40 protein-coding genes and 1 rRNA gene (1 of these 41 running past the window's edge) are annotated in these 57671 nt (G+C 40.9%); 17 read left to right on the forward strand and 24 right to left on the reverse strand.

Translation table 11 applies throughout. The features are described from left to right. Positions 1–210: ribosomal RNA gene (locus HMPREF9449_RS14245) — 16S ribosomal RNA — on the reverse strand; the annotation flags it as partial. A 569-nt stretch (positions 211–779) separates the two neighbouring features. Here HMPREF9449_RS14245 and hisS point away from each other — a divergent pair. The 3 genes from hisS to HMPREF9449_RS14260 all read left to right on the forward strand — a co-directional run bounded on the left by hisS (position 780) and on the right by HMPREF9449_RS14260 (position 9859). Beyond that, positions 780–2153: a histidine--tRNA ligase gene (hisS, locus tag HMPREF9449_RS14250; protein WP_009137972.1), complete on the forward strand. Its 1374-nt coding sequence runs from the start codon at positions 780–782 to the stop codon at positions 2151–2153. A 168-nt stretch (positions 2154–2321) separates the two neighbouring features. Beyond that, the gene (gene hutH / locus HMPREF9449_RS14255; RefSeq protein WP_009137973.1) at positions 2322–3818 is read left to right on the forward strand and encodes a histidine ammonia-lyase; all 1497 of its coding nucleotides are present in this window, start codon (positions 2322–2324) and stop codon (positions 3816–3818) included. Between the two features lie 347 nt (positions 3819–4165). Then, entirely contained in the window at positions 4166–9859 is a 5694-nt protein-coding gene (locus HMPREF9449_RS14260; RefSeq protein WP_009137974.1) for an alpha-2-macroglobulin family protein, read from the forward strand. 51 nt (positions 9860–9910) lie between these two features. Here HMPREF9449_RS14260 and HMPREF9449_RS14265 read toward each other — a convergent pair whose 3' ends face one another. From HMPREF9449_RS14265 to alaS, 6 genes are all read right to left on the reverse strand, one after another. Beyond that, positions 9911–10600: a response regulator transcription factor gene (locus tag HMPREF9449_RS14265; protein ID WP_009137975.1), complete on the reverse strand. Its 690-nt coding sequence runs from the start codon at positions 10598–10600 to the stop codon at positions 9911–9913. A 59-nt stretch (positions 10601–10659) separates the two neighbouring features. Next, positions 10660–12219: a sensor histidine kinase gene (locus HMPREF9449_RS14270; protein WP_009137976.1), complete on the reverse strand. Its 1560-nt coding sequence runs from the start codon at positions 12217–12219 to the stop codon at positions 10660–10662. Positions 12220–12397: 178 nt separating this feature from the next. Then, on the reverse strand, positions 12398–13081 hold the full coding sequence (locus HMPREF9449_RS14275) for a hypothetical protein (protein WP_009137977.1): 684 nt from the start codon (positions 13079–13081) through the stop codon (positions 12398–12400). Between the two features lie 98 nt (positions 13082–13179). Continuing rightward, positions 13180–14505 (reverse strand): TlpA family protein disulfide reductase, encoded by a 1326-nt coding sequence (locus tag HMPREF9449_RS14280; RefSeq protein ID WP_009137978.1) that lies wholly within the window; start codon positions 14503–14505, stop codon positions 13180–13182. A 119-nt stretch (positions 14506–14624) separates the two neighbouring features. Continuing rightward, complete coding sequence (locus HMPREF9449_RS14285; protein WP_009137979.1) at positions 14625–16346, reverse strand: tetratricopeptide repeat protein; 1722 nt, start codon at positions 16344–16346, stop codon at positions 14625–14627. A 153-nt stretch (positions 16347–16499) separates the two neighbouring features. After that, positions 16500–19133 (reverse strand): alanine--tRNA ligase, encoded by a 2634-nt coding sequence (gene alaS / locus HMPREF9449_RS14290; RefSeq protein ID WP_009137980.1) that lies wholly within the window; start codon positions 19131–19133, stop codon positions 16500–16502. A 130-nt stretch (positions 19134–19263) separates the two neighbouring features. Here alaS and HMPREF9449_RS14295 point away from each other — a divergent pair, with 130 nt between their 5' ends. From HMPREF9449_RS14295 to HMPREF9449_RS14315, 5 genes are all read left to right on the forward strand, one after another. Beyond that, positions 19264–20235 (forward strand): M23 family metallopeptidase, encoded by a 972-nt coding sequence (locus tag HMPREF9449_RS14295; RefSeq protein WP_009137981.1) that lies wholly within the window; start codon positions 19264–19266, stop codon positions 20233–20235. Between the two features lie 41 nt (positions 20236–20276). Further along, positions 20277–20621, forward strand: coding sequence for a MerR family transcriptional regulator (locus HMPREF9449_RS14300; protein ID WP_009137982.1), 345 nt, complete (start codon positions 20277–20279; stop codon positions 20619–20621). Between the two features lie 50 nt (positions 20622–20671). Then, positions 20672–21763 (forward strand): Nif3-like dinuclear metal center hexameric protein, encoded by a 1092-nt coding sequence (locus tag HMPREF9449_RS14305; protein WP_009137983.1) that lies wholly within the window; start codon positions 20672–20674, stop codon positions 21761–21763. Between the two features lie 3 nt (positions 21764–21766). Further along, positions 21767–22606: a zinc ribbon domain-containing protein gene (locus tag HMPREF9449_RS14310; RefSeq protein ID WP_009137984.1), complete on the forward strand. Its 840-nt coding sequence runs from the start codon at positions 21767–21769 to the stop codon at positions 22604–22606. Between the two features lie 114 nt (positions 22607–22720). After that, a complete protein-coding gene (locus tag HMPREF9449_RS14315) occupies positions 22721–25342 on the forward strand; it encodes a valine--tRNA ligase (RefSeq protein ID WP_009137985.1) in 2622 nt (873 codons plus the stop codon). 261 nt (positions 25343–25603) lie between these two features. On the opposite strand, the gene HMPREF9449_RS14320 is transcribed toward HMPREF9449_RS14315, so the two are convergent. Further along, on the reverse strand, positions 25604–26131 hold the full coding sequence (locus HMPREF9449_RS14320) for a peroxiredoxin family protein (protein WP_009137986.1): 528 nt from the start codon (positions 26129–26131) through the stop codon (positions 25604–25606). Positions 26132–26316: 185 nt separating this feature from the next. Here HMPREF9449_RS14320 and HMPREF9449_RS14325 point away from each other — a divergent pair, with 185 nt between their 5' ends. After that, positions 26317–27594 (forward strand): uracil-xanthine permease family protein, encoded by a 1278-nt coding sequence (locus HMPREF9449_RS14325; RefSeq protein WP_009137987.1) that lies wholly within the window; start codon positions 26317–26319, stop codon positions 27592–27594. Positions 27595–27687: 93 nt separating this feature from the next. On the opposite strand, the gene HMPREF9449_RS14330 is transcribed toward HMPREF9449_RS14325, so the two are convergent. Next, positions 27688–27996, reverse strand: coding sequence for an MGMT family protein (locus tag HMPREF9449_RS14330; RefSeq protein WP_040612113.1), 309 nt, complete (start codon positions 27994–27996; stop codon positions 27688–27690). Between the two features lie 248 nt (positions 27997–28244). On the opposite strand from HMPREF9449_RS14330, the gene HMPREF9449_RS14335 reads away from it, so the two are divergent. After that, a complete protein-coding gene (locus HMPREF9449_RS14335; protein ID WP_009137989.1) occupies positions 28245–28715 on the forward strand; it encodes a methylated-DNA--[protein]-cysteine S-methyltransferase in 471 nt (156 codons plus the stop codon). Between the two features lie 40 nt (positions 28716–28755). Here HMPREF9449_RS14335 and HMPREF9449_RS14340 read toward each other — a convergent pair whose 3' ends face one another. Further along, complete coding sequence (locus tag HMPREF9449_RS14340) at positions 28756–30321, reverse strand: glycerol-3-phosphate dehydrogenase/oxidase (protein WP_009137990.1); 1566 nt, start codon at positions 30319–30321, stop codon at positions 28756–28758. A gap of 204 nt (positions 30322–30525) precedes the next feature. Here HMPREF9449_RS14340 and HMPREF9449_RS14345 point away from each other — a divergent pair, with 204 nt between their 5' ends. After that, positions 30526–31317 (forward strand): DeoR/GlpR family DNA-binding transcription regulator, encoded by a 792-nt coding sequence (locus tag HMPREF9449_RS14345; RefSeq protein ID WP_009137991.1) that lies wholly within the window; start codon positions 30526–30528, stop codon positions 31315–31317. A gap of 221 nt (positions 31318–31538) precedes the next feature. On the opposite strand, the gene HMPREF9449_RS14350 is transcribed toward HMPREF9449_RS14345, so the two are convergent. From HMPREF9449_RS14350 to HMPREF9449_RS14385, 8 genes are all read right to left on the reverse strand, one after another. After that, the gene (locus HMPREF9449_RS14350) at positions 31539–32678 is read right to left on the reverse strand and encodes an OprO/OprP family phosphate-selective porin (RefSeq protein WP_009137992.1); all 1140 of its coding nucleotides are present in this window, start codon (positions 32676–32678) and stop codon (positions 31539–31541) included. Between the two features lie 19 nt (positions 32679–32697). Then, a complete protein-coding gene (locus tag HMPREF9449_RS14355; RefSeq protein ID WP_009137993.1) occupies positions 32698–33666 on the reverse strand; it encodes an HAD family hydrolase in 969 nt (322 codons plus the stop codon). Between the two features lie 86 nt (positions 33667–33752). Next, positions 33753–34487, reverse strand: coding sequence for an MIP/aquaporin family protein (locus HMPREF9449_RS14360; RefSeq protein ID WP_009137994.1), 735 nt, complete (start codon positions 34485–34487; stop codon positions 33753–33755). Positions 34488–34502: 15 nt separating this feature from the next. Further along, positions 34503–35990 (reverse strand): glycerol kinase GlpK, encoded by a 1488-nt coding sequence (glpK, locus tag HMPREF9449_RS14365; RefSeq protein WP_009137995.1) that lies wholly within the window; start codon positions 35988–35990, stop codon positions 34503–34505. A 205-nt stretch (positions 35991–36195) separates the two neighbouring features. Beyond that, positions 36196–37422 carry an anaerobic glycerol-3-phosphate dehydrogenase subunit GlpC gene (glpC, locus tag HMPREF9449_RS14370; protein WP_009137996.1) on the reverse strand — a complete coding sequence of 409 codons (1227 nt, stop codon included), beginning with the start codon at positions 37420–37422 and terminating at the stop codon, positions 36196–36198. A 7-nt stretch (positions 37423–37429) separates the two neighbouring features. Continuing rightward, complete coding sequence (glpB, locus tag HMPREF9449_RS14375) at positions 37430–38686, reverse strand: glycerol-3-phosphate dehydrogenase subunit GlpB (RefSeq protein ID WP_009137997.1); 1257 nt, start codon at positions 38684–38686, stop codon at positions 37430–37432. A gap of 1 nt (position 38687) precedes the next feature. Then, positions 38688–40319 carry an anaerobic glycerol-3-phosphate dehydrogenase subunit A gene (gene glpA, locus HMPREF9449_RS14380; RefSeq protein WP_009137998.1) on the reverse strand — a complete coding sequence of 544 codons (1632 nt, stop codon included), beginning with the start codon at positions 40317–40319 and terminating at the stop codon, positions 38688–38690. A gap of 314 nt (positions 40320–40633) precedes the next feature. Beyond that, entirely contained in the window at positions 40634–42037 is a 1404-nt protein-coding gene (locus HMPREF9449_RS14385) for an MFS transporter (protein WP_009137999.1), read from the reverse strand. 276 nt (positions 42038–42313) lie between these two features. Here HMPREF9449_RS14385 and HMPREF9449_RS14390 point away from each other — a divergent pair, with 276 nt between their 5' ends. Together HMPREF9449_RS14390 and HMPREF9449_RS14395 are read left to right on the forward strand one after the other, a co-directional pair. Next, positions 42314–43150, forward strand: a complete 837-nt coding sequence (locus tag HMPREF9449_RS14390) for an aldo/keto reductase (protein ID WP_009138000.1) — start codon at positions 42314–42316, stop codon at positions 43148–43150. Between the two features lie 261 nt (positions 43151–43411). Next, positions 43412–43690, forward strand: coding sequence for a zinc ribbon domain-containing protein (locus tag HMPREF9449_RS14395; RefSeq protein WP_009138001.1), 279 nt, complete (start codon positions 43412–43414; stop codon positions 43688–43690). Between the two features lie 93 nt (positions 43691–43783). On the opposite strand, the gene HMPREF9449_RS14400 is transcribed toward HMPREF9449_RS14395, so the two are convergent. After that, a complete protein-coding gene (locus tag HMPREF9449_RS14400) occupies positions 43784–46261 on the reverse strand; it encodes an outer membrane beta-barrel family protein (protein WP_229031487.1) in 2478 nt (825 codons plus the stop codon). A gap of 412 nt (positions 46262–46673) precedes the next feature. Between HMPREF9449_RS14400 and HMPREF9449_RS14405 the strand changes: the two genes are divergently transcribed. Together HMPREF9449_RS14405 and rlmD are read left to right on the forward strand one after the other, a co-directional pair. Then, a complete protein-coding gene (locus HMPREF9449_RS14405; RefSeq protein WP_009138003.1) occupies positions 46674–47363 on the forward strand; it encodes an SIR2 family NAD-dependent protein deacylase in 690 nt (229 codons plus the stop codon). Positions 47364–47395: 32 nt separating this feature from the next. Next, positions 47396–48808, forward strand: coding sequence for a 23S rRNA (uracil(1939)-C(5))-methyltransferase RlmD (gene rlmD, locus HMPREF9449_RS14410; protein ID WP_009138004.1), 1413 nt, complete (start codon positions 47396–47398; stop codon positions 48806–48808). Between the two features lie 80 nt (positions 48809–48888). On the opposite strand, the gene HMPREF9449_RS14415 is transcribed toward rlmD, so the two are convergent. Both HMPREF9449_RS14415 and HMPREF9449_RS14420 read right to left on the reverse strand, forming a co-directional pair. Continuing rightward, the gene (locus HMPREF9449_RS14415) at positions 48889–49377 is read right to left on the reverse strand and encodes a Dps family protein (protein WP_009138005.1); all 489 of its coding nucleotides are present in this window, start codon (positions 49375–49377) and stop codon (positions 48889–48891) included. A 290-nt stretch (positions 49378–49667) separates the two neighbouring features. Next, entirely contained in the window at positions 49668–51974 is a 2307-nt protein-coding gene (locus HMPREF9449_RS14420; protein ID WP_009138006.1) for a S9 family peptidase, read from the reverse strand. 353 nt (positions 51975–52327) lie between these two features. On the opposite strand from HMPREF9449_RS14420, the gene HMPREF9449_RS14425 reads away from it, so the two are divergent. Further along, a complete protein-coding gene (locus HMPREF9449_RS14425; protein WP_009138007.1) occupies positions 52328–52876 on the forward strand; it encodes a DNA alkylation repair protein in 549 nt (182 codons plus the stop codon). Between the two features lie 152 nt (positions 52877–53028). Next, complete coding sequence (gene pckA / locus HMPREF9449_RS14430; RefSeq protein WP_009138008.1) at positions 53029–54636, forward strand: phosphoenolpyruvate carboxykinase (ATP); 1608 nt, start codon at positions 53029–53031, stop codon at positions 54634–54636. Positions 54637–54887: 251 nt separating this feature from the next. On the opposite strand, the gene lpxA is transcribed toward pckA, so the two are convergent. From lpxA to lpxD, 3 genes are all read right to left on the reverse strand, one after another. Continuing rightward, entirely contained in the window at positions 54888–55667 is a 780-nt protein-coding gene (gene lpxA / locus HMPREF9449_RS14435) for an acyl-ACP--UDP-N-acetylglucosamine O-acyltransferase (protein ID WP_009138009.1), read from the reverse strand. A 64-nt stretch (positions 55668–55731) separates the two neighbouring features. Then, positions 55732–57129, reverse strand: a complete 1398-nt coding sequence (locus HMPREF9449_RS14440) for a bifunctional UDP-3-O-[3-hydroxymyristoyl] N-acetylglucosamine deacetylase/3-hydroxyacyl-ACP dehydratase (RefSeq protein WP_009138010.1) — start codon at positions 57127–57129, stop codon at positions 55732–55734. Further along, positions 57129–57671, reverse strand: partial view of a UDP-3-O-(3-hydroxymyristoyl)glucosamine N-acyltransferase gene (lpxD, locus tag HMPREF9449_RS14445; RefSeq protein WP_009138011.1) — the 3' portion only. It continues 492 nt past the right edge of the window; only the last 543 of its 1035 coding nucleotides appear in the window; its start codon lies beyond the right edge, outside the window; the stop codon is at positions 57129–57131. Before lpxD ends, HMPREF9449_RS14440 begins: the two co-directional genes overlap by 1 nt.

Here is a 57671-nt window from a genome sequence, read left to right on the forward strand (position 1 = left end):
TACTCTATTCCCCAGGAAGGAAAAAGAGACTATGAGGTATTAATCCACGTTTCCATGGGCTATCCCTCTGTCAAAGGCAGGTTGCATACGCGTTACTCACCCGTGCGCCGGTCGTCAGCGGTGTATTGCTACACCCTGTTACCCCTCGACTTGCATGTGTTAAGCCTGTCGCTAGCGTTCATCCTGAGCCAGGATCAAACTCTTCATAGTTAAAGTTTTTTTTGTGTTTCCTGTGTCAGGTTATAATTCCTTATCATTCATTGTTAAGGACTCGCACTTGCTTGTTTGTCACTTCAATATTTTAAAGAACTTTCTTAGCTTCTAAAAATCCCCAAAATTTCGGGGGAAAGCGTCGGCAAAGATAATACCACTTTTTTGTTCTGCAAAATCTTTCCGAAACTTTTTTGAAACTTTTTTTAAGAACTCGCGTTTCGGTTTGTTTACCCCTTTCCCTTCCTGCAACTCTTCCCGAAAGCGGGTGCAAAGATAAAACAATTATTACCCCTTTTCCAAATTTTTATACCCTTTTTTTTTGAAAAAATTTCACAATACGACATAAAATACTATATAACAGAAAAATAAACGACAGTCGTACAGAATCAAAACTTTCTTTTCTCTACCTTTTATCCGATTTATAAAGAAAATCTTCTTTTCTGTTTCTTTCTACAGGTTCTGGTATTTTATCTCTACTTTTGTTATATTTGTCCGCTTAGTTTTGCGGATTCAGGGTTCTCCCGGACAGCAATTCACACAAACCGACAATTAAAATCTAGAAATAAATGGCACAACTACCTTCGATACCCAAAGGGACAAGAGATTATTCACCAGAAATCATGGTGAAAAGAAATTATATTTTCGATACAATCAAAAGTGTTTTCCGGTTATATGGTTATATGCCTTTAGAAACTCCGGCCATGGAAAACCTCTCGACTCTTATGGGGAAATATGGAGACGAGGGGGATAAATTACTCTTTAAGATTCTCAATTCCGGAAATTTTCTTTCGGACGTTTCCGATTCGGAATTACAAGAACGGAACATTCCCAAACTAACCAACAAAATTTCAGAAAAGGGACTTCGTTACGATTTGACTGTTCCTTTTGCCCGTTTTGTAGTTCAGCACCAATCTGAAATCAGTTTTCCATTTAAGCGATATCAAATACAGCCTGTTTGGAGAGCCGATCGGCCTCAAAAAGGGCGTTACCGTGAATTTTACCAATGTGATGTCGATGTGGTGGGAAGCGATTCTCTTCTCAATGAAGTAGAACTTATTCAAATCGTAAACGAAGTCTATCAAAGATTGAAAATCAATGTCCGTCTGCTCATCAACAATCGGAAAGTATTAGCAGGAATAGCAGAGATCATTGGGTATCCGGAAAAGTTAACCGATATTACAGTGGCCATTGACAAAATGGATAAAATCGGTCGGGAGGCTGTTCAGCAAGAATTACGGGAAAGGGGAATTTCCGAGGAAGGAATTTTAAAATTACAACCGATTTTAGATTTAAAAGGGGGCAATGAAGAAAAATTAGTACAATTACGCCAAGTGCTTTCTGAAAGTGAAACGGGTTTAAAAGGGATAGAAGAACTAAACCAGGTATTCAATTATCTGAAAACGTTGAAAATCTCTATCGATATTCAGCTGGATCTCACTCTGGCCAGAGGATTAAGTTATTACACGGGAGCTATTTTCGAAGTAAAAGCTCTGGATGCAGAAATCGGCAGTATTACAGGGGGGGGACGTTATGACGATCTGACAGGTATTTTTGGTTTAAAAAATGTATCCGGAGTCGGCATTTCCTTCGGAGCGGACCGTATTTTTGATGTCATGAATCAATTGAACTTATTTCCATCAGATTCCAACACGACCACTCAAATATTATTTGTAAATTTCGGTTTCCGGGAAGAGCAGTTTTGTTTGTCCTATCTTCAGGAACTGCGCAATCAGGGGATCAACGCCGAATTATATCCCGACACAGCCAAAATGAAAAAACAAATGGCTTATGCCGATAAAAAAGGCATTCCTTTTGTAGCCCTTATTGGAGAAAACGAGATAAACTCAGGAATTGTTTCCTTAAAAAATATGCTTACAGGAGAACAGAAAAATATCAAACTGAATGAATTAGCAGAGGAACTGAAAAAAGAAACAATCTAAAATCTCACTGAAACATTTTATGCTATTATATAAAAAAGAACACAGGCCTTTAAAGAGCCATGGTTTTGATACCCGATGTCCTTAATTGCTGTTTTTCATTACAGCAAACCCAACCGGAATTTTTCCGGCTTCCTTTTTTATAGTAAATATCATTCTAAATCTTTTGTTATGAAACATTTTATTTCTCCAGCTCCGCTAACGTTTGAGATCATTGATACTATTCTACATAAAGGTTATAAATTAGCTCTTTCAGAAGAGAGTAAAAAATTAATTTGTGACTGTAAAGCTTATTTGGACCACAAAATTGCCACTTCGGAGAAACCGCTTTACGGTATCACAACAGGTTTTGGTTCTCTTTGTAAAATCAGTATTTCCACAGCCGATTTAAGTCAGTTACAAGCCAATCTGGTGATGTCGCACGCTTGTAGTATCGGAGAGCCGATATCGAAAGACCTCATCCGTCTGATGCTCCTCCTGAAAGCACACGCTCTGTCTTTAGGGAAATCCGGAGTACAGCTGGCAACAGTAGAAAGGATTATCGATATGTATAACCACGACGTACTTCCTGTCGTACGGGAATTGGGTTCTTTAGGGGCTTCTGGCGACCTGGCACCTTTAGCCAACCTTTTCCTTCCCTTGATTAACGAAGGATGTGTATATTATAAAAACAAAATCCGGGAAGCCAAAGAGGTGAATGCAGAACTGGGTTGGGAACCTATCGCCCTAGGGGCCAAAGAGGGCTTAGCACTCTTAAACGGTACTCAGTTCATGAGCGCTCATGCTGTTTACGCCCTATTAAAAGCTTTCAAAATTATAAAATATGCCGATATTATCGGAGCTCTTTCCCTGGATGCCTACGACGGACGTATTGATCCGTTTTTACCCCAGATACAGGCTGCCCGTCCCCATCCGGGACAGATAGAGACAGCCCGCAATGTACGGACCCTGCTAGAGGGATCTGAATTCCAGAAAAAAGAAAAAGTCCGGGTACAAGATCCTTATTCTTTCCGTTGTATGCCCCAGGTACACGGCGCCTGTAAAGATACGGTCCTGTATGTCGCTTCGGTAGTCGAAAGGGAAATCAATTCCGTCACCGACAATCCGACAATTTTCACAGAAGATGACTTAATCATCTCAGGAGGCAACTTCCACGGGGAACCTTTGGCCCTGGTGCTCGACTTTTTGAGTATCGCATTGGCAGAGTTAGGGAGCATTTCCGAAAGACGTACTTATCGTTTGATTTCCGGAGACCGGGGTAATTTACCCGAATTTCTTGTCGCAAACCCCGGCTTGAACTCCGGTTTTATGATCCCTCAATATGCCGCCGCCGCTATCGTCAGCAAAAACAAACAACTGTGCACGCCTTGTAGCGTCGATTCCATCCCTTCTTCCAACGAGCAGGAAGATCACGTCAGTATGGGAGGGAATGCCGCGACCAAAACAATAAAGGTTTGCGAAAATGTAGAACGGATACTGGCCATAGAACTTCTAAATGCAGCACAGGCTATTGATTTACAACGCCCGACCAAAACGTCGCCTTATTTGGAAGATTTTCTCCAAGAATTCCGTAGCATCGTTCCTTTTAACAGCGAAGACCGCGTCATGTATAAAGATATCGACGCTGCAACCGAATTCCTGAAGGCTGGTGATTTTCACGCCAATTGAAATGCGAAAATAATTTTTTTGTCAGAGAGGCCTCTCTGACAATTCGTTGATTAACGGACTTTCAGTTCTGACTAAAAATGGATTCCGAACAGGTAGACCGTTAATCAACGAAAATTCATTCCCCCTATGTTGGATACTCGGACTTCCAAAAGTTTTTACATTCAGACAAATTCCTCCTTCCCCTTTCTTTCTAAAATCTCTTTATCATTTTAAATCCGGAAAAAGATATTCCCAAAATAATTCTTTAACTTTATGGAATTATTGTGTTTGCAACATCTTTAAAGAACAATGTCCGTAAAGACAATTCAGAGGCAGATGCAAAACATAAACAATAAAGAATAAACATCATGAAAACAGTACTTTGTTTTATTTTATTATGCATTTCGTATTCAGGTTTTTCTCAAACTGACTGGAAAAAATTATGCGATGAGAAACCGAAAACAGCTTTAGCTAAAGCCGAAAAAATGTATGATCAAGCTTTACTCGAAAAAAACGGTCCGAAATTAATACAAGCCCTTACCATCAGAATTTACTGTCAATCGTTAATCGATTCGGAATCCATTCTCCCTCTTTTCCAGGAAATAGAAAAGCTGATTACGAATTTAAAAAATCCGGTAGAGAAAAGTATTTTACATAGCATCCTGGCAGAATATTATCAAGACTATTACAATCAGCATGCTTATCAGATCAATCAACGTACCCCCCTAGCGAATTTCGTGCCCGAAGATATAAAAGAATGGAGCGGAAATCTTTTTATAGAAAAGATATTCTATCATGCTTTAGCCGCCTTGGAAGCCCAAACTGATCTTGAAAAAACACCGGCCAGTACCTATAATTTAATCCTGAAAACCGGTTCGGATTCGAAACAATTACGCCCGACCCTCTATGATTTTTTAGCTTATCGCAGTATAGAACAACTCCGAAATTGTAATTCCGAAAATATAGCTCGTTTTTTCCCGCAATCTACACCCTCCCACCCTGATTTTCTATCGGTTATCTCTCACTTTATTTCCATACCACTGGAAACAAAACCTTACGATGTGGTTTCAAATGTCTTTAAAATTTACCAAAACCTATTGAAATTCAGGGTATCTGCTGCTAACCGTCCCGCTCTTTTATTAGCAGACCTGGACCGGTTAACCTACGGACAGGAAATTTTACAAAATGATTCCCTTTATCTCCGCCGCCTGCAAGAATTAGAAAGGGACTTTTCTGACATCCCTTATGTAGTAGAAATTCTTTACGAAGAAGCGCGATTATACTGGTCAAATTCTTCCCGTTCGGATTCTGCACTCAGCGAGATAAAAAAAGCCTTATATTATTGTGAGTTGGGCCTAAAAAAATATCCCGACTATGAAAGAATAGGATTATTGAAAGACCTGAAAAATGAAATTGAAAACCCAGAACTCCATGTAAGTCTTTCCGAAATCATTTATCCGAATACCTCCTTTTCCCTGAAAGCTAATTATAAAAATATCACGCAAATAAAACTCAGTATTTCCCGGCTCCAAGAGACAACCCGATCCTATGAACAGAAAAAAAACAATAAAACTCCCCTCCAAACAACATCTCTCTATACAAAGTCCTATACCTTACCTTCCGAACCTCTTCAACAAGACACCTCTTTTTCTTTACCAGCTCTCAAAAGCGGTATGTACGAACTCTTGATAGAGGCAAACGGCAAGAAAACAGATAATATGATGTTTATTGTCAACGATCTTTTTACCGCTATTCAAATCGAAAAAAATAACCGGGTTCATTTTATGGTCAGGAATAAACAAAGCGGTAAACCGATCCCTAATGCGACAATTAATGTTTATGAGGCTTTGGAAAAGCAATATCCACCTTTGGCCCATCTCCTCCCTCTTACTCAGGTAAAAACGGATAAAAATGGAAGGGCCACATTAAAACTGACAAGCGGGAATAAAAAATACAAACAATTTTATTACGAAGTAACGGATATCCAAAATCCGAACAATTACATTTATTCCTATTATTACGATGCTTCTTTCTTTGAAAGGAGCAACGCCCAAATTCAAAATGTAAATTTTTTTACAGACCGTAAAATCTATCGTCCTGGACAAACGGTATTGTTCAGCGGTATCGCCTGGGCTTCCTCTCCGGATAGCTCCATTTTAAACACCGAAAAAACGTATACTATTCAATTCTATCACTTTACCAACAGCCAAAACCGGAAAGAACTAACGGTAAAAACCAATGAATGGGGTTCTTTCAGTGGTAGTTTTGTGATTCCGAAAGAAGGCCTCAATGGCACCTATATCCTTTCCACGACAAATGGTCAAACCCAGATAGAAGTCGCCGAATACAAACGGCCAGAGATAGAAATTCAAATAGATCCTTTAAAAAAACCTTATGCTTTCGGAGACACCCTTCAAATCGACGGACGCCTAAAAACATATTCAGGCGTACCCCTAGATCATTCAAAGATCAACTATCAAATCTATCTAAAGCAAACTTATCGGTGGCAAACACCGGAGCCCTCCTCTATAAAAGGACAGTTGAGCACGGACATTGACGGAAACTTCCAACTAAAATTTCCGACAAAAGTCCCTGCGACCCATAACCCTGTCCTTCTGCAAGGTTATTATTATGAAATTATCCTTTCCGCTACAGATTCCAAAGGCGAAACTCAGGAGACAGCCGTTCAGCTTCCTATGAATGTCTCTCCCTTTTCCCTCGAAATCCGTTTTCCTGAATACGTCAACAAAGAAATGCCCATCGCCTTCTCTGTCTTAGCTCGTAATTCTTCAGATTACAAAGTTTCAGAAAATATAAGTTATACCTTTTACAAACTTGCGCCTTTAAACTCTTTGGAGCAGACTTACCATCCTGACAGTATAAAAACAGAGAAAAAGATGGCGGAAGGGGTTCTACTGACGAATACGGATTCGTCCCTGAATTTAAAAACCTGGGACTCCGGAGCTTATGTCATTCTTGTAAGGGGAGGGAATATAGAACATAAAAAAATATTTTATCTCTATTCTCCACAGGACAAACGGCCTCCAATACAAACTTACAATTGGCTGGTCCAAGAGAAAACTTCTTGTAAACCAGGAGAAAATGCAGAAATTTTATTCGGCAGTTCTGCAAAAAATGTATACGTACTCTATGAACTGTATGATGGTTATCAATTGCTAAAACGGGAATTTCTCCAGCTTTCCGACCAAGTTAAACACTTCAGTATTCCTTACTCCGAACAATATGGTAACACTCTTTGCCTTATGCTTTCTTTTGTAAAAGAGGGAAAATTTTTCAACAACCAGATTGAAATCCATAAAATACAGGCAAACAAAGACCTGACCATACAAACCAAAGTGTTCCGGGATCAATTACAGCCCGGACAAAAAGAAAACTGGGAATTTATCATCCGGGATCATCAAGGCTTACCGGTTACGGCTGAAATTTTAGCAGTCCTGTACGACCAATCGTTGGATCAATTTCTAAAAAACAACTGGTATTTTAATCCTTTCCCCGGCTGGAATAGCAATTATCCCCTTTGGAGAACACCGATGTATCCCCCCACCCCAAGCATTTATATGTCTTTTCCCATACCTTACAAGGCTGTTCCTCCTTTCCAGTTTGACGAATTAAAACTCTATAAACAACCATACGCTTATTATGAGGCTAGGAGTCTCCATTCCCTGGAAGACAGGAATGCCGGTATGCCAATAGCCAATCATAAAGCCGCACTACCGGTATATGCTCAAGATACTGAGCGTTCCGAAACGACAAATTCAGCTCCGGAAAAAAAGCTGACACTTCGGGAAAATTTTCAGGAAACTGTTTTCTTTTACCCTCAACTTGTCAGCAATGACAGCGGTATTGTCCGGATACATTTTACAATGCCGGATGCCACTACCCGTTGGAAATTTATGGCTTTAGCCCATACCCGGTCCTTAAGTCACGGTTTAATAGAAAAAGAAATCACTACTTCCAAACAACTGATGGTGATGCCAAACCTTCCCCGGTATTTCCGAAACGGAGATAGCACAATACTGAAAACCACAGTTAGTAACAGAAGCGGAAATTTACAAACCGGGCAAGTCACTTTAGAACTTTTCGATCCCTTGACCAACCGGGTACAGTTAAGACGGGTGACGGACTTCACTGCAAATCCCCAACAAAATACGACAGTATCCCAAGGCTTTACAGTCCCCCAGAACATATCTGTCATCGGCTGCCGGATTATCGCCTCCACTTCGGATTTCAGCGATGGAGAACAACACTTGATTGCCGTCGTTCCGGACAAAGTTATGCTCACAGAAGCTCTTCCTTTTTTTATCAATCAGAAAGGGACTCAGACTTTCCACCTGGACGCCGTCTCTCCTACGAAAGAAGATTACAGGCTTACACTGGAAGTCACTACCAATCCCCTTTGGTACGCCGTGCTGGCTCTCCCCAGCCTGCAACAACCCCAAACGGAGAACATTTCCTCTATCGCGGCAGCCTTCTACGTAAACACAATAGGAAACTATATCGCAACAGCCAATCCCCGCATTGTAGCTGCAATCCAGACACTACAGGCTGAACAGGGGAATGCAACAGACTATATTTCGCAACTAGAGAAAAACCCGGAACTCAAATCTATTCTCCTGGAAAATTCTCCCTGGGTATTAGACGCACAAAATGAAACGGAACGTATACAGTCCCTGGCCCAACTTTTCGATCAGAACCGGCTGCAGCAACTCCAACAGACGGCTTTTCAAAAAATACAAGCCTTGCAAGAAGCAGACGGAGGATGGAGCTGGTTTAAAGGCATGCCCTCCGACCGTTTTATGACCTGCAATGTCTTGAATATATTCTCCATGGCCACATTAACCGGAAAAACCGAAGGAGGAGAAAAAGAAAAAATGATGCAAATCAAGGCCTTACGCTACTTGGATAACGAAATCCTCAAAGATTATGAAAAGAAAAACAAAAAACTGACATACAGTCAAATTCTTTATCTATATGTCCGCAGTTTTTACCGCGACATTCCACTGGGAGAAGCCCTGCAAGCTCATAAATATTATATCGGTTTGGCCGAAAAAGAGTGGAACCGGTTTTCTCTTTACGAAAAAGCCTTGACGGCAACGACCTTGTTCCGATACGGAAAACCAGAGACAGCCCGAAAAATTTTGAATTCCTTACAGGAATATGCCACAGTAAATGCGGAACTCGGTATGTTTTGGGCGAACAATAACTCCTCAGGTTATTCCTTGAATTCTGCCATACAGGTCCATACGGCGATTATGGAAGCTTTTCATGAAATAGAAGGAAATACCGCCCATACAGATTTAATGAAACAATGGTTATTGCGTCAGAAACAAACGCAAAATTGGGGCAATACCCCGAGTACAGTCGACGCCATCTATGCCTTACTCCTAACCGGCAATACTCAATTGGACAGTCAAGAGCAATTGACGGTTGCATTGGGAAATCAAAAAATAGATATGAACAAAGCCGATCAAATGCTGGGCTATATCAAAACGGTCTATCCAGCTACCGCCATTTCCCCCGATTTATCCCAACTTACCATTACAAAAGAACAAAATACCCCCAGTTGGGGAGCCCTCTATTTACAATATTTCGATCAGCTGAAACAAGTTCAGAAAAAGAAAAAGGACATTCTGAATATCGAGAAAAAACTTTTTATCGAAAAAAATAGCGAATCCGGGCCCCAACTCATTCCTCTCAACACTTCCTTGCAAATCGGAGACAAGGTTGTCGTACGCTTAACCGTTAGCCTGGACCGGGATATGGAATACATCCATTTAAAAGATTCACGCGCTGCCTGCTTTGAACCGGTACAGCAAATCTCCGGCAATCAATGGAAATACGGAACGTTTTACTATGAAGAAATAAAAGACGGCGTAAGTAATTTCTTTATCCGGCATTTACCTAAGGGAACCTATGTATTTGAATATCCGGTATGGGTTAATCAGGAAGGAATTTATCAGGATGGTCTGGCAACCATTCAATCGATGTATGCCCCTGAATTCGTATCCCACAGCCGTAGTCAGGAAATTGAAGTCAGATAAAATTTTAAGAAGTAAAAGGGTCCGAACAGCCATTTGTTCGGACCTTCCTTATTAAGATTTTATCACGAGGCGAAAGCCCGAACCATGGATATTTTCGATCCGGATATGGGCATCATCTTTAAAATATTTTCTTAATTTCGTTATATATACGTCCATACTACGGGCCGTAAAATAATCATTAGCTCCCCATATTTCATTCAAAGCTTTATCCCGCATTAACAAGCTATCCTGGTGTTCATACAACAAGGTTAGCAGATGTGCTTCCTTAGGTGTCAATTTCAAGATATCTTCCCCTTTCGAAATAGTACGCAGCTCTGTATTAAATTCGTATTCTCCGATACGGATTAATTTCAATTTCCCTTCATTTCCTTCGTGCTCGCAACGACTCAATATAGCCTTTATCTTTAAAATCAATAATTCGGAATCAAAAGGCTTTACAATATAATCATCCGCTCCGATCTCATAGCCTAACTTCATATCCTCTTTTAAACTTTTAGCTGTTATATAGACAAAAGGAACAGAAGGGTCTATTTCCCGAATTTTCTTTCCCAGCGTAAAACCGTCCATTTCAGGCATCATAACGTCCAGGAGGCATATATCGAATTTTTCTTTCCGAAAAGCATTTAATCCTTCATTTCCATTTACACGCAAGGTAACTTCATAATCGGACAATTGAAGGTAAGACTGTAAGACAGAACCAAAACAAGGATCATCTTCTACTAATAATATTTTCTGTGTCATACTGATTATATTAGAATTTTTTAATACATACTCTGTTTAAAAGCGAACAATACAGCTCATCACTCTGTTCCGAAAATAATTTCGACTAAGGTTCCTTTTCCTTTTTTGGAAATCAACCGTATTTGGCCGTTATGCAACTCGACTATGGATTTCACATAACTCAATCCCAATCCAAAACCTTTTACATTATGCAAATTCCCATTCGGAACCCGGTAAAAACGCTTGAAGACCTTTCGCTGAGCTTCTTTGGAAATACCGATTCCCTTATCACTTACCCCAATCACACGCTCATTTCCTTCTCTACGAGTATAAACTTCGATCTCCGGAGCGCCCAGAGAATATTTTACAGCATTATCCAAAAGATTAGAAATGACGTTCAGCATATGTACCTGATCCACATACAAAATAAAATGTTCTACTTCAAAATGGCATTCTAATTTCCCCCCGGTATTCTGTACCTGCAACATAAAATGTCCTACCGCCTCCTGAATCAGTTTGTTCATATCTGTTTCTTCTTTACACAAATGCAATTCGTGCCGATCCATTTTTGCCTGCTCCAATATGCGTTCCACATATTTATTCATCCGGTCATTCTCACTTTTTATCATGGCATTAAAATGCAGCAATTGTTCCCTGTCGTTCAATACCTTTTCTTTCGTAATGGCAGAGGTGGCCAAAGATATCGTCGCTATCGGCGTTTTAAACTCATGCGTCATATTATTGATAAAATCATTTTTTATGACGGACAGTTTTTGCTGCCTCATGATAATCCAAATCGTAATGACAAATACAAACAACAAACCAAAAATGCAAAAGCCGGAAGCTAAAAACAACCATCCCATATTTTCCAGAATAACCGACTGCACAGATTTAAAACTCACTCCCAGGTAATAATCTTTTTTCACGTAATCATAAGGGAATAAATCTACATAATAAAAATTTTGCAATTCTTTATTCTTGACCTTATCCAATATATCTTTTTTAGTCAGTATTTCATAAGTAAAAGGAAGACGGATGTTGTATCCCCGGAAATATCCGGTCATCAAACTCTGGAGATCAACGCTAGCCAGCCTTTTCTGAATAGAGACATTCTGAGGATCTTTTTCTTTCACCAAACGAATCATAAACTCCTTCAGTTTCTCATTCAGCAGCGCATAAAAATTGGCAGAAGAAACGGAATCTACCGGAGTAAACCCTGTCGACTTTATCGCTTGTACAATAAGTTCCTGACTACTCATTTTTCTAGCTCCCGATTGAGGTAAAGCATTCCAGTGTCCCGATAGAAAAGAACGGTCCTCCTTAAAACGATTAACATTATTGTCGAGAAAATCGAACAGATAAGTAGAAGGCCAGGTAGTATTTCCTCCCGAAGAGGAAATCAGCTCGTTATAATTCCGTATCTCTCCTAACTGTTGCTGCATTTCCAGCAAATATTTCATATAATTAATTTCCTCCACCCGGTTTACGACCCGGTTCAGCACATCGTATACCCTGGATGAAAACTTATATTGCCGCTCCCGTATAGCATACTTTATCCATATCCATTGTACTATGACAATAGCGGAAAAAGCCGTTATCATGAAAATCAGCAATATCCGGATAATTAATTTTTTTATCATGTTCCGACACCTGAATACAGAAAAGGTCAAGCCCCCTCTTCCCACAATCTTCCTTTCGCTTGATTTTGTAAAAGTAATATTATTTGTCTAAAATAAAAAACGGGGTACCCGGGCAGGTACCCCTAAAAACAACTAAGTAATAAAAACGGGAAAACAAAACCACTCACGTGGTTTATACTTATAGCAATTTTTGGGCCAATAATCTATAAATATTACTTTTTTTATTCATTATTTTCATCTCCCTAAATAAACTATCCTGACATTCAACCTCATCCCCTAATTCATCCCACAGTAAAAACAAAGACAGTTCATGTGTTGGATTTGCTTGTATCGTCTTTTTTATATATTCTTTTTTATATCGTTTGCACCGGTCTAAATTCCGATATAATTCTTCCAATGCTTTTCTTTCCGATTCCGTTTTTTCCTGGCGTCCCTCCAGCACTTGGATCTTTTCCTGCAATTTCTGAGCAGGCATTTCATATTTTTGGTTCAATATTCTATACACCACCTGATATTCCCGCTCCAATTCTCCACTTTCTATCCGGATCTTACTGCTATCTTGCTCCTCTTTCCCTAAGCAGACAATTTCTTTGGAATCTACGATAAAGAAAATTTTCTTCCCCCCTATTCCCAACCCCACTTTTGCCGGCAGTTGTAATTCATCTGTTCTGAGATCGATTATCCCCTTCTCCACACGCTGGACAGCCAATAACAAAGTATCCCCATTTTCTGCAGATAAACCATATAAAACTACCGTATCTCCCACCAGCCCTCTACACTCTCCCCCTATTCTGATTTCATTCGGGCTACAGGCATTCAAAAAAAATATGAATAACCCTATCCGTAACCCAAAACTTTTCATTATTCTTTACTTCTGTCTTACAGGTTTTCCCTTTTAAGGAAATCTTCAGACAAATATATAAAAGTTTTAAAAAAACAAAAAGTAAAAGCTAAAAAATATCAAATAAATTTGTTTAAAAGAGTTCTGATATCTCCGGAAGGACGGGGAGCATTGGAATCAATAATACTTCCGTCGGGAGCAATCAGTATAAAACGAGGCACGCTGATGATCATATAATCTTTACTAAAGATGTTTTTATCCCCTACAATAGCCTGTATTCCGCCATAGTGATTTTTCTCCAGTAAGCTCACCCATTGTCTCTTTTCGGATGCTTCATCGATGGAAACAGACAAAAACCTTATATTTCTCCCTTTATATTCCTTCAGCAAACTACCGACATAGGGTAATTCCTTTTTACAAGGACGACACCAGCTCGCCCATACACTCAGGTAAAGATAAGATCCTCTAAAATCCGACAAATGTATACCCTTCCCTTGGGGACTGAAAACTTTAAAATCAGGAGCCTGTTTACCGGGTAATAATTTCTCAAAATGTCCGACTACTTCTTCAATATATTTCCGGCTAGTCGGATCTGTACATTCTCGCCGAAAAATTTCCAGCAAATACTCGGCACCATCCACGCCATTATTCTCCCAGATATACCGATCAACAGTTTCTTTCAGTAAAAAATTCCGGACGTCCTGGCGGTCAAAATTCGCCATAACATAATCGGCTAAGCCGGTGGTATAATCCGGTCCTGTAGAATAATTATTCCCTCCTTGGGAATAAGCATAGTCCAATAAGAATTTCCGGTAAGCTTTGGTCACGAACAACTGGTGGTAATTCAGAGAAAAAGTCTCCAAAAATGCTTTAAAAAATTTACCGGGTTTATAATTTGCTGAATATTGTTGTTTATAAATCGGGTAAACCAGCAGACGTTCTCCCACGGAATAACGGATTCTCTGCATTTCCAATTCCGTGAAATCCTTATCAAAATTTTTCGCCTTCAGCAACTCTGTCTTTTCGTCAATTAGAGTTTTCAATTTATCGACAAAAACCTCTTCATCCAATGCATAGAAATCCTTATCGAAATACACTGCCATTTCCTGTTCCTTCAAATAATTGTTAATTCCTCCCAAACTTCCACTAAAATTGAGGGAACCAGAAATGTTCAGTAAATTCATATTGATGGTTAAATCCTCTCCGGGCCTCAAATAAATATCCCAGATATTTGATCCAAATGAAGCAAATGCACTTTTTACTAGATTGATTTTTCCCGAAAAAAAACCATTTTCGTCTAAAAGGAAAGTGTAAACACTATCGTCCACCCACACTGTCGCTACAGAATCCCCGTTTTCTATTCTCCCGTTTATATAGACAAAATCTTTGCGGACGCATGAAAATGACAATAGCAAGATAATTATTGTCCCAAATAAATATTTCATCAATTTTTCCCCGTTTTTATATGAACAAATATAAAAAAAGAGAGCTTTATTTGATGTTAAAAAAAATATAATAAAAAAGGCAGCCGTTATCGACTGCCTTTTTTAATATTCGTTAAGAATTACTGTACAATCGTTTTGAATTCGCCGTTTTCGAAATATTTAGCAAATTCCATATCGGTCTTAGCCAAGCCTTTCATCGCAGCCTCTTTATTGCAAGCCTCTTTCAGATTGGTAAGTACCATATTAGCATCATTATTTCTGGCGCCAATAACAGCCTTTAAATAAGAAGCTAAAGCAGAATCATCCTTGCCTTCATTTAATTTCTTCAAAGCTTCACTGTTATTGCCATTTAAAATATTAGCCAAAGCAGCATTTACACAATTACAGTTTCCGAAATAATCTACAGCTGCCTTATAGTCACCTTTTTTAATAGCAACGATACCTTTATTGTAATTTACTTCGTTTCCAACGCCTGTAGCAGCACCGAATAATACTTCAGCTTCCTGAATATTTCCGTTTTTCAATTCTACTGCACCTAAATTATTTTTCACTACTTTATTATTAGCGGACAAAGCATCGGCTTTCTGTAAATCGGCTTTAGCCTCTGCCACTTTACCCATTTCAAACAACGTCATACCAGCATCGTTAAAACCTCTCCAATCGTTCGGGAATTGAGACATGGCGGATTCATAAACGGCTAATTTATCGGCATTGTTATCAAATAAGGTGGCAGCATACAGCAACTCTTCTACGTTTAATGCAGAAGGATCAGATTTAGCTAAACTCCTAATTTCTTCATCGGATTTACCAATACGTTCTGCATTTACCACAAATTTTGAACGTCTTAATTTAGGTAAAATCTGATCTGCGATAGTAGAATAAGCGGAAGCAATATTCTTGATTTCTCTTTCTCTTACTTCCGGATCGGAATGCATAGCCAGAACCCGAAGGATCAATTCTTTATCCCGGATGCTGGAAGCTTCCATGGCTTTTTTGAAACCTTCCCAGTCTTCTGCCACTACATATTTTTTGAAGAAATCCAAATCTTTGTATTCTTCCATTTTGTTTTTCTTCATATTCTTTTTCAAGAAATTATCAGAAGAACCTTCCCGCTTGTTTGCTAATTTCTCATTCCAGTCATAAGTTCCGTCCGGAGAAGCATAAGACTGTATTTCGATATTCTTCAAATTTACATCTTCATCTGCTTTAGCATCTTTCAGGAATTGTTCCATAGCTTTGATCTCTTCCGATTTTACCTGATTATTCCGGATCTGTGAAGAATTGATCAGATAATAGATAGCAGCTTCGTTCTGCTCCGGAGTAATCCGTTGGAAATTGTCTTTACCCAAAGCAAGGGCCGGGTCATTATTTACTAAGGTAGCGGTAGCAATAACCCCCTCAGCAATTTTCGTTCCGTCAAAATTAACCGACTTAGCTCCTTTAGAAGCTTTAATATCTACCACAAGATCCGAAATTCTCATGGCATCCTCGAAAGGAATCTGACCGGTATAAGTAATGGTTTTACCTGTTTCGTAAGGAACAACTACATTATTTCCCTGAACATTCTCTCCTTGAAGAGTTGTCGGTTCGAAAGCTTTTTCACCTCCCTGGTATTTCAACACAGGAGTTGCTACGACAGTTACATTTTTATTGAAAAATTTAGCAGGAATAGTTACGTCTATTTTTACATCAACCATTTCTCCTTTTTCTTCCAATACTTCCGGAGTTACTTTATATCCCATTTCCCCTGCTCTCTTCTTCATTTTATTCAATGGAGAACAAGATACAATGACAAGGCTTGCCAACGATAAAGTTGCAATTGATCTAAATGTCCTTTTCATAATTGTTCAAAAATTTATATTAAAAATTTAAATTAGTCACCTCTATGGCAAAGCAAAAGTATGAAAAAATATCAAAAAAACTACTTTCAATAAAAAATATTATACAATTAATCCTACCCTACAAGAATGTCGAATGTTTAAATCTTTTAGGCCTTATTTGATCTCTAATTTAAACTTAATCATTCTCTCTGCTTCAGCTACGGCTTTCTCAATTCCGGCAGGTTCTGAACCGCCTGCCGTAGCGAAAAAGGGCTGCCCACCACCACCGCCCTTGATCTCCCGGGCGGCTTCTTTTACAATCTGACCGGCATGCAGGCCGAATTCTTTTACCAAAGTGTCGCTGATCAGTACGGTCAAATGAGGTTTCCCATTGTTCACCCCTCCTATCACTAAAATTATTTTTTCATATTCCCCTTTTAGCTGAAAAGCCAGGTCTTTTACCCGCGGTTGTGGTAAAGGCATAACCTTAAACATCATATTTATCCCTTTCTCCACTACAATTTCATTTTTCACACGGTCTTTCAGGATTTTCAGACTTTCCTCCTCAAATTTTTCCAAGTCTTTTTTCAATCCTTCGTTTTCCTGCAATAAAGCGGTGATATTTTCTATGACATTCCGGTTCGACTTAAACATTTTTTCAATTTCTCCCACCAAAGCAAAGCTATTGACAATATATTCCTCCGCTTTATCCGCCGTGATGGCTTCAATTCTCCTCACCCCTGCCGATACAGAACTTTCACTCATAATCTTAAAAAAACCAATCTGTCCGGTTGCCCGCACATGGGTTCCCCCGCAAAGTTCGATAGAATCCCCGTATTTGATAACCCGGACCAAATCTCCGTATTTCTCTCCAAAAATAGCAATGGCTCCCATCTTCTGGGCTTCCGTCATAGGGATAGACCGGAATTCCTCCAGTGTCAGATTTTGCCGTATCAAGCGGTTGACAATAGCGGCCACTCTACGAAGTTCCTCCTCGGTCACTTTCTGGAAATGAGAAAAGTCAAACCGTAAACGCTCTTCACCTACATAAGAACCCTTTTGTTCGACATGAGCACCCAAAACCTCTCTCAAAGCGTGGTCCAGCAAATGAGTCGCCGTATGATTATTGGCAATTAATTCCCTTCTGTGGGCATCGACTTGAGCCATAAAACTCTGTGTCAAATCGGCAGGCAGTTGCTCGGTCACATGAATGGTCAGCCCATTTTCTTTTTTTGTGTCAATAACCCGGATTTTTTCCTCTTTTCCACACAGCCAACCCGTATCTCCGACCTGGCCACCTCCTTCCCCATAAAATGGGGTGATATTGAATACGATATGATAGAGTACTTTCCCTTTACTCATTACTTTCCGGTAACGAGCGATTTTAACTTCCATTCCGGTATAATCATATCCGACAAACTCCTGTTCATCATCGTTCAGCAATTCGATCCAATCATCGGTATTAACCGTCGCCGCCGAACGGGAACGGGCTTTCTGAGCTTCCAGTTCAGCTTTAAATTCCCGGCGATTCACAACCAAGCCATGCTCCCTTAAAATCAATTCGGTCAAATCCAAAGGGAAACCATAGGTATCGTACAATTCAAAAGCCACATTTCCCGGAACCGTCAGAAAATCCTCCGATTTCGTCGTGGCAATAATACGGTCCAAAAGCTTAATTCCTTTATCCAAAGTCCGCAGGAAAGCATTTTCCTCTTCCCGAATTACTTTTTCAATCAATTCCTGTTGTGTACTCAATTCCGGATAATGTTTTCCCATCACCTCTATCAACACGGGCACCAAACGATACATAAAAGCATCTTTCTGATCCAGATAGGTGTAAGCATAACGTACAGCTCTCCGCAAAATACGGCGAATGACATATCCGGCTTTGACATTAGAAGGCAGCTGTCCATCCGTAATGGAAAAAGCTATTGTCCGCAAATGGTCGGCCACTACCCGCATGGCAATGTCTGTCTCCTCTCCCTCCCCGTATTTTAGACCGCTCAGGGCGGCTATTTTATCAATAATCGGCGTGAATACATCGGTATCGTAATTGGAAGTCTTTCCCTGCACTGCCATACAAAGCCGCTCAAATCCCATACCCGTATCCACATGGGTGTGGGGCAGATTCTCCAAGCTTCCATCTGCCTTACGGTTAAACTGCATAAATACCAGATTCCAAATCTCAATGACCAGAGGATTATCTTTATTGACTAATTCCCTCCCCGGCTTCAATTTACGTTCTTCTTCCGGCCTTAAATCAATATGCAACTCCGAACAGGGACCACAAGGGCCCATATCTCCCATTTCCCAAAAATTATCTTTTTTATTCCCATACAAAATACGATCTTCCGGCAGATAACGCAACCAAAATTTACGGGCATCTTCATCGGCTTCCAAACCGTCTTCTTTATCCCCCTCAAAAACAGTAGCATAAAGCCGGTCTTTTTCCAGATGCATTACCTCGGTAAGAAACTCCCAAGCATAAGCGATGGCTTCTTCTTTAAAGTAATCCCCGAAGGACCAGTTCCCCAACATCTCAAACATCGTATGATGGTAAGTATCATGTCCTACTTCTTCCAAATCGTTATGTTTTCCGGAAACCCTCAGACATTTTTGAGAATCGGCCACCCGTTTGTATTTAGTGTTCACATTTCCCAATATGATATCTTTAAACTGATTCATTCCTGCATTGGTAAACATCAATGTAGGATCGTCCTTGATAACCATCGGAGCCGAAGGTACAATGGTATGCGATTTACTTTTAAAAAAATCGAGAAATTTCTGTCTGATTTCTGCAGATTTCATTTTTATTATATATTTTGTGTTTATATTTTTTAAATATACTTTATTTCCAGCACAATGCCCTCTCAACAAGGTTGCAAAATTAGTTTATTTCTTTAACTTTGCATCGGAAAACTTTAATTTTATAAAGCTAATGCGAAAAACAGGATATCGATTTAACCCCGAAACACTGTCTTACGATAAAATAGAGATTACATGGCGTAAAAAATTATGGGTATTTACCAAAAAACTATTTTCTACCCTCTCTTTAGCTGTCATTATCTTTTTTATTTTTGCCGCATTCATTGACTCTCCCAAAGAAAAAGCACTGAAACGGGAAAAAGAGGAAATTCTGGCTCAATATCGGCTTCTCAGCAAGGAAGTGGAAAAACTGGACGGAATATTGAAAAATCTGGAATCCAGAGACGACAATATTTACCGGGTGATTTTTGAGACGGAGCCCATCGATGCTTCTATCCGCAGGGCTGGCTCCGGAGGGGTAAATAAATACGAACATCTGAAAGATTTAAAAGATGCCGACCTGATCATCGGAACAAGTAAAAAGCTCGATGAATTGTCGAAAGCCCTTTATATTCAAAGTAAATCTTATGATGAAGTAGAAGCTTTGGCAAAAGATAAGCTAAAAATGATGGCTTCTATCCCGGCCATTATTCCGATTTCTTTAAAAGATCCGCGGAATCGGGTATCTTCTGCCTTTGGCTATCGGATGCATCCCTTTTATAAAACAGTAAAATTGCATGCCGGTATGGACTTTTCCGGAGCTATGGGGACTCCGATCCACGCTACCGGAGACGGGAAAGTCATCGCAGCCGAAATACAGAGAGGTTATGGAAAATGTGTAGTCATCGACCATGGTTTCAGTTATAAAACTCTATACGGGCATCTGAGTAAATACAATGTAAAAGTAGGACAAAAAGTAAAGCGAGGAGATATTATTGCCTATATGGGCAATACCGGAATGTCTTTCGGGCCGCACGTCCATTATGAAGTGAAGAAAAATGACCGGCCCGTAGATCCCATCAACTACTATTTCAATGATCTGACGCCGGACGAATACGAAGAGCTGGTAGCCAAAGCCAACAACACAGGTCAGACAATGGATTAATCTTCAGGAGCTTTAATCACCATAAAAGATACTATTTTCAGATGGACTCAGAGAAACCGACCTTAAAAGTATATTATTCTATCGGAGAAGTTGCCAAAATGTTTAACGTCAATACTTCTCTGATCCGATTTTGGGAAAAGGAATTCGACATCATAAATCCCCATAAAAATAAAAAGGGAAACAGACAATTCACCCGAACGGATGTGGATAATTTCCATCTTATTTATCATCTGGTCAAAGAAAAAGGAATGACGCTTAAAGGGGCCCAGCTGAAGCTCAGCGAAAGCAAAGCCGAAACAGAAGCGAATTTTGAAGTAGTCAAGCGCCTGAAAGCCATTAAAGAAGAACTCATTCAAATCAAAGAACAACTTTCAGCAAAAAACTAAATATACTTTACTTTTATAGCCCTATTAGTTGGTATTACGAAACATTCTCTATGCAAGTAAAAGATCTGACTTCAGTAATTGAAGAGTTCGCACCCTTAAGTCTTCAGGAAGATTACGACAATGCGGGACTCATCTGCGGACATCCGGAAAATGAAGTATCTTCCGTACTCCTCTGTACCGATGTAACAGAAGATGTAGTAGAAGAAGCGATTGCCGGTAATCACAACCTGGTGATCAGTCATCATCCACTCAGCATCAAAGCCCTTAAGAACCTGGTTCCCGACAACTGGATCAAACGCTGTTTTATCAAAGCGATTAAAAACGATATCAATATTTACGCCGCTCATACCAATATGGACGCCGTTATCAACGGCGTAAGCGGAAAAATGGCCGATAAGCTGGAACTCATTGAGCGGGAAATTCTCCAACCGGCAGGTAAATTATACACCTTCTGTTTTTATACGCCTATGGAAGAAGCAGAGAGGGTAAGGGCTGCTTTACTGGATGCCGGAGCCGGAGCCATCGGAAATTACAGCCATTGTTCTTTCAATACGCAAGGATCCGGCACTTTTTTACCCGGAGAAAATACACATCCTTTTTGTGGCGAACGGGGAGAATTACATACAGAAACGGAAATTAAAACGGAAATTACAGTCCCGGAACAGCTGCTTTCTTCTTGTATCCGCCTTTTAAACGAAGTTCACCCCTACGAAGAACCGGTTTGCAATATCATACCTTTAGAAAACCAGAATCCTGTCACCGGTTTTGGAATCATCGGGGAATTAGAGCAAGCGGTAAATACCCACGAATTTTTGCAAAGAGTAAAAAGTATTTTTCACTGTGGTATTATCCGTCACAGCCCGATTTGTAAACCTGAAGTAAAAAGAGTAGCTGTTTGCGGAGGGTCGGGAGCCTTTCTTTCCCAAAAAGCGATGCAGGCAGCTGCCGACATATATATTTCGGGAGATTTTAAATACCACGACTTTTTTATGACAGAAAACCGAATGATTTTAGCCGATATCGGGCATTATGAAAGTGAACAATATACAAAAGAAATTTTTTATGAGTTAGTTACAAAAAAAATATCTAAATTTGCGGTTCAGTTTTCTAAGATCAATACAAATCCGATAAATTATTTATAATATATGGCAAACAACAACGAAAAACTGCAAGAATTGACAATCGAAGAGAAATTGCAGCACCTGTACGAATTACAACGTATCGATACAGAAATTGATAAAATCCGTACATTAAGAGGTGAACTTCCTTTGGAAGTACAGGATTTGGAAGACGAGCTTGCCGGTTTGGAAACCCGCCTTGAAAATCTGAAAACGGAAATCAGCGAAGCAGAAAAAAGTGTCAGTCAGAAAAAACTGGAAATTTCGAAATCAGAAGAGCTGATAAAAAAATATAGCGACCAGCTGGACAATGTCCGGAACAACCGCGAATACGATGCTTTAAGCAAAGAAATTGAATTCCAAAAACTGGAAATTGAATTGCAACAAAAGCGAATCCGGGAAGCACTGAAAACGAAATCTGAAAAAGAGGAAGCACTGGAAATTTCTTCCCAACAATACGAAGAAAAGAAAGCAGACCTGGAGGCTAAAAAAGCGGAATTGGATGATATTATTGCCGAAACTCATAAAGACGAAGAGGACCTGATCAAAAAGTCGGAACAATTATCTCAAAATATAGAAGAACGCCTATTGACAGCATATAAACGCATCCGGGCGAATGCTCGTAATGGTTTGGCTGTAGTAACTGTAGACAGGGATGCATGCGGCGGTTGCTTCAACAATATCCCTCCCCAACGGCAATTAGACATTCGTTCCCGCAAAAAAATCATCGTCTGTGAATATTGCGGCCGGATCCTCATTGACAAATATATTTGTGATTACGACGGAAGTATGCAGAAAGCAGACTTGGAAACAGCCTTAGAAGCCCAAAAGAAAAAAGGAAGAAGAATCAAAAAATCCGACGAATAAAAAAAGGCTGCTCAGGCAGCTTTTTTTAATGAGAAAATCTGAAAACGAAGAAAGATATACATTTCCCGTTTTCTGTTTTCTAATTTTTAACTATCAAATTTTCAAATTCACACCATGATTGCGACGAATTACAATCCGAAAGAAAGCGAAGAGAAGTGGTATCAGTACTGGATGGAACATAAATTTTTCCATTCGGAAGTAGATAACAGCAGAGAACCTTACTGCATCGTCATCCCGCCTCCCAACGTCACCGGAGTACTTCACATGGGACATATGCTGAACAATACCATTCAGGACGCATTGATTCGCCGGGCCCGTTTACAAGGGAAAAATGCTTGCTGGGTACCCGGAACAGACCACGCTTCCATTTCCACGGAAGCCAAAGTCGTCGCAAAACTGAAAAGTGAAGGAATCAACAAACGGGATATCAGCCGGGAAGAATTTTTGAAATATGCCTGGGAATGGACACATAAATACGGAGGCATTATCCTGCAACAATTAAAACGGCTGGGAGCTTCCTGCGACTGGGACCGAACGTGTTTTACAATGGACGAACCCCGTTCTAAAAGCGTTATCAAGGTCTTTGTCGATCTCTATAATAAAGGTTATATTTATAAAGGAGTACGGATGGTCAACTGGGATCCGGCTGCCCAAACCGCCATTTCCGACGAAGAAGTAATCTACAAAGAAGAAAAGAGTAAACTCTATTATCTGAGATATAAAATCGTCGGTGAAGAAGATTATATTACGATAGCGACAACCCGACCGGAAACCATATTAGGAGACTCTGCCGTATGCGTAAATCCCAACGATCCGCGTTTCACTCATCTGGCCGGGAAGAGATGTATTGTACCGCTGGTAAACCGGGAAATTCCGATTATACAGGATGAATATGTAGATATGGAATTCGGAACCGGAGCATTGAAAATTACGCCGGCTCACGACATTAACGACTACGAAATCGGATATAAACATCAACTGGAGACTATCGATATTTTTAACGATGATGGAACGATGAGCGAAGCCGCTCAATTTTTTATCGGACACGACCGCTTTGAAGTGCGGAAAGAAATCATTCCGGAATTGGAAAAAGCAGGGAATCTGGTAAAAATCGAGGACTACGACAATAAAGTAGGCTATTCCGAGCGCACCCATGTTGTCATCGAGCCAAAGCTATCCATGCAGTGGTTTGTAAAAATGAAAGCATTGGCACAACCGGCTCTGGAAGCTGTCATGAACGACGAAGTAATTCTCATACCGGCAAAATATAAAAATACCTATCGCTACTGGATGGAGAACGTAAAAGATTGGTGTATTAGCCGGCAACTCTGGTGGGGACACCGGATTCCGGTTTATTACTTGCCGGGAGGTCATGATTATGTGGTAGCGGAAACCCCCGAGGAAGCCCTTAAACAGGTAAAAGAAAAATTCGGGAAAGACCTAACCGCCGATCAGTTGCGTCAGGATGAAGATTGCCTGGACACTTGGTTTTCTTCCTGGTTATGGCCGATCTCCGTTTTCGACGGAATCAATCACCCGGATAACGCCGATATTAACTATTATTACCCAACCAATGATTTGGTTTCCGGCCCGGATATTCTATTCTTCTGGATTGCCCGTATGATTATTGCCGGCTATGAATACCGGAAACAGAAACCTTTTACAAATGTTTACCTGACGGGAATCGTACGGGATAAATTACATCGGAAGATGTCAAAATCTCTGGGCAATTCTCCGGACCCGCTGGAATTAATCGATAAATACGGAGCCGACGGCGTTCGGGTAGGTATGCTGCTTTGTTCACCCGCCGGAGGAGATTTGCTATTTGACGAAAGTTTACCCGAACAAGGACGTAATTTTACGACTAAAATCTGGAACGCATTCCGTTTAGTAAAATCGTGGGATACAGCCGAAATACCGCAACCTCTTCATTCCAAATTGGCTTTAGAATGGTTTGAAAATACTTTACACAAACTCAAGGAAACCCTGAACACCCAATTTGAACAATACCGGATCTCCGAAGCGTTGATGACCATTTATACCGGATTCCGGGATGAATTCTCCTCCTGGTTGCTGGAAATCATTAAACCCGGTTATGCACAACCGATTGACCGGCAAACGTACGAAAAGACGATCCGCTTGTTCGAAGAATTGCTGCAGTTATTACATCCCTTTATGCCCTTTATCACGGAAGAAATCTGGCAAAACCTGCGGGAAAGACAAGCGGGCGAAAGTATTATGGTTTCTCTCCTCCCTGCGGATACAAAATACGATGCCCCCTTACTAAGCGATTTTGAATATGTAAAAGACATCATCGTCGGAATCCGGAATGTCCGCAAGCAAAACAATATAGCTTTCAAAGATAGTTTGGAGTTGAAAATAAAGCAAAACAACCGTTATCCAGCTGCTTTCGAAAGTATTATTTGTAAAATGGGAAATATCAGCGATGCGGAAATAATAACAGAACCCTTAAAGGGAGCCTGGAGCTTTATTGTCGATACCGTAGAATACTTTATTCCCGCGACAAGCCAGGTAGATACAGCGGAACTAAAAGCAAAATTACAAGAAGAACTGAAGTATACCCAAGGCTTTTTAAAATCTGTGATCGCTAAACTCAGCAATGAACGTTTTGTCAACGGCGCTCCGGCACAGGTCGTTGCTAACGAACGTAAGAAACAATCGGATGCAGAAGCTAAGATCAAAGCTATCGAAACTCAACTGGCAGAACTCCAGTAAAAAACGGAGGTAAAGCAGGGATATTCCCGAAATAACAAAAAACCGGGCAAACTCGCAAGGAGTTTGTCCGGTTTATGTGTTCGAGTATCCCTTCGAAACTAGTTTAAAATGCCTTTTAAGCTTCCGTCCCCCCCCATCTGTCTCGTGTCAGTTTATTTCTACCCGAAACGCTGTCTTCTCAAAAACAAAGTTTTACTTTCGGACAGATGCTCTATTCCGGTAATTTTCCTTACGTCTTGACCTTCAAACCGGTGTTTCCGCTTATTCTGACTTCAAGGAAGCCGGCGTTTTTAACGCCTTTTCTATTTCTAAAATCAGTTTTTGAAAAGACGTCTCATCATCTCCTTCTCCCGCATAAAGAATCTTTCCATCCCGGTCTATGATGAAATTCCGGGGAATAATAGCTGTAGCAAACTGAGCATAAATTTTCCGGTCCGGATCCATTCCCATAGGAAAAGTATGTCCTCTTTTCTCGCGAAAAGCTTTGATTTTTTCATAACTGTCCTGACGGGAGATGGGTAAAAAAACAAAATTTTTTCCTTGAAAACGATCGATAATGTCGGTTTGTACACGAGCCAATTCACGTATACAATCAGGGCACCAAGTCGCCCAGAAATTCAATAACACAACTTTTCCTCTCAAATCCTTCATCTGTATCGTCTGTCCGTCAAACATTTTTACTTCAAAATCCGGCACAGTCATTCCCGTTTTTACCAAAGTTTCCGCTTTCTGGGCAAAGGTCATTCCGCTTATCGCAGCGAATAACAAAACAAATATTACTTTTTTCATATCCTTTTTCTTTTATAAAAACACATCCACCAAACAAAGATAAAATTAAATTCATTTGAATGCGTAAAAAGTTTAAGGGGAAAGAAAGAAAATATTTTCATCCCTTTTAATTAACTTTCCTTTTTCAGGCTTATTGATTCTCCCATTTTTATATTGTAAGTTTACCTGCTGAAAAATACAGTAAAATGAAATACAATCTAAACGATAAACCCGGTATTTTCCCGATGTTTATGTATGGGCTACAGTGGTGGATTGTCTCGATTCCCTGTGTAGTCATTATGGGCATTATTGTCGCCCAATTACATTCGACTGATGCCAGCGGACAAATTTTCTATATGCAAAAATTGTTCGGCGTAATGGGTATTGCCATGACGGCCCAAGTTCTCTGGGGACATCGGCTTCCGATTATTATCGGGCCGGCATCTGTACTGCTCATCGGAATTTTAGCTGCTATTTCCGTGGGCACAGCAGCCATTTACACCGCTATTTTCGTATGTGGAATTTTTGTAGCCCTTTTAGCTTTTTGCGGACTTCTCTCCCATCTGCAAGCCATTTTCACTCCCCGTATCATTATTGTAATCCTTTGTCTGATTGCTTTCACCCTAGCGCCGGTCATTCTCCAATTGATCTTTACAAATACAGGTTCAGCCTCCTTTCAATTATTTTTTGCCCTTTTACTGGCTTTTGGCATGATCCTCGCCAACCGTTTACTCCGGGGCATCTGGAAATCGACTGTCGTCCTTTGCGGCATCCTGGCAGGCAGCTTTATTTATTACAGCATAGAAGGATTTCCGCTTCTTCCTTCCCTCATCCCCCTTCCTGCTACAGAAACTCATTTCTGGCTTTGGCCCCTGCATTTCGACGGAGGAGTTATTCTTTCTTTCTTCTTTTGCTTTATCGCCTTAATCGTGAATGAACTGGGTTCCATACAAGCCGTAGGCCAGATGATCGGAGCAGACAACATGGAAAAACGAACGACCCGGGGAGTCGGATTTATCGGATTATCGAATATATTGTCAGGAATCTGCGGCATTATCGGACCGGTGGATTACTCCATGAGCCCTGGTATTATCGCCGCAACCGGCTGTGCTTCCCGTTATACCCTTATTCCTGCCGGCTTAGGTCTCGTCATTTGTGCTTTCTTTCCCGGTTTTATCCAAATATTGAACTGCATCCCTGGAGTCGTTATGGGAAGCGTATTACTTTATTTAATGTCCTCACAGCTTTCTGCCGGACTGCAAATGCTTTCCCGCAGCAAAGCGGTGTCCGATTTCAATAGCGGTATCATTATCGGATTTCCGCTTATGGTCGCTTTGATGCTGGCATTTGTTCCGCACGAAGTGATTGACCGGATCCCTGCTTTTATCCGGCCTATCGTAGGAAACGGATTTGTAATGGGCGTAATCTTTGTACTCCTGCTGGAACACATTATCTTAAAAAGTCCCAAACAGGAAAAAGGATAAAAATCTAAAAGTTCAAAAATTCCAGAACATAAACGCAAAGATAAACCAAGCGGAGGTAAACAAAATTAAGCCGAAAAGGGGAAATATCGTATTCTACGAAATCTCTACCTCCCATAAACAGTTCCGAAGGTCCACACAACCATTTTTTTTAAAACGAACCCCTTCCCGTTTCAACAGCTCACGTTGTTCCGGCCAATGCGGCACGATACGTCCTCCACTATCCACTACCCGATGGCAGGGAAGTTGCAACACAGGCGGAACTTCAGCCAATGCTTTCCCTACCCGGCGGGCACATTGAGGCTGTCCGATCAATCTCGCAATCCAACCGTAGGTACACACCCTGCCAAACGGAATTTGCCGGACAATACTGTATACATCTTCATAAAAAGCCTCTTTATCTATGCTCATTCCTCTCTTAGTTTTTATAAATAGACAGAAAGCCTGAACGAAAAAGAAAGGAGAAATTTTTATCATAAAAATTCTCCCTGATCTCTCCTTTCTTTTTCAAAATCGAAACAAAAATACCGAATATTCCGATATTATACACTTTTCCACCCCTCCTTAAAAGTTCTCTTTCCGCCTAAACAGAATATACAATCAAAACTTTTAAGTCAACTTTCTTTTTTCTATCTTTCGAAAAAATAAAACTTATGCAAGCGATTTATTTTTATGAAGGAGCCATCGGCCGTTATGGTATACAAGAAACGGATGGACAATTAACCCGCCTGTGGGTAGGCGATCGTATCGCTTTCGTACCTCAGCAGCCGGAAAGAATAGAAACGCCTTTACTCCGGGAGGCAAAAGCTCAATTAGAGGCTTATTTCGAAAGACGCCTGCAAAAATTCAGTTTACCTCTTTTCCTCCAAGGGACAGCCTTCCAATTAAAAGTTTGGAAATTACTCCAGGATATCCCTTATGGAGAAATCACTACCTACGGAGAAATAGCAGCCCTTAGTGGTAATCCGAAAGCCTGCCGGGCTGTCGGCAGAACCAATGGACAAAATCCCCTGCCTATCTTCATTCCCTGCCACCGGGTAGTCGGAAGTGGGAAAAAACTGGTCGGTTATACAGGTGGGTTAGACATAAAAATAAAACTCTTAGAAATAGAAGGAGTTTTATAAAAATCACCCGAAGATTTTCACTTTTAATTTGAATCTTTCCTTATTCCAATATATAGTGTTTGGAAAGAGCTGTAAATTCTCTGACCTGTTCCTCTATCCATGCTTGGTTATATCCCAGTTCCCGAGCTATGATCCGGGCTACTTCAGGGGCAATCTCTACGGCAACACGGGCATCCAGAAATAACAAACGTACCCGACGAGCCAGAATATCCTCTACGGTTAAAGCCATTTCTTCCCGGATGGCCCAGACGACCTCGGCTACGGTATAATTATATTTCGGATGCAATTTTTCAGCCATTGCCGGATCAGAGGCCATTAAAGCCTTAAGCGCCGGTATGTCGGATCCATAAATATACAAATGATCCTTTAAATCGGGATTCAGTTGATAGCCATGAATTTTAAAATCTTTCGTTACACATTTTCGTTTCTCCAGTAATCCTAAATCAATAGCCTTGTCAATAGTATCTTCGGCCATTTTCCGATAGGTCGTCCATTTACCTCCTGTAATCGTCACCATTTTATTCCTGGAAACAAAAATTTTGTGGCTACGGGAAATCTCCTTTGTACTTTTCCCTTCTTTTTTAGGAGCAGCCAAGGGACGCAGACCGGCAAAAACCGAAAAGACATCCTTTCTTTCCGGTTTACGTTTCATATACCGTCCAGCAGTATTCAATATAAATTCGATTTCTTTTTCCAAAGCCTGCGGTTCTAATTCGGGTTTTTCCCTTACGGTATCGGTTGTACCGACCACCACTTTATCATGCCAGGGCACTGCAAAAAGGACCCGTCCGTCATCCGTTTTCGGAATCATAATGGCATAATCACTTTGTAAAAAAGACCGATCCAACACCAGATGTACCCCCTGACTAGGCTTTACCATATGTTCATGCGTAGGAACGTCCATTTCCATTATGCTATCGACAAAAATTCCCGTCGCGTTGATGACAGCTTTGGCTTTCACCTCATACAACTGTCCCGACAATAAATCTTTGACTTTTACTCCGGCGGCAACGCCTGCGGCATTGTGCAATATCCCGACCACCCGCATCCGGTTGAGGGGACAGCCCCCTTTTTCCACACAAGACTGTGCCAAATTGATGGCCAAACGCGAATCGTCAAATTGACCGTCATGGTACACTACCCCTCCTTTCAACCCCTTTTCCTGGACTATCGGCAAATACTCCACCGTTTTCTTGGAAGAAATATATTTGGAACGTCCGAAACTCAAACGTCCGGCTAAAATATCATAAACAGTAAGTCCGACAGTATATAAAAAATTATCCCAATGACGATAATTCGGAATCAAAAAACACTGGTCTTTTACCAAATGCGGAGCATTCTTTTTCAATAAACCTCTTTCATGAAGCGCTTCCAGTACCAAAGGGACATCTCCCTGTGCCAAATAACGAACTCCGCCATGTACTAATTTTGTACTTCTACTGGAAGTAGCTTTAGCGAAATCTTCCCATTCAAACAGAGCAACGCTATAGCCTCTTGTCGCGGCATCTACAGCACATCCAAGACCTGTTGCGCCCCCACCGACAATCACAACATCCCAGGTCTTAGTTGTATCGGAAATCTGTTTTATTAATTCATTTCGTTTCATTCCTCTTTCAAAATTTTGTTTCCCCTTTTTTACACCTCATAAATCAAAACTTTTATTACATCTGATTTATCGTTTTATACGCATCAAAATTTCAAAAGTTATCTTTCTGTATTTCGTTTCAAAACCCCTATCATTCTTCCGGAATTTTCCTTATACCTCAAAAATAATCCGTATCTTTGTACCGGTCTAAGAGATATTATTAGCATGACATTAGCAGAACGACATAATACCATACTTGAACTTCTCAAACAAAGAGGTTCTATTCTGGTCTCGGATCTGGCAGAAATACTGAAAGTATCCTCGGTTACGATTCGAAAGGATCTGACCTTACTGGAAGAAAAGAAAATGCTTTACCGTACTCACGGAAGTGCAATTTTGATTAATCCTTACATCAACGACAGAAATGTCAGTGAAAAAGAAAAATTAAATCCAGAGGAAAAACAAGCCATTGGCAAAGCCGCCGCTTCCCTCATTATCCCTGACGATTCAATTATCATCGCTTCTGGAACGACTATGTTTTTTTTGGCCCGGGAAATCAGACCCAGCGATCATTTAACAGTCATTACCTCTTCTATTAATGTCACCTCCATCCTGGCTCGCCAGCATAACATAGACATCATACAATTGGGAGGATTGGTGCGCAACAGCTCTGTTTCTGTAGTCAGTGAATATGCTGTAAAAATGTTGGAGAATTTTTCCTGCAGTAAACTTTTTATCGGAGTGGATGGCATCGACCCCACTTACGGCCTAACCACTACTAATTTATTGGAAGCCAGTCTGAACCGAGCTATGATACAGGCGGCCCAGAAAACCATCGTCCTGACAGATTCCTCCAAGTTCGGTCGCAGAGGTTTCGGAAAAATATGCGGTTTGGAAGCAATCGATCAGATCATTACGGACGACAAAGTGTCGCCCCTCATTGTCAAAGACTTGGAAGAAAGAGGAATAGAAATCACTATCGCTCCCCAACTCCATAAAACCCAAGATTCCATATAAGAAATTCCAGTAGAACTCCTATTCTTGGTCAAACTATTTATTCCCTCACTTTACAAACCGCTGCCTCTAAAAACAGGAAGTTGACAGAAGGGGTAAAGCTATCCTTCCGTTTCAGCATATAACTTCTCAATAAAAAAATACAACAGAGAGTGGAAAACTAAAAATGAGATGTCCGATTTCCCAGACATCTCATTCCGTACAACAATTATTAGCGATACTTACTAATTAAAAAATACCTGTACTCTGGCAGAAAGAAAATTAAAATCTTCTTTTCCATTCAAAGCATGCTTATCCAAATGTACATAATTGTAATTCAAACGCAGGCGGATAAACTTCTTCCAATAATAGTTACATCCCAAAGTAAGTTGTTGCTGTTCGCCTCCATAAATAGCTGAATCAGAATTATTCAGATCCAGACAAGAATAACGGACGGCAAATTCCAGTGTGCCGGGTTTCGGTAATTCCAGACGAGCCCAAGAAGTAGCATATTCATAACCGCTTCCGATAGCAATAAACCCCACTTGCCCATAAGCCCCCCAGGCTTTGTACTTCTCCAGATTATCTTTCCGGTCTACCTGTGCGTAAAAATACTCACTTTGCAAACTAAAATGTCCCAACGCACCTATCAATTCCCCAGCTACTTTTACAGAGTTATTCGCATCGGTTACTACTGCATTTACAAACTTAGTAGAATTCACCATGCTCCCGACATTAGCTCCGTAAGTAATCGAACGGGAAGCCGAACCGTCTTTATTAGCATCCGGCGTCCGAAAGGTGGCTGCAACCCCTACATGCAGGATCTGTCCTTCTTTTTTGAACGGATTATATACAAAACGACCGGTAAAAGCATAACCGTCATTTCCTTTATAATCCAATTTCTGATCGAAATGCGTATCTCCGAAAATACCTCCGGCATACCAGAAATTCTTCGACCAACCGATGTATTCCAAACCCAGTTTACGTCCCGGAGCAAAAGCCTCAGTCACACAACCGGCATTGATAAAACGGATATTACCGGAACTTTCCATATAATCCAAACCGAAAGGTTCTGCAAAATGTCCCAGCCTTACATAAGAGTTTTTCTTAAAATCATATTCAATGAACACATCTTTCAGCGAAACAGTCTTCTTGGCAAAACCGATATCGATTTTACCTACAAACTTTTCATATTTACCGCTGACTCCCAAACGGATGTCACTGATAGTAGCACCACTTCCCAGATGAGTTTTATCTTTAAAGAATGCCGAACCATCAAAATAGACGCGACCATTAAAAGAGCCCTGCAATTTTTCAGGCAAAGCCTGCCCGAATGTTAATGTCGCAGACAATAACATTGCGGATACAATTCCTAATTTTTTCACAGTATTACCCTTGTAGAAATCAGTATCCTATCACCGCTTTATCCTCTTTTGCATTGGTTGCATTTTTCTTTACGCCCCATTCACCGGTTACGTATTTGTAATTCCCTTCCGGAACGTCGTTGCTATATACCGTAATGGCTCTCGGGTCATTTTCCCAATATTGTTTTACGGTCTTGTTATCCATTTCCTTCTCAATTTTCTGATCATCCGGATTTACGATCAGTTTCAGCCCGACGGAAGTATTCATCATCTCCATATCTCCACGACTGTTACCACCTGTAAATAAAGGTTTTGCCTTGATAAAAGTATTCACGACTTCTGCTTTACCATTATCCTGAGATACCGGATATACCAATTGGTCTGTTACAATACCATCAGCAGTTACCAGCGACTTTACACCAAGAATACGGTCTTCAGGAATTCCCAGTTGCTCAGCACAAAATCTTTGATACAACAATTCCGGAGAAGCGGAAACAATCCAGATTTCAAAATCGTAATCTTTCAAATTCGCTAACAACTGTTTCATTTCAGGATACATTTTATTCTGATATTTTTCCTGAAACATATTATTCCCAATCTCCTGAATTTCTTCCGCCGTCAAACCAGACAAAAATCTCACCCGGTTCTGAACAAAATCAACTCCTACATTATTCCCATGCAACAATTGATCTACGATTTTCATCTTTTCTTTGGATTTCTTGTCGGTTTTACCAGCATAATTTTTCTGAGCAAAATCATATAATGCTTCGTCTGCCAAATAATAAGGAACCTGTCCAAAAAGCGTTCCGTCACAATCAAATACAGCGACTTTACGTGTTTTCATCGGAACAGTTGAATCAAAAAACGCTTCCAGTTTATCATTTACCTCATCCGAAAAACCTTTAATCGGTTTAAAGGTAAAAGTTTGGGCTTCTACAAACATGAGGGAAGCCAAGACGAACGTTAAAGTCATCGTCAAAACACATTGAATTCTTACAAACGTTTTCATAAATTTTGGTTTTTAATTAATTTAATGATAATTCGTAAATTTCTCTCAAATAGTTACAAAACTTACTATAATTAGACAGCTTTTTTTTAAAATATGCACAAATAGATACAAGCAGCCACTCCAGCTCCGACAATCGGCCCAAAAACCGGTACCCAGCTATATCCCCAGCCACTTGTACCTTTGCCTTTAATAGGCAACAGATAATGAGCGATGCGGGGTGGCAAATCCCGGGCAGGGTTAATGGCGTAGCCGGTAGCTCCTCCCAACGACATTCCGATGGCCATAATCAGAAAGGTAACCGGAAAAGCACCTAATGTACCCAATCCTATCTCCGGTGCATTTTCCCGTACAGTCAGCATTAGAAGGACAAATACCAACAAAAAAGCACCCACCGTTTCACAAAAAAAGTTCCGCGGTTTATTCATGATAGCAGGCATGGTACAAAAAGTTGCCAGTTTTAAATCCGGATCTTCGGTGGCATCATAATGATCCTTGTAAAACAGGTAGACCAGTACGGCACCGACAAAGCCCCCTAGCAACTGTGCTGCAATATAGCCGGGCACGTACGTCCAAGAGAACGCACCAGCTAATGCCAGTCCGATAGAAACGGCAGGATTCAAATGAGCACCGGAATAAGGCCCGGCAATAAATACGCCGCACATCACAGCAAATCCCCAAGCCATCGTCACAACGACCCAACCGCCGTTGTATCCTTTCGACCCTTTCAGAATATTAGAAGCAACTACACCATCTCCCAAAAGAATCAGAATAGCTGTTCCGATAAATTCAAAAAGGCATTTTGTAAATAAGGAGGTTTCCATATTCTAAAAATTAAATCAATAATTACTCAATACCCGGCGAACAGCATTATTCCAGCCATTCTTAGCCCGTTCGATATCTTCCGCTTTCCCGGAGGGATCAAAACGTCTATCCATTTTCCACTGCTTTTTAATATCTTCTATGCTGGACCAATATCCGACCGCTAACCCTGCCAGATAAGCAGCCCCCAAAGCGGTAGTTTCAATCACCTGAGGACGGATGACAGGAGTGTTCAGTATATCCGCTTGAAACTGCATCAGTAAATTATTGCAAGCTGCACCTCCATCTACCTTCAGTTCTTTCAACGGCAAACCGGAATCTTTGACCATAGCATTCACAATATCCATGGTTTGAAAAGCAATACCTTCCAAGGCAGCCCGGGCAATATGAGCAGCTGTCGTTCCCCGGCTAATACCGGAAATAGCCCCTCTGGCATACTGGTCCCACCAGGGAGCAGCCAAACCTGTCAGGGCCGGAACAAAATAAACCCCATTGGTATCCGGAACACTCGCAGCAAGAGCTTCGACTTCAGCAGAAGAGCTGATAACCTTCAATCCATCCCGCAACCATTGTACCACAGATCCTCCGACAAAAATACTTCCCTCCAGGGCGTAATTCACCTTATTACCAATTTTCCAGGCAATTGTCGTGATCAGATTATTTTCAGAAACAATCGGCTTTTCACCACTATTCATCAATAAAAAACAGCCTGTCCCATACGTATTCTTAACCATTCCGGGTTCTATACACATCTGTCCGAATAAGGCAGCCTGCTGATCTCCGGCAATACCGGCAATGGGCACTTTGTGTGCAAATAAAGTAGTTTTAGTATGCCCATATATTTCACTGGAAGATTTGACTTCAGGCATCATAGACAACGGAATATCAAACAACTTCAGTAACTCCTCATCCCACTGTAAGGTATGTATATTAAACAACATCGTACGGGAAGCATTTGTTACATCCGTTACATGAACTTCTCCCCGGGTCAAGCGCCAGATCAACCATGTATCTACCGTTCCGAAAAGTAACTTTCCCTTTTCAGCTCTCTCCCGGGCCCCCGGTACATTGTCCAAAATCCATTTGACTTTCGTAGCGCTGAAATAGGCATCAATGATCAAACCGGTCTTCTCCCGGATAAAATCAGTTTTCCCTTCCGCTTTCAAACTATCACAATAAGCTGAAGTCCTTCTGTCCTGCCAAACAATTGCATTGTAAATCGGCTCTTCTGTTTCCCTATCCCACACAATCGTCGTTTCACGCTGATTAGTAATCCCAATACCTGCAATATTCAACCCATTAATATCAATACTAGCTATTGCCTCTGCAATAACAGAGGCTTGGGAAGACCAGATTTCATGAGGATCATGCTCTACCCATCCGGAATGAGGAAATTGTTGACGAAATTCTTTCTGGGCAACCGAGCAGATTTCTCCTTTCTCATCAAACACGATTGCCCGAGAGCTACTGGTTCCCTGATCTAACGATAAAATATATTGTTTCATAGCATGGAAAATTATATGATCATTACCTAAAATAAACTAAAATTAAGTACGCATTTCAGACCTAAAACGTTTCCGTTTTTTACATTTCGTTTCGAAGAGCATTACTTTCTTAATCGAAACAAATTTAAATTAAAATATTTCACTTCAAAAATAAATCGCTGTTTTTTTTACGATTATTTTTTGAAAAAAGAAGCATTCGAAATCTCTATTCTCTATCTTCCAATGCTTTTGCAAGAATAGAAATGGGATGTTCACAGGGTTTAGAGGTGGACATTTCAATTTGCCATTTACAGGTCTCACAATCTGTTACCACATAATCGATATCACAAGCTTCGATCTGTTTAAACAAAGATTCTCCGATATTCTGGGACGTTTTATAATTTTCTTTTTTAAAACCATAGGTTCCGGCAATACCGCAACACTGGGAATCCAAAACAGTCAATTCGATATTCGGTATCAATTTCAAAAGTTCTATAGAATAATAGGCCCAGCCTAATTTTTCCAAATGACAAGGAGTGTGATAAGCAACTTTTATCTTTGTATTTTTTTTGAAATTCAGTTTGATCTCTTTCTGACTTAACAGGCGATAAATATAACGTGTAGCCAGCTCGATATGATCCCGTACATCTGCATTCTGAATACCCAACAAATGCGGATATTCGTCCCGGATAGTAAAGGCACAGGTAGAGGAAGTAGCGATGACGGGTATCTGTTTATCTACTACAGACTCCCGGATAGAACTGATATTTTGCGCTGCCTGTTTTTGCGCCTGATGAATAAATCCATTGGAAATTAAAGCGACCCCACAGCATTTTTCTTTTTTCAATAATTGTACGCCTACCCCCATGGCATTCATGACTTTCACCAAATCTTTTCCTAAGGGAGGATTATTATAATTCACATAGCAACCGTGAAAATAGCTCACTTGTTGCGGAAAACAGGCCTGCTTTTCTGCTTGTTTTTTATACCAGCTTTCGAATGTTCCGAAAGCATATTTAGGAAAAGTACGCCTGTGGTCAATCTGCATTACCCCGTCCAGAATCGCCTTTACCGGCTTTAACCCCAAAGTAGCATTCACAACAGGAGCAAAAGGAGTCGATAAAGTTCCTACCAAATCCGTATTAGCCAGTATAAAATCCCGGACTTTCGGCTTTTTCTTACTATATTTGATGCGGGCCATCTGAATAATATCCCCAATACGGACATTGGAGGGACAAGCCACTTCGCAACGTTTACAATTGATACAATACTTCAGAGCCTCATCGTAAAAATCAGGTCGCTTCAAACGAAGCCGTTCTCCGTCCGGGCCTGCTTGCTTGGGCCCGGGATAATCCGGATTCACAGCAGCTACCGGACAATACACCGTACAAACGGTACATTTGATACATTGTTCAAAATTATTATCGCTGATATTATGTTGTTGAAGATTCATGACTTTCTTATTTACTTAAAATTCGTTCTGCTACAGACAACGCACTCAAAACCGAAACCCCGGCACCACAACCTTCCTTCATCGCATTAAAACCTTCCAGCACTGCTCCGGCCACATATAAATTCTCAAAAGCTTGCCCCCGATACATCGCCCGGAAGCTGTCATCTGTTTTCACCCCAAAAGTCTGATAAGGCTGAGCCGCAAACAAATCCAAGTTATACCATTGTTCCCGATCTTTCGAAAACGAAACATCCAGATCAAAAACAGGTTCATATATTCTTTCAGAAGTTGCGATCAATCCCTGACTAAAAAAACTTCCTGTTGCCAATACGACATTTTTTCCCACGAAAGGAATATCTCCATGGTTATAGGAATACACCCGCACCACTTTTCTTCCTTCTTTTTCTGCCCGAAGCACCGTATCTCCCAGCATATACACCCCTCCAAGGTGCTGGAAATATTTCCGCAATTGCTGCTGGGTATGTATGCCCGGGACGGAAGGCGGCAGAGTCGGCAACAAACAGATCGTTTTTCCGACTTTCTCCTGCAGTTGTTCCACTACATCATCCTGTCCCAAGCCCACAATAGCAGGCAGTATAATAGCTTCTGCCTCCCCGCTTTCCGTTTTCAGCAAACGAATCAGTTCCTCCAGATTCTCCTGCTTATCAAAAAGCCGCGCAATATTGGTGGATCTCATTTCTGTCGGATTTTTCCGTATACATTCCAAAACCGGAAAATTAAAGGAATGAATACTGCTTTCAGTTCCCATTTTTCGGAATTCATCGGCAATAAATTGTGTATAAAAATCCAAAAATCCGAGGACATTAAATATGGCTATCTTCTTCCAAGGCAGGTGGGAATCGCTTTCACAAGCCAACAGGTCTTTCAATGTCAGCCAAGTGGGTTTCAAATTACCCATAGGAGTCACCCGATAGTGATTTGCTTTCTCCTCCCCCTTTACAGCTATGCCGGCTTCCAGCAACAACTCCCGGGCAAGAACGGCCAGTTCGCCAAATTTTTCTTTCCCCAATTTAGCATAAGGATGCAAGGGCTGTTGGCGGATTAATTCCTCCACTCCCGCTAAAGGATTTCGGACGGGAGTACCGTCGGGTAAAGCATTCAACAGATCGAAAGAACCGGAAGAAAAATGCAATGCACTTTGGCCGGCGGAGATAACTACGCATCTTTGCCCTTCTTTAGACAATCGTATACCACAAAGCAGTCCGGCTAAGCCCCCGCCGACAATAATCGTATCGAATTTCATATTACTCTTCTTGTTTTTGAGCTAATGTTAAACCACATACCCCTTCGTATACCCAAGCGATATATTCATTTTCACGTAAAGTATCTCCCCAGGCAATAGGAGCCATTCCCTTCCACCTCTCATTCAGGAAAGAAGCCAAATCCTCTTTTGCCCTGCGCGTACAATATTTATGCATACTACTCATCAATCCGGCAGCCCGGCAGGCACATAATTCTCCCTGACAGGTTCCCATCCCCACACGCGTACGTCTCCTTAGATCTACCAGATTATTGACATCCAGTTCATTCAAGGCATATTTCACTTCTCCCACAGAGACTTCTTCACATTCACAAACCAAACTGGTATCTAAAGAAGATGTATCTGACAATTTTTCGGCCCGATCGCCATGACGATAAATAGTAGAATTCCGCTGTGCTAAAGGGACAGAGATCATCTTTTTCTCCACTACTTCCGTTGTCTCCCGGGAACCAGGCAATTTTTCCGTTGCTGTCGTACAAACGGCATTCACATTCAATTTTTTACAAATCAAATCGGTTGTCCATTCGGCCATTAACCGGTATGTCATCAGCTTTCCGCCTGTAATGGTGATAAAACCTTCCAATCCGTCCCTGACAGCATGATCCAACAAAACAATCCCGCGGCTCACCGTGCGTCCACTCGGATCGTCCTCAGAAGCCACCAAAGGCCGTACGCCGGCATAAGCCCTCAAAATCCGAGTCTGCGCCAATTGAGGTGATAATTTTTCACCTTCCTGCAAAAGCAAATCCACCTCTTTAGCCGTCACCAACATATGGTCAATTTCTTCAAAAGGGATCTGCGTAGAAGTAGTACCAATCAGAGAAATCGTATCTCCAGGTACCAGAATATCGGCATCAGCGGGTTTACGACAACGGTTCAACACCATATTATTGACACGATGGCCAAAAATCAACAAAGCCCCTTTGGCAGGCAACATATTGATGGTGATACCCGCCAAATTGGCGATATTATGTCCCCATATTCCTCCGGCATTTACCACAACCGAAGCATAATAAGTAGTCTTTTCCTTTGTTTTATGATCCCATACCTTCACTCCAACAATGCGATCCTGCTCCCGTAATAATTCTGTTACCTCCTGATAGGTCAGCACTTTCGCCCCATGATCTTTTGCATCTATAATATTGGAAGCGGTCAGACGGAAGGGATCCACAGAACCGTCAGGGACCCTCACGGCCCCGATAATAGCGGAATTAGCAGAAGGTTCTAACAAAAGCGCCTCCCGGGGATCAATGACATCGGCCCGGATTCCCGCCTCACGGCAAGCCTTTACAAAAAGAGCCTGGTATTGAATATCATCTTCCGGTAAACTCAGAAATAAACCGTCCGTTTCTTCTACACAATGGCTGGCAATTTTTCGGAGTATCTTATTTTCCTCAATACACTCGCGGGCAGATTCCGGATCCGTTACAGCATAACGGGCCCCGCTATGCAACAAGCCATGATTCCGGCCCGTCGCTCCCGTAGAAATATCAAACCTCTCTATCAAAAGTACCTGAAGTCCCCTACGAGAACAATCCCTAGCCACCCCAGCTCCGGTAGCTCCCCCGCCAATTATGATTACATCATATGATTTCCTTATATCGTCCTGTTTCATTTATGATGAAGATTTTATTTTCAAACACAAAGAAAGAAATAAAATGAAATAATTCAAAATAAAAACGAAACTTTTTCACCTAAAAACGAAATAAAATGAAATATCAATTCTTTAAAAAGAGGGAAAATAAAGCTAAATGCCCGGATTGTTAAGAATTCGGATTGCTAAAAAACGGGGAAGTTTAACAGAAAAGTGTTTTTCTTGTAAACCCTTGAGGGAATCGTGAGCTTCAACCGAAAAAATCATCCTGACTGAGCCAACAGGTTATAGTTAGTCCGGTATATCACTTCTCCTTTACGCTACCAGATTCATTTTCAAGGTTCACGCCTCTTTAAAGGCATCTGTTGCGACAAACGCAGACAGCTGACGACAGCCGCTACAGCAGCAAATCCGATTCCTACAAACAAACTGGCAAACGTATGTGGCTGAGCATTCGTCAAATTGAACAAAAGAGCTACCAAGGTAGCGCCCAAGGTCTGCCCCAGTAAACGGGCCGTTCCGATCATACCGCTGGCTCCCCCACTCCGGTTTGCCGGAGCAGCAGAAATAATCGTACTGTTATTAGGTGTCTGAAACAAACCGAATCCGGCCCCGCATACAAACATACGCCAGATAATATCGGCATCCGGAGGGTCCGAAGGTAAGGCCGTGAGAGCATACAATCCTGCTGCAAAGACCAACATGCCCACACAGCCCAACAAACCTGCATGAATCTTCTCCACCAAATAACCGGCTAAAGGAGCTGTGAAGAGAGTTGCAACCGGCCAAGGTGTTAATAGTAATCCAGTAGCGACTTCACTACGTCCCCACATATTCTGCAACAAAAAAGGCAATGAAACCAATGCCAGCATCTGAGCCGTAAAAGAACAGATGGAAGTTCCCACCGAAAGGGCAAAAATGGGAATTCGCATCAAATCCACAGGAAGTAAAGGAGCTTCTTGTTTTAACTGCCGGCGAATATAAAATACTCCCACAACCACCAATAAAACCAATTGTAAGATAAGATAATCCATACGTTCATGATGAGCAAACCCCTCCATGGAATAAATCAACAAGCCAAAAGTAAGCGCATTAGCAACAGCACTTATCTTATCGAATTTACGATACTGCCGTTCTTCCCGTTTGGGTAAAAACCGCTGCCCCATTCCCCAAGCCAGTAAACCTAAAGGGATATTGATGGCGAATAGCCAATGCCAGCTTCCTAAAGAAAGTATAGCACTGGCTACGGAGGGCCCGGCTACAGCCGAAACAGCAACCACCATAGCATTGATGCCCATCCCCCTCCCTAAATACTTGCGGGGGTATATGGTCCGCAGCTGAGCCGTATTGACGCTGGTAATAGCCGCTGCCCCAAAGCCTTGCAAAACCCGAGCCACCGTCAACATCCAAAAAGAACGGGAAAGTGCACAAATCAAAGAAGTTACACAAAACACAGCCACTCCAGAAAGAAATACCCGCCGATAACCGTAAATATCACCTAAAGAAGAAAAAGAGAGCAAAGAAACAGTTATTGCCAATTGGTATGCATTCATCACCCATATTGTGGTAGAAGGAGTGGTTCCGAATTCCCGGGAAAGCGTAGGTAAAACAATGTTGACGATGTTTGCGTCCAGCACAGACATAACCAATGCTAAAGAAGCTGCCATAACTGCCCATATTCGCTGAGGATTGGGTAATCCATCCCTCTCTTCAGTTGCGATGACAGGATTTTGAAACATCTCTTTTCTGCTTTAAAATAATCCCGGCAAAAATACAATTTTGATCGGTAAACTCCCGGCTATCCGTCAAGCATTTCCCTTACTTTTCCTGAATTTAACTTAATTTTATAAGCAAATCCTAACGAGAAAGGAAGCTTACACCCCCCTTCCGTTTTCTTCCCCTAAGTTCCCTGAAACTGCATCCGCTGAAATCCCGTAAAATCAGCATTAAAAATATCCGTCATAAGATCGTACAAAGGAGATACTATGATTTATTTATAACTTATCCAAATCCAGATGAAAAAAGAAATAATTTTCCGGAATCAGGTAACAGTTCCCGTATTGGGTCAAGGCACTTGGAATATGGGGGAAAATGCGTTCAAAAAAGCCGAAGAACTAAAAGTTTTACAAAAAGGGATTGAACTGGGTATGACGGCCATCGATACAGCAGAAATATACGGAGAGGGCCGTTCAGAAATATTAGTCGGAGAAGCGATCAAAGGGCTGAGAGAAAAAGTATTTCTAATCAGCAAAATTGCCCCTTCTCATGCCAGTCACAGAGGGACCCGTATAGCCTGTGAAAATAGCTTAAAAAGACTAAAGACAGATTACCTGGATCTTTACCTTTTGCATTGGAAGAGCCGTATTCCTATAAACGAAACGATCTGTGCTTTGCAAGAATTACAAAAAGAAGGAAAGATAAAACAATGGGGAGTCAGTAATATGGATACAGCGGATATGGAAGAAATTTATGCTCTTCCGGAAGGGAACAATTGCGGAGCCAACGAAGTTTTATATAATTTAACCCGCAGGGGCATTGAATATGACCTTCTTCCCTGGTGCCAGAAAAATCATTTACCTCTTATTGCCTATTCTCCCATCGAACAAGGCCGCTTGCTCAACCACAGCGGTTTGAAAGCAATTGCAGACAAACATTCCGCTACACCTTCCCAGATTGCCCTGGCTTGGATTTGCCGGCATCCGGATGTCCTTGCGATCCCCCAAACCTCTTCTTTAGAGCATTTAGAAGAAAATTTTAAAAGCCTCTCTATCCGGCTTACAGAAGAAGATCTGACAGAACTAGACCGTTATTTCCCAGCTCCTACACAAAAAAAACGTTTAGAAATGATTTAATAAACGATTGAATTCCCCTCAAATTCTCCAGAAAAGAAAAAATCATCTTTGTTTCCGTGAAATCTACAATACAAAACGTCTGGGGAGCCGGATAAAAGTGGAATAAATACGCTGGAAGTATAAAATATACTGGAAAACCCCAAGAAAGAGGAACTCAAATTTTAAAATAAGCCCCCTTATTTAATAATTTTGCCCCCCTTGATTTCAGCTTATTACCTTCCTGCAACGCCTAATTAATGTTAAAATAGAACTTCTAAAGTTATGGGAACAAAATTTTGTCAAAGTTGCGGTATGCCTATGATAGCTTCGGAACAATTCGGAAAAAACGAAAACGGAAGTATAAACGAAGATTATTGCAGTTATTGTTTTCAAAATGGTAACTTCACACAAGACTACACCATGGAGGAAATGATTGAACATTGCGCTCAGTTTACAGACGAATTCAATAAAGGAAATAATACAAACTATACAAAAAAGGAAGCAATAGAAGAAATGAAAAAATTCTTTCCTCTCCTAAAACGCTGGCAACAACAAGTTTAAAAGAAAAATTCCTTCCTAAAATCCGAAAAGTAAGCTGACCGTATCCTGGTCAGCTTACTTTTCAGCTAAAAATATATTGCCCCTGCCTGTTTTTTAAAAACTATCTTCCATCTGGTTCATCATATTATTGTTTTCCCGTGGCTGTTGCTGGTTCCGATTCCGGGAAGCTTTCATATTTCCGAAACTATACGTCAGTGTAAAATTAACAGTACGTCCGGTGCGCCAGTTTTCAGCATATTGCCGGAATCCATCCCCGGAGGTTTCGGTTTTCCATTTCCGGGAATCTAAAATATCCCGCCCGCTCACACTTACACTCAGCTTACGATCCCAAAAAGCCTTCCGGACTCCGGCATCCAGACGATAATTAGCTTTCCGATACCCCTGAGCAATCAATTGCTTGGAATCATAGCTTCCTGTCAATTGCACAGAAAAAGAAGCCGGAAGCGAAAAATTAGCAATCATCTTGGCATTCCAGGAGAAATCCTCATTGGTCTTACCGGTAACCGCTTTTTCTGCTCCTGCAGGAAGGTAAGAAAAGCCATCTAATTTATTGTAATAGAGATTGACCGTAGTCGTCAAATCCAGTATCCGTGAAAAATTATTTTTAGCGACAAATTCAGCTCCCGCAGATTGAGATTTGGAAACATTCTCATAGGTAGACTTCATCACCTCCCCTTCCAAATAACGAATACGCTGAATGACATCATTGGTATTGCGATAATAAGCAGACACGGATAAGGTGTGATTTTCCCAATTCTTAATATAATTGATTTCATAGGCGTTGGAAAATTCCGGATCCAAATAAGGATTTCCAAAAGAAATATTGGTAGAATCGGTAATGTTGACAAAAGGGTTCAACTGATGTCCCCAAGGCCGGGAAATCCTACGGGTATAATTTACCTGCAGTTCGTGACCTGCCGGTAGTTCGTAGGACAAAAATACGCTCGGGAAAAGGCTGAAATAATCCTCTTTATAGGCAGGAACATCTCCTTTTTCCTGACCGAATCCCAGCGATTTGGTATTGGTATGGGAATATTCTCCCCGGACACCTGCCTGAAAGCCAAATTTATTGAACCGACCGGCATAATTGACATAAGCAGCCTGAATATCCTGATCATAATAGAAACGATTGAAGAGCGCTTCATCCGGACTTGCTTCCTCTTCTGTCTCTCCGGAATAAGTCTTTACAGGACTATTCTGATGGGAAAAAGTGCCTTTATAACCGGCCTCCAACTTATTGTTTTCGCTAAAAGAATTCACATAATCGGCCTGCAATTCCCAGCTAGTTGAACGAACATCGCTCTTCTGCCTCTGGTAAGAAAAAACTTCCCGTTCATCTTCATAAAGAGAAGATTGGGAATAAATGCTGCTCCCGTCCATATTCCAAGGATTCCAGGAGGCTGTTATATCGAGATTACTGGTTTTACTGAAATCGTGTTTATATCCTAACTCCAAATTTCCTCCACGCATTTTATTCTCCGAATTGGAAGCTCTCAGACTGCTTATAAAAGAACCCGGGATATTACTTTCATAATCGATCAATCCTTTCTGTTTACGATTACCGAATATACCAAATGCTGCCAGGTTTAAATGATCCCGAGTAGTCAAATGATAAGTACCCCCCGCCCGCAAGAAAACCGGCCCCCCATGTCCATTATTATCGGATGTCTGATTTAAATAAGAAACCGGATTACCCGCTTCATCCAGATTAGTCCGGTTTGAAATGCCGCCTCCGTCCGAGATCCTTTTGCGGTATCCTAAATTAAAATAAGCATCTATTTTTCCACTATTATAATTTATATTTCCACTCGTATTCCATCCTCCCCGGGTATCTACACCTGCCTGTAAACTGCCATAATAACCAGCCTTCCGGTTTTCCTTCAATACAATATTGATAATGCCGGAGGTACCTTCCGGACTATACTTAGCCGAGGGATTTGTAATCACTTCTATGCGTTCAATGCTTTCAGCCGGCATTTGCTCTAAAATTTGAGCCCGGTTATCGGCAGACAAACCGGAAGCCTTTCCATTAATCCATACAGTCACACTGGTACTTCCCCGCAGAGAAACTTCTCCATCATTGTCTACATCCACAGAAGGAATATTACTTAGCACATCACTAGCCGTTCCCCCGGTAGAAGAAATATTCTCATCCACATTAAATACTTTTTTATCAATCTCAAACTTCATCTGTGAACGCTGTCCGACCACTTTTACCTCCCCCAGCATCTGAGAATCTTCTTCTAAAGGAATAATCCGAAAATTTATATTCTGATCCGGAGAATCAAGGGTAAAGTTCTTTTCAAATGTCCGATAACCGATAAAAGAGATATTCAATACATATGTTCCCGGCTCCAATTTACCCAACTGGAAAACACCTTGATTGTCTGTTACAGCTCCCGTCAAAGGTACAGTAGAACCCTCTTTTCTTACACTTACATTTACAAACTGCATGGCTTCCTTGGTCTTGGCATCGATTACTTTCCCTTTAACCGTCTCCAACTGTCCTACAACAGCAAAACCAGGAATCGCCAGAAATAAAAACAAAACAACTAAAATTAAATTTTTCATTTTACTCTTTATACTTATTATCGCCTCTTTCGAGAATTTCACTACAAAAACCATTCCTATGACTCTTTTTAACCCAAAAGGTTTAGCATCTCAAAAGTTTTCTTTTATTAAAATTCGGTTAATTTTTTCTTAATGCCTTTAACAATCCCCTGTTATCTAAAGGATGAAACGAATTCATTTCTTCGAAGCGGAAACAAATAGCTTACCTTCTATTCCTTTCTCAAAACCTTCTTTCAGAGAGCTGACCCAACAAATCCGAGGCCTCCGATCCGGACAATCTTCCCCATAAGATTCTTTTTCCCAATATCTTACGTAAAAGAGAAAGAGAAGTTATCCCGAATACCAATTCCTTTTTTCCTTAGGAATATCTTTTCTTTTTACTAATTTTGTAGTGTTTAAAAATAAGATGAGGATGAAATTGGTCATTTTAACCGGAGCCGGCATGAGCGCAGAAAGTGGCATCAAAACTTTCCGGGACAGCGACGGTTTATGGGAAAACTATCGGATCGAAGAAGTTTGTACTCCGGAAGCCTTAGAAAGGAATCCGGAGTTGGTAAATCACTTTTACAATGAAAGAAGAAAACAGCTATATGCAGCCCAACCGAACAAAGGACATACCGGACTGGCAGAACTGGAAAAATATTTCGATCTCCAAATCATCACTCAAAATATAGACGATTTACACGAAAGAGCGGGTAGCAGCCGGGTATTGCACTTACACGGAGAACTGAAAAAAGTAAGGAGTAGTAAAAACCCGGATTTGATATATGATCTGAAAAGTTGGGAATTAAAACCGGGCAGCCGCTGTGAAGACGGTTCTCTTTTACGCCCGCATGTGGTATTTTTCGGAGAAGCCGTTCCAAACATTGAACCCGCTATACAACTGGTAAAACAAGCCGATATATTCGTCGTCATCGGAACGTCTTTAGCCGTTTATCCGGCAGCAAGCCTGTTAAACTATGCTCCGGAAAACATTCCGATCTTCGTGATCGATCCTAAAATTCCTCAACAGGCACGACATTACGGTTTCCATTTGATAGAAAAAGGAGCATCAGAAGGAGTCGCCGAATTACAGAAAATTTTATTATCAGCAGCTCACTAAATACATCAATAACTCATTTTATTTATTGCTTCATGGGAAGAGGGAAAAAACCGTTACTGGAAAAAGTAGAAATCAAAAAAATCGCCGCAGAGGGCAAATCCCTTGCTTACATCGATGAAAAAGTTTTATTTGTTCCGAACACTGTGCCCGGCGACATTGTAGATGTACAAGTAACCCGGAAACGAAAAAGCTTTCTGGAAGGCTTTATTGTTAAAACCCATAAGCTATCAGCACTAAGGATTCAGCCTTTCTGCCCTCATTTCGGAATTTGCGGAGGATGTAAATGGCAAAATCTCCCCTACGAAAAACAACTCGAATTCAAACAACAAGAAATAATCGACAATCTGCAACGAATCGGAAAAGTACATTTGCAGAATATTTATCCCATTATCGGTTCTGAAAAAACACAAGAATACCGGAATAAGCTGGAATTTACCTTCAGTAATAAACGTTTTCTGACAAGGGAAGAAATCGACAAAGATATTTCGATCGACCGTACTCCCGCTATAGGTTTTCATGTACCCGGTTTATTCGACAAAGTAGTAGACATCGAAAATTGTTATTTGCAAGGAAACCCCTCCAACGAAATCCGGAATTTTATCCGGCAATATGCTTTGGAAAACGATCTCTCTTTTTTCGATATACGCAATCAGAACGGTTTTCTCCGCACGTTGATTATCCGGACAGCTTCCACCGCAGAAACAATGGTTATTCTGGCATTTTTTTACGACGATCCGGAAAAAAGGGAAAATTTACTGAAGGCTTTAATCCGGCAATTTCCCCAGATTACCTCCCTGATGTATGTGATCAATGAAAAAGCCAACGATACCTTAACGGACCAGGAAATAATCTGTTATAGCGGGAAAGACCATATTTTTGAAGAAATGGAAGGATTAAAATTCAAAATCGGACCGAAATCTTTCTATCAGACCAACTCCGGACAAGCTTATCAACTTTATAAACGGACACGCGAACTGGCCGGATTAACGGGGAAAGAAACCGTATACGATTTATATACCGGAACAGGTACGATCGCCAATTTCGTCTCCCGGGAAGCCGCCCAGGTTATCGGTATCGAATATGTACCGGAAGCGATTGAGGATGCTAAAATCAACTCGGCTCTCAACCAAATTTCGAATACCACTTTTTACGCAGGGGACATGAAAGACGTCTTAAATGAAAAGTTTATCGCTCATCACGGCCGGCCGGAGGTAATTATCACCGATCCCCCACGGGCCGGTATGCATCCGGATGTAATCCATACGATTCTTCAGGCAGGACCGGAGCGCATCGTCTATGTCAGTTGTAATTCAGCCACCCAAGCCCGGGACATTCAATTAATGGACCCTTTTTACCAAGTAAAAGCGGTTCAACCCGTCGATATGTTCCCTCACACCCACCATGTAGAAAATATCGTTTTACTCGAAAAAAGAACGGAGCATTAACGACTCCGTTCTTATAAAATGAAAAGAAAAAAGAGTATTCCCTACTTTTTCTGCCATAAAACGATCTTGCAGTCAAACTTTTATTTTTCCAAATAAGCCCGGATCATCCAAGCCGTCTTTTCTTTTTTCTCGATCATATCTTCCAGGAAATTGGTGGTACCAGCATCATCGGTATCCTCTTCCTTTTCCAATTGCTCAATGTCTTTACGAATTTCCCGGATCAACGTATCATTGTCTTCACTCAAAATAGCCAGCATCTCTTTTGCTTCAGGTAAGGGCTCTGAATCACAATGTTCTTTGATGCGATTGTGTTCCAGGTACCCCTGCAAAGAACCAATAGGACGTTCGTCTAAAGAACGGATCCGTTCAGCTATATCATCAATATCCTCAATTAATCCATTATACAACTCCTCCATAAAAATATGATAAGAATGGAAACTGACTCCTTTTACATTCCAATGATAATTCCAGGTTTTTGCCAACAAGACAAAATGATCTGCTAACAAATTATTCAAAACCGTCTTACTGGCCTTCACAGCCTTAGGCTCTAATCCAATATTTGCTGCCATAATAATTCTATTTAATAATTAAACACTTTTGATTATCCCTATAAACGAATCCGGCAAGCTTTTGTTGCAAAAACAGGTAGGAATGAAAACAGAAAAAAAATCCGGAAAAAACCGATGTATAGCTAAATGCACCCTGATAAAAGCTGAGGATAATCGTGCGAAAGGACAAAGTTTCTGGCTATTTCTTTCGTCAGAACCGAAAATCCATTCCTCCACAAATCGCTCAACAAACAGGAAGCACCATCCATCGCTTTTTTCCGGATAGGTCCCAATAGGGGTTACGACAAGACCTAATTTCTCCGATTAAACCCGTCTATCTGGTAATAAGTATCTGCACTGCTATCCCCCAACAGATATTTAGCAAAATGAAACCACATCTTTCTTTGATAAAAATCCTGTTGTATCCCCCGGAACCCGTGTCTTTGCCCCGGCAATACCACTAAATCAAAATTCTTACCGGCCCGAATCAAAGCATCGGCCATACGCAATGTATTTCCCGGGTGCACATTGTTATCAAAATCTCCGGTAACCAATAAAAGATAACCTTTAAAATTCTTCGCTAACTCTTGGTTAGTAGGAATCTTCGTCTGGAAACCGATCTCTTCTTGTTCCCCGTTCACACTATCTTTCACGGTCTTTTTTACTTCCTTCACCCCATGATGCGTTTCTCCCCACCACTTATTATAAATATTGTTATCGTGATTTCCCGCAGAAGAAACAGCTGCTGTATAGAAATCAGGATAGGTACAAAGAGCTGCTGTGGACATAAAACCGCCTCCGGAATGCCCGAAAATTCCGACTTTTTCTATATTGATAAAAGGATAACGGTCTGCCAATTGCTCGATACCGTATTTATCGTCTGCCAAAGCATAATCCCGGAGATTATCGTGTCCATAAGTATGATACCATTTATCCCGCTGCGGACTTCCTCCTCTATGGCCGAAGTTGACAACAATAAATCCGACCTGTGCCAAGGCGTTATTATACACACCGGAAGGACTAAAATCCAAAGTTTGTGCCTCTGTCTGAGGACCGGGGTACACATAAGAAATAATCGGGTAGCGACGGGTCGAATCGAAATCCACCGGTTTCCACATGACCCCGTATAAATCCGTTACCCCATCTTTTGCTTTTACAGTAAAACGTTCCGGCATCTTCCAACCGGTCTCATACAACCTTTTTAAATCCGGACGGGCCAGTTCTACGATTACCTTCCCTTTACTATCCCTCAAAACCGAACGGGGTTCCAAATCTACCCGAGAATAATTGTCCACAATGTAGCGACAGGATTTAGGCATAACCGTCTTATGATTAGCATCTTCAACCGTCAGCAAGGTCGCTCCTGTGGCATCTATATTGGCCTTATATATAAAAGAATAATAAGGATTCCTATCCTTTTCCCGTCCGTATCCTTCAAAATAAAGGGTGCGTCCTAAGGTATCGATACCGACAACCTTCCCGGCAACCCATCTGCCCGAAGTGATCTGATTTTTCAGGTTCCCCTCTGCATCATAACGATAAAAATGTCCCCAGCCGGTACGTTCCGACCACCAAATGATATCTTTTCCTTCATTCAGAAAAGAAAGATGATACATCTGATCGTTAAAATAAGGCTTCGATTTTTCATTAATCAATACCTGAGCTTCTCCTGTTTCCGTACTGGCTTTACAAATATCCAATTCATCACAAGTCCGCCGGCGCCGCTCAAAATAAATACGATCAGACTCCTTCCCGGCATGTGCAACCCTTAAAGACTGGTCTTTCCATTTTTCAGTCTGAATTTTCACCTGTTTTTTTGTCGCTATATCGATGACAGTCAATTCATATTGGGGCACATCCTTATCTCCGGCCATTGCATAGCGGTATTCTTCCAGTTTCGGCCGGTCCGCCAATATATCGATTACCCACAAATCCTTTACTTTCCGTTCATCCGAACGCACCGTATACAATTTCTTGGAATCTTCAAACCAATGAGCACGAGCCCACTGCCTTTTATTACTGGTATCCCGCTGATCATAGGCGTAAGAAAAGAAAGGCTGACCATCAGTGGTCAATTGGATTTCCACAGAATCCTTATCTCCGGTTTTCATAATATAAAGGTTATGCTTCCGGGCAAACACAATATAAGTACTATCCGGAGAAAAGGACATCCATTCATTTTCCTTTTCTTTTTGTACCGAATCTTTTTGTATCAGTTCGTGAGTATAAATATCATATTCATAATTGAACTTCTCTACTTTAAACTGGAGCGTTTTCTCGTCCTCCTTGAATTTCAGATCTTTTACGGGCAACTGCCGGTAATTATAAGGTTTTGCAGTCAATTTCGTCAACTCTTCGGCCAGGTATTCATTCTCAAACAAATATCGTTTCTCTCTTTTAGCCGGATCTACAAAATAATATTTTGTTCCCTCCCCGGTTTTATAAGAATACCAAAACTTATCACTGTCTTTTAAAAAATTGGGAATTACATTTAAAGAACCGATTTCTGCATTAATCTGCCTGAATTTTTCAGCCTGAACAAAATTAGCCTGCTGTGCCGAAACACTCCCTGTACAACAGCAAATGACAAAACCTACTATTAATTTCCAAGTATTCATATTCCGATTAATTTTTAAATATATTTATTTCACCTTTCTATCTGACTTTACGAACGTTTTACTGCTACACGCATTTATTCCACCTTTCTACCCGACTTTTCAAACATTTTTACTTTTACACATATTTATTGCCTCTCTTCCCCTGTCTTTACCGATATCCTCTCTTTAAAAATTTGTTTTCCACCGTTGTTTCCCCCTTTTGCACAACTATAAATTTTCTTACTGGATTAGGGGCAAATCTTTTTACAGGTTAACGTACAATAATAGGCAAAAACAATGGGAAAACATTATTTTTGCACAACAAAAATCAGCAGTTCTTAAATAAATTACCAACATTTTGAAATAGTATTTTCATGGAATATGCCGTGTTATCTCCTGATACTCAAAAAACATTTCAGGAAATTCAACAAAGAATCCGCCGACTTCAAAACTGGGGAAGTATAGCGAGCTTAAAAAATTTGGGCCTCCCTTCTGGCAACCAAGTGGGTGCTAGTTTCGTATCTCTGAAACAACTGGCTTCCAGCTATTCTCCTGATGAACAGCTAGCCTTTTTATTGTGGAATACTCAAAAACGGGAAGAACAAATAATAGCCTGTTTGCTACTTCCTAAAAAAATAAATAAAGAAAAAATTACACAATTAATACAGAACTGTTATAATTTTGAAGTGGCAGAATATTTGGGTTCATTTTTCTTATATAATTTTGAAAAACTGACAGAAATCGCCACAGAATGGATAAATTCAGAAAAACCGTATATGCAAATTGCAGCTCTTACGGCTTGTGCCCGGCATTTGATTTTATTCAAATCCCAACCTGCAATTTCCAAGGATTTTTTCAACAATCTGATACACAATGATTATAAAGATAAGTATGTACAATTGGTTGCCCGGCGCTATCGTTAAAAGATTTAAACCATTAAACTGTTAATATTAATTAATGTTAAAGCAGCCCTTTTAATTCCAATTTGCATCTCCCAAATGAGAAATCTTTGTTACATTTGTACGGTTATTACGGAAAAAAAGTATTAATTAATCATTTAATATAAATTGCAATTATGGCAAAATTAGATTTAAGTATTTATGGGATTACCGGGGTTAAAGAAATCATCCACAATCCTTCTTATGATGAATTGTTCAAAGCTGAAACCGATCCTTCGCTGACAGGTTATGAGAAAGGACAGGTAACAGAGTTAGGTGCTGTCAATGTAATGACTGGTATTTACACCGGACGTTCTCCTAAAGATAAATTTTTCGTAAAGAATGAAGCCAGTGAAAGTACGGTATGGTGGACTTCCGAAGAATACAAAAACGACAACAAACCGACTTCTGAAGCCACTTGGGCTGTATTGAAGGATTTGGCTGTAAAAGAGCTTTCCAATAAGAAATTATACGTAGTAGACACTTTCTGCGGAGCAAATGAAAATACACGCCTGAAAGTACGTTTTATTATGGAAGTTGCCTGGCAGGCTCATTTCGTAACCAATATGTTCATCCGTCCGACTGCAGAAGAACTGGAAAACTATGGAGAACCGGATTTTGTTTCTTTCAATGCAGCCAAGGCAAAAGTAGAGAACTTTAAAGAATTGGGTCTGAATTCTGAAACAGCTACTGTATTCAATCTGAAAACCAAAGAACAGGTTATTCTGAATACCTGGTATGGTGGAGAAATGAAAAAAGGTATTTTTTCCATCATGAATTACCTAAATCCGTTACGCGGTATCGCTTCTATGCACTGCTCCGCCAATACTGATATGGAAGGCAAGAATACGGCTATTTTCTTCGGTTTATCCGGCACCGGTAAAACCACCTTGTCTACGGACCCGAAACGTCTGTTGATCGGTGATGATGAACACGGCTGGGACGACGAAGGTGTATTCAACTACGAAGGCGGTTGTTATGCTAAAGTTATCAATTTGAGTAAAGAAGCAGAACCGGATATTTACAATGCCATCAAACAGGATGCTTTGTTGGAAAATGTAACTGTAGATGCAAACGGCAAGATCGATTTCAATGATAAGTCCGTTACAGAGAACACTCGCGTTTCTTACCCGATTTATCATATCAAGAACATCGTAAAACCGGTTTCTAAGGGCCCGGCAGCACAACAGGTAATCTTCTTGTCTGCTGATGCTTTTGGAGTGTTACCTCCTGTATCTATTCTGAATGCAGAACAGACCAAATATTACTTCCTGTCTGGATTTACAGCTAAATTAGCGGGTACGGAACGTGGCATCACCGAACCGACTCCGACATTCTCTGCTTGTTTCGGGGCAGCATTCCTGTCTTTGCATCCGACGAAATATGCAGAAGAACTGGTTAAGAAAATGGAAAAGACCGGAGCGAAAGCTTATCTGGTAAATACCGGCTGGAACGGAAGCGGCAAACGTATCTCTATCAAAGATACCCGTGGCATTATCGACGCTATATTGAATGGTTCAATCGACAAAGCACCGACAAAAACCATTCCTTATTTCAACTTCCTCGTACCGACAGAACTTCCGGGCGTAGATCCGAAAATATTAGATCCTCGCGACACCTACGATTGTGCTTGCAAATGGGAAGAAAAAGCCAAAGATCTTTCTGAACGTTTTATCAAAAACTTCAAGAAATTCGAAGGCAACGAAATTGGTAAAGCCTTAGTTGCTGCTGGTCCGAAATTATAATTTCCAAACAGCTTCAGCTGAAAAATAGACGGAGGGCATCTGGAAACAGATGCCCTTTTTTGATGTAAAAAACAGAAAATTTCTATTCCGATAAGATAGATATTTCCAGGCAATCGGCCCGGTCAGCTCTTCAAGGGAATAGACCGAAAACCTTCCGCCTATTTGGGCCTGTAAACATTTAAATGTATAAAAACGGATAAAAAAAACCGCCGGGAATAAAATCCCCGACGGCTTTTTGAAAACGAATCTTTTTATCCGAGATATCCCTTCATAATTCCCCGTTTGCTATTCCGTACAAACATGATAATTTCATCTCTTTCTTTAGAAGCAGGCATCTCAGCCTCAATTCTTTCCACAGCATCGGAATTATTCAGACCGGATTGATAAAGGATACGATATATATCTTGAATTTCATTGATCTTCTCGTTTGTAAATTCCCGACGACGCAAGCCGATAGAATTTACTCCGGCATAAGACAAAGGCAAACGTCCGGCCTTCACATAAGGAGGAACATCCTTACCGATAAGCGATCCTCCCTGTATCATCACATGCTTTCCAATATGCACAAACTGATGTACAGCAGTCATTCCACCCAAAATAGCGTAATCGTCTATCACTACTTCTCCAGCCAACTGGCAAGCATTGGTAACAATACAATTGTCACCTACAGTACAGTCGTGAGCAATATGCGCATAAGCCATAATCAGACAATTATTTCCAATCTGGGTCACACCTTTAGCAGCCGTACCCCGGTTTACAGTTACACATTCTCTAATCGTCGTGTTATCACCTATACGTACAATGGATTTTTCTCCTCTGAATTTCAAATCTTGGGGAACGGCGGCAATCACTGCTCCCGGGAATATTTTACAATTCTTTCCGATATAAGCCCCTTCCAGAATTGTAACATTTGAACCGATACGTGTACCCTCTTCGATTACAACATTCTTATCTATAGTCACAAAAGGCTCTATCACCACATTGTCTGCAATCTGAGCTTCCGGATGAACGTAAGCTAACGGTTGTTTCATTCGTTTATTATTTAATGATTACTATTTAGTCTGTTATTTATTATTCCAGCCTGCAAATATAATATTAGTTCTTGGTTTTTGCGACTTGAGCCATAAATTCTCCTTCACAAACCAATTTTTTCCCAACAAAAGCATATCCTTTCATGGTGACAATTCCTCGCTTTACAGGAGCCAGGGTGATCAATTTAAACACAAGTGTATCTCCCGGCACAACTTTTTTCCTGAACTTAACCCCATCAATCTTCATAAAATAAGTCGAATAATTTTCCGGATCCGGTACCTGGTTCAAGACTAAGATGCCCCCGCACTGAGACATTGCTTCTACAATAAGTACTCCCGGCATTACCGGTTCGTCGGGGAAATGCCCTACGAAGAAAGGTTCGTTCATGGTAACGTTTTTACATCCGATCACGACATTATTCGTTACCTTATAAATTTTGTCAATCAACAAGAAAGGAGGACGATGAGGTAATAACATCCGGATCTTATTAATATCCATTAAAGGCTCCGCCATAATATCCACATCTGCCGGATAGGCGTCTTCTTTCTCTGCATTCAATACAGCCTTATAAATTTTTTGAGCCATGGCTGTATTTACTTTATGCCCGGGACGCTCTGCAATAACTCTCCCTTTTATAAAACGACCGCACAAAGCCAAATCCCCCATTACATCCAATAATTTATGACGGGCTGGCTCATTGTCAAAGTATAAATCCAAATTATTCAGTATACCTTGTTTTACTTCAATTCCTTCGTATCCGAACTGAGCAGAAAGACGTTTGACTTCCTCTTCCGAAATTTCCTTATCGACAATAACAATAGCATTCTGTAAATCCCCGCCTTTGATCAGATTATTAGCAAAAAGCGCTTCTACTTCCCGTAAAAAAACAAAAGTCCGGCAAGGCGCAATCTCTTTTACAAAATTAGTACGGGAATCGTAAGTAGCATATTGCATCGACAGATAAGGCGAATCATAAGCCACTACTAAATTAATACTGTATTCTGTATCGGGTAGTAATGTTATTTTACTTTGCGTAGCCTCACAGGCAAATTCCATCTTTTCCGTCACTTCAAAATACTGGCGTTCAGCATTTTGTTCCTGCAAACCCACCTTTTCGATAGCCTCTACATAAAACCGTGAGCTGCCATCTAATATCGGAAATTCTTCCCCGTCCAGCTCTATATCACAATTATCTACGCCACAGCCGTAAAGAGCTGCCATGGCATGCTCCATCGTAAAAATCTTTACTCCTTCTTTTTCAAGGCAACTAGCCCGATCCACAAATTGCACATAGGCTGCTAAGGCAGGTATTACCGGTCTTCCCTCTATATCAGTTCTGATAATCCTGTAACCGCAATTTTCCTCTGCCGGTTTAAATGTAGCACATACTTCTTTTCCCGTATGCAAACCTTTTCCCTTTAAAGAAAATTCTGCTTTTAATGTATTTTGCTTTACTGACATTATTGTTTTGACTTTAATGTTTGAATTTCTCTTTCCATTTCCCCGAACTGTCTGTATAATTCAGGAAGTTTTCTAAACAAAACGTAACTCTTCTGATATTTGGCAGCCTCGAAAGCCGGAGCCCCCATGATGACAGTTTTATCCTTTACAGGTCCAATTATACCGCTTTGTGCTGCCACGCTGACTCCGTTTCCTATTTCCAGATGACCAGCAACTCCGACCTGTCCACCCAACATACAATTACTTCCCACCTTAGCCGTTCCAGCGATTCCTGTTTGCGCAGCAATTACCGTATTCTCCCCAATCACTACGTTGTGAGCAATCTGTATCAGATTGTCCAGCTTTACTCCCGCTTTAATCCGGGTAGCCCCCATTGTTGCCCGGTCGATACAGACATTCGCCCCGATCTCTACGTTATCTTCAATAACCACATTCCCGATCTGAGAGATTTTATGGTATCCCTCTGTCGAAGGGGCAAACCCAAATCCATCCGCCCCGATTACACTTCCGGCATGAATGGTGCAATTGCGTCCGATCACACA

The organism is Odoribacter laneus YIT 12061, from assembly GCF_000243215.1.
GTDB lineage: Bacteria > Bacteroidota > Bacteroidia > Bacteroidales > Marinifilaceae > Culturomica > Culturomica lanea.

Bases quoted from the DNA above. Each gene is read 5' to 3' on its own strand.
- hisS (WP_009137972.1), top strand. From the start codon at position 780: ATGGCACAACTACCTTCGATACCCAAAGGGACAAGAGATTATTCACCA.
- hutH (WP_009137973.1), top strand. From the start codon at position 2,322: ATGAAACATTTTATTTCTCCAGCTCCGCTAACGTTTGAGATCATTGAT.
- HMPREF9449_RS14260 (WP_009137974.1), top strand. From the start codon at position 4,166: ATGAAAACAGTACTTTGTTTTATTTTATTATGCATTTCGTATTCAGGT.
- HMPREF9449_RS14265 (WP_009137975.1), bottom strand. From the start codon at position 10,600: ATGACACAGAAAATATTATTAGTAGAAGATGATCCTTGTTTTGGTTCT.
- HMPREF9449_RS14270 (WP_009137976.1), bottom strand. From the start codon at position 12,219: ATGATAAAAAAATTAATTATCCGGATATTGCTGATTTTCATGATAACG.
- HMPREF9449_RS14275 (WP_009137977.1), bottom strand. From the start codon at position 13,081: ATGAAAAGTTTTGGGTTACGGATAGGGTTATTCATATTTTTTTTGAAT.
- HMPREF9449_RS14280 (WP_009137978.1), bottom strand. From the start codon at position 14,505: ATGAAATATTTATTTGGGACAATAATTATCTTGCTATTGTCATTTTCA.
- HMPREF9449_RS14285 (WP_009137979.1), bottom strand. From the start codon at position 16,346: ATGAAAAGGACATTTAGATCAATTGCAACTTTATCGTTGGCAAGCCTT.
- alaS (WP_009137980.1), bottom strand. From the start codon at position 19,133: ATGAAATCTGCAGAAATCAGACAGAAATTTCTCGATTTTTTTAAAAGT.
- HMPREF9449_RS14295 (WP_009137981.1), top strand. From the start codon at position 19,264: ATGCGAAAAACAGGATATCGATTTAACCCCGAAACACTGTCTTACGAT.
- HMPREF9449_RS14300 (WP_009137982.1), top strand. From the start codon at position 20,277: ATGGACTCAGAGAAACCGACCTTAAAAGTATATTATTCTATCGGAGAA.
- HMPREF9449_RS14305 (WP_009137983.1), top strand. From the start codon at position 20,672: ATGCAAGTAAAAGATCTGACTTCAGTAATTGAAGAGTTCGCACCCTTA.
- HMPREF9449_RS14310 (WP_009137984.1), top strand. From the start codon at position 21,767: ATGGCAAACAACAACGAAAAACTGCAAGAATTGACAATCGAAGAGAAA.
- HMPREF9449_RS14315 (WP_009137985.1), top strand. From the start codon at position 22,721: ATGATTGCGACGAATTACAATCCGAAAGAAAGCGAAGAGAAGTGGTAT.
- HMPREF9449_RS14320 (WP_009137986.1), bottom strand. From the start codon at position 26,131: ATGAAAAAAGTAATATTTGTTTTGTTATTCGCTGCGATAAGCGGAATG.
- HMPREF9449_RS14325 (WP_009137987.1), top strand. From the start codon at position 26,317: ATGAAATACAATCTAAACGATAAACCCGGTATTTTCCCGATGTTTATG.
- HMPREF9449_RS14335 (WP_009137989.1), top strand. From the start codon at position 28,245: ATGCAAGCGATTTATTTTTATGAAGGAGCCATCGGCCGTTATGGTATA.
- HMPREF9449_RS14340 (WP_009137990.1), bottom strand. From the start codon at position 30,321: ATGAAACGAAATGAATTAATAAAACAGATTTCCGATACAACTAAGACC.
- HMPREF9449_RS14345 (WP_009137991.1), top strand. From the start codon at position 30,526: ATGACATTAGCAGAACGACATAATACCATACTTGAACTTCTCAAACAA.
- HMPREF9449_RS14355 (WP_009137993.1), bottom strand. From the start codon at position 33,666: ATGAAAACGTTTGTAAGAATTCAATGTGTTTTGACGATGACTTTAACG.
- HMPREF9449_RS14360 (WP_009137994.1), bottom strand. From the start codon at position 34,487: ATGGAAACCTCCTTATTTACAAAATGCCTTTTTGAATTTATCGGAACA.
- glpK (WP_009137995.1), bottom strand. From the start codon at position 35,990: ATGAAACAATATATTTTATCGTTAGATCAGGGAACCAGTAGCTCTCGG.
- glpC (WP_009137996.1), bottom strand. From the start codon at position 37,422: ATGAATCTTCAACAACATAATATCAGCGATAATAATTTTGAACAATGT.
- glpB (WP_009137997.1), bottom strand. From the start codon at position 38,686: ATGAAATTCGATACGATTATTGTCGGCGGGGGCTTAGCCGGACTGCTT.
- glpA (WP_009137998.1), bottom strand. From the start codon at position 40,319: ATGAAACAGGACGATATAAGGAAATCATATGATGTAATCATAATTGGC.
- HMPREF9449_RS14385 (WP_009137999.1), bottom strand. From the start codon at position 42,037: ATGTTTCAAAATCCTGTCATCGCAACTGAAGAGAGGGATGGATTACCC.
- HMPREF9449_RS14390 (WP_009138000.1), top strand. From the start codon at position 42,314: ATGAAAAAAGAAATAATTTTCCGGAATCAGGTAACAGTTCCCGTATTG.
- HMPREF9449_RS14395 (WP_009138001.1), top strand. From the start codon at position 43,412: ATGGGAACAAAATTTTGTCAAAGTTGCGGTATGCCTATGATAGCTTCG.
- HMPREF9449_RS14400 (WP_229031487.1), bottom strand. From the start codon at position 46,261: ATGAAAAATTTAATTTTAGTTGTTTTGTTTTTATTTCTGGCGATTCCT.
- HMPREF9449_RS14405 (WP_009138003.1), top strand. From the start codon at position 46,674: ATGAAATTGGTCATTTTAACCGGAGCCGGCATGAGCGCAGAAAGTGGC.
- rlmD (WP_009138004.1), top strand. From the start codon at position 47,396: ATGGGAAGAGGGAAAAAACCGTTACTGGAAAAAGTAGAAATCAAAAAA.
- HMPREF9449_RS14415 (WP_009138005.1), bottom strand. From the start codon at position 49,377: ATGGCAGCAAATATTGGATTAGAGCCTAAGGCTGTGAAGGCCAGTAAG.
- HMPREF9449_RS14420 (WP_009138006.1), bottom strand. From the start codon at position 51,974: ATGAATACTTGGAAATTAATAGTAGGTTTTGTCATTTGCTGTTGTACA.
- HMPREF9449_RS14425 (WP_009138007.1), top strand. From the start codon at position 52,328: ATGGAATATGCCGTGTTATCTCCTGATACTCAAAAAACATTTCAGGAA.
- pckA (WP_009138008.1), top strand. From the start codon at position 53,029: ATGGCAAAATTAGATTTAAGTATTTATGGGATTACCGGGGTTAAAGAA.
- lpxA (WP_009138009.1), bottom strand. From the start codon at position 55,667: ATGAAACAACCGTTAGCTTACGTTCATCCGGAAGCTCAGATTGCAGAC.
- HMPREF9449_RS14440 (WP_009138010.1), bottom strand. From the start codon at position 57,129: ATGTCAGTAAAGCAAAATACATTAAAAGCAGAATTTTCTTTAAAGGGA.